Below are 57,671 nucleotides of genomic sequence, written 5' to 3'. Positions count from 1 at the left end.
CGACAAAATCCAATCCGATTGCTTCAAAAGGTAATGAAACTAATTCTTTATAAAGATCTCGCACATCTCCAAAATACGTTTGAAGTAAAACCTTTAGAGAACTTTTTTGTGCTAACAATCGTTGATATATTTTTTGAAATTGTTGAATTTCTTCAACCGTTGTATCTAAAACTAATGCAGGTTCATCGATTTGTATCCATTGACAGCCTAGTTTATTCAATTTCGTAAAAATTTCTTGATAAGCTTGAATAATTGCTTCTAAAAAATCACCGGCTTTCTTTTCACTCGTATACGTCGCAAGCTTTAATAATGTAAATGGCCCAACTATAGTAGGTCTCGTTTCAATTCCATATTCCTTTGCTTCGATGTATTCATTAAATAGCTTCTCTCCAACGAGTTTGATTTCAGTATCTGCATCAATTTCAGGAACCATATAATGATAATTTGTATTAAACCATTTTTTCATTGCTAAAGCTCGAACGTCTCCAGCTTCCCCTTGATAACCACGTGCTAATGCAAAATATTTTTCTAGTGAGGATAATGGTAACTCCTGATACCTTTTAGGAATAATATTCAATAACACCGCTGTATCTAAAGTAGTATCAAAAAAGGAAAAATCCCCACTAGGAATAAAATCAATTTCCTGCTCTACCAATAATTGCCAATGTTTTTTCCTTAAATCTTTCGCTATTTGATTCAATGTTTCTTCATTGATTTCATTTTTAAAAAATTTTTCTGTTGCAAATTTCAATTCTCTAAGTTCGCCTACTCTTGGAAATCCGATAATCGATGTTTTCATATTACTCCTCCTTGATTAAGTGTTTTAATTACTTTACCATGAGAATCAATTATAGAATAACTCTTATTTTCTATACTAATATATAGTTTAAAACTATATATAGTACAAATCTATATCTAAAAAAAATAACGAAATTTCGATTCTACGCTCTTGTGTTTATGTCATTTTTAGGAAAGCTTCGTTTCTTTTTTAACTTTTTACTCGAATTATATGTATTTATCTCTTACAGTATATAAAAATTTTTAGTGCATCTCTACTTCGTTCACGATACAATAGAGAAAACTATTTTTCGAAAGGAGTTTATATATGAAAAAAATTATACTGATTTGTTTGTTGTTGGTAAGTGTCACAGCTTGTAAAAAACAAAAAAATGAAGAGGCAACACCTACTGAACAGAATAAAACGAGTCATTCAACTAATGATTCAACTTCAACTAAATTAACCACTTCAACGGCAACAACCGTGAACTCAACCACGGAACAATCGACGAAAGAAGTAATGAGCGATCCCAAAGAAATTTATTCATCCTTAAAAGGTGAATGGCTCTCCAAAGAAATAGATGGAAATAATGTGCAATGGCAAGCGATTTTTACCGCCGATTCCGCTACAATTGGCCCTCTTTCTGGCGTAGAAAATACGTTAAGTTTTCAAATTACTTCTCTAGATTGGGATTCAGAGAACCAACGATTAACAATCGCTGTAGCAGCTTATGATCCTAATGGTACTCGATCACCAGAAAATGACTATGTTTTAGCTGTTCATGATATTGATTTCACTAATTTTTCACAGATGACCGTCTTTGGTACAAATTTCGCTACTACAGATATGACTTATTACCGGAAGTAACTAAAAACAGTGAGTGTTGGCACAAATCAATTTTTGATTGCTATCAACACTCACTGTTTTTACTATTGTATTTAGTTTATGAGGTTGGGACAAAAGTGGTTAGCTCTGAGAACCGAGTAGGTACGATGCATCATCGAATCACTACGTTCTTCGTGATTTATCGTAATAAGAAGGAATTTCCGAAAATGACAAGAAACACGAAAGGTTTCCTTTCGATGTCGAATGATTCTTACTTGGTGCTCTTCAAATTTTTGGTAACCGAGTAGGTATTGTGCAACATCAGCTCATTTCATTCGTTGTGTTTTACAACAATTTCGGCTTATTTCCGAAACCTTCAATTCTTAGAGCTTTAGCTCTTAGAAATTGTTGTGATCGAAGCGCAGCGTAGTAGCTACTTTTGCACCACCGTTTGTTCGATTTTAAAAGATAAAACAAAAGTGGTTTTTACTTTTGTCTCCCTCACTATTTAATCATTTTTTGTTACTTTAAAATAATTGATATGAGCATGTTCATAATCCATCACTTCAAACGTAAACGGACCTATAACCACTTGATCTCCTACTTTAATTTGATCGACTTTATGCTCTACAATGAATCCTGCCAAAGTTGACATTTCAGAATCCTCAAATTCAGGAACTTTTAAATCAAAATAACGTTCTAAATCATCTAGAGTAATTTTACCAGAAATAACATAGTTATTAGGTGATTCTTTCGCAATCAAAGCATTTTCCAAATCTGTTTCATCCCGAATATCCCCCACCAATTCCTCCAGAATATCTTCAATAGTGACCATACCACTTGTTCCACCATATTCATCTTTTAAAATTGCAATATGTTTCCCTTCTTTTCTCATCATCGTCAATAATTTTTTAATTGGTATAGATGAAAAAGTAACAATCGGTTCTTCTACTAATTCACAAACTTTTCGCTCTTTATTTTCAAAAGACTCTTTGATTAAATGTGGTAACGTTACATAGCCAATCACCTGATCTTTTGAATCTTCAATAACAGGATAACGTGTATGTCCGCGTTGTAGAGAATGTTGAATCGCTTGTTCAACTGTTTCATCTGCTTCAAATACTTCCATCGAAGTGCGGTCAACTTGAATTTCTTTGGCAACCGTATCATCAAATTCAAACACATTTTCCATATATTGGAACTCTTCTTTGGTTAATTCACCTTTTTTATAAGAATCAACAGCGACGAGTAATAATTCCTCTTGTGTTAATGTCTCTTCCCCTTCACTCACTAATTTTATTCCTAATAAACTGCCCAATTTTGCGGCGGAATGATTCAATAACCAAATAAAGGGAAACATTACTTTATAAAAATAATGGAGTGGTTTGACCACTGCTAAGACCGTTTTTTCAGTTTGAGCAATACTATAGCTTTTAGGCAGCAATTCTCCAACTACAACATCTATATAGGTTACAATCACAAAACCTAATACAATCGAAATAGTACGGCTCAATGCCCCACTAATCGGTAAATCGCCAATCAATGGATGCAACAAAGCAGCGACAGATCCTTCACCAACCCAACCAATAATCAGACCTGTCAACGTAATTCCTAGTTGACTAGCCGATAAATAAGCATCCAAATGATGGGTGACATGTATCGCTAACTCCGCATTTTTCCTTCCATCTTTTTTCAATTGCTCTAATCGAGACATTCGAATTTTTACTAAAGCAAACTCGCTTGCCACAAAAAAAGCAGTAATTCCTATCATTAAAACTAACACTAGTAGATTTATTGCAACCATCGTGCACTCCCCTTATTTACTTTCTACTCCTATTATACTTCTCATTTGAAAAACGTTCGAGCTAAAATACTATAAAACAAAAAATAATTTAGATTTTTAAGCAAAAATAGAACCCAAGCTAAAACGACAGTCGTTTTAGCTCAGGCTCTCAATTTCTCAATTGTCATTTTATTTGTATCGTAATTTAATCAAATCGTTCTTTTAATTTTGTTTTTCTTGGTTTCCCGATAATCAGTGGAACAGACTCATATTTAACCTCACTATATTCTAAGCCAAACCAGTTTTCTGGTGTAGTCGTCCATTTTTTAATCGCTAATTTCATTTGCATGATTACACGATCCCAACGTTTCAGTTCAGTTACTTTGGATAATTCTTCTCGGATAATTACAAACTGAAAATCGCCTACTTCACGGCCTTTTGTTAATGAATATTTTTGTGGTTGTTTAGGCAATCGACCATCTTTCATTAAGTCATGGACAATTTGTCTTAGATAAACATTCACATCTTGTGCCACATGAAACCCTAAATATAATTGTACTTGAACAATAAAATCAGTTCCTAGCATATCGACAGAATACTCTTGTGTAAAAGGCTCATCTGTTACTTCTACGTTAACAAACCAATAAACTTTAGAACGTTTTGGCTGTTTATCTAAAATCGAATAAATTACTTGACGCCCAATTTCTTCGCTAATCATGTCCGGTGTCATAAAGACAACATTCGTTTGATACATCGGTACACTTGAATCTTCTTTTAACTCTTTAAGTTGAGGGACATATTCACGTAAGGGAACAGTATCGGTAATTTTTTCTTTAATGATATTGCCCCATTCCCAAATCGTCATCACAGTCAAGATTAATAAAGCAATTCCGACAGCAACATAACCACCATGGAAGAACTTTACAATACTTGAAATAAAGAAAACTGCTTCAATACTGGCAAAAAACAAGGTAATCGAATACGCCGCCCAACGAGGGGCTCCTTTTTGTAACAAGTAAAAAAGTAATAATACCGTTGTCATCAACATCGTCACTGTGATAGACAAGCCATAAGCTGCTTCCATGTGTGTCGAAGTTCTAAAAGTCACTACAATCAATGAACAAATGATCCATAATAGCATATTAACGGCTGGAATATACATTTGACCAATATTTGCTCCAGGATAGATAATTTTCAGTCTTGGAAGCAATTTTAATTTAATGGCTTCTGAGACCAACGTAAATGAACCTGAAATTAAAGCTTGAGAAGCAATCACTGCAGCAATCGTTGCAAATACAACCCCAAATAACATCATATCGTTAGGCATCATTTGGAAAAATGGATTCAAATTTTCAATACTCAAAATACTTGGATCATTTTTCACTCGTAAAATCCAAGCAGCTTGACCTAAGTAGTTGATAATCAAACAAATTTTGATATAGGGCCAACTCACACGAATATTAGTTTTACCAACATGACCTAAATCTGAATACAAAGCTTCTGCACCAGTTGTCGCTAAAAAAACATTTCCCAAAATAAAGATTCCTAATTTATTTTCAGGACTAAACAATAAATGAATCGCATAATAAGGGTTTAATGCTCGGATAACACTTAAATCTTGACCAAAATTGATAATTCCCATGACACCTAAAAAAGTAAACCATAAGAACATGATGGGTCCAAACGCTTTTCCTACCGCTTCTGTTCCAAATCGCTGCACTGAAAAAAGAACTAAAATAATAAATAGAGTAATATACACAATTATGTTTTGATCATTTCCAAAACGATCAAAAAAGATAGGGATTCCGCGTAATCCTTCAATAGCGGTTGTAACAGTTACTGCGGGCGTTAATACCCCATCTGCTAATAAAGCTGCCCCACCGATCATTGCTGGGATAATCAAATATTTCCCGCTTTTTCGAACTAAAGTATAAAGAGAAAATATTCCACCCTCACCATGATTGTCTGCATTTAATGCAATCATCACATACTTTATCGTGGTCAAAATAGTTAATGTCCAAAAAATCAACGATACCGAACCAATCACAAAATCTTCTGATACATTTCCTATTCCACCATTTTCACCCACTATGGCCTTCATTACATATAGTGGACTTGTTCCAATGTCACCATAAACCACTCCCATAGCCACTAATAATCCAGCAGCTGTTAATTTATGATGTCCTTGAACCTTTTTCTCTCCCAAAACCTTCTCCTCCTACGGTCGCTCTGACAATTTTCAACCAAATTCCTTGCTATGACCACATATTAAAAGACCTAAGTGAAACGACACTTGGCCCTTACACTTAGGTCTCGCAATTTCATCTTAGACCAGTTGATAGATATTCGTCAGAGTGACTACCTAAACAACTTGCTGTTGATCTAAAGACATAGATGATCTATGCTGCTACTCCCCTAAGATCTCTGCTATTCGTTCGAATAACAAAAATAGTGGTATATTTTAACATTTATTTTATAATTGTTCTAAAGAAAGAACTGAATTTGATATCAACTATAATACGCTTTGAATAATTTAGCAAGCCTTTTAACTAATTATTTTAAATAAAAATAATTGCTTTTCTTTAAATGAATCGATTATTTCAAATAAATATCTTTTTTTCTATATATATCAACGCTAAAATGACTATCTAAATTTATTTTAATAAAAAACCTTGAGTAAGCAGATTAGACTAAAAGCAATTCCAATCAAAAAAACGACAACTCAGAAAAAATGGAAAACATCGAATAGGAGTCATTCAACATTGAATGGAAACCGTTCATGTCTCTTGTCATTTTCGTAAGTTGTCGCTTATTTTGGAAGGTAAACACTTTTCCTAGTTTCAGTTAATGAGATTATTCTTCTGTTTCTTCGTCATCCACTGAATAATGGAATTTAATCATTTCATTAACAAAAATCGGTATAACTGATAAGAAAATAGCCAATAACCAATGATTTAAGCCAATTGGTACTAACCCAAATAATTCTTGCGTAAATGGTATTAAAGCAATTGCTGTGGTAATAATAATTGCTAAAATAGCCATTTCAAACAAAGATTTATTAGATGAAAGTTTCACTCTAAAGATAGATTGTGTACTTCTAACATTAAAGACATGTAAAATCGAAGAATAAGCTAAAATCAAGAATGCAACAGTTTGTCCTACCTGTTGATTTGCTTCAACAAAATAAGAAACACTACTTACGTTCGCTCCAATATAATAACCAAACAAAGTAATTACAGTAAAGACTGCAGCATTAATCCCGATTTTTTGCCATAAACCTCGAGCGAAGATTCCTTCATTGCTCGGAATCGGTGGCTCATTCATGATCCCTTTTTCAGCTGGTTCACGTCCCAAGGCAAACCCTGGGAGTCCATCAGCTACCACATTTACAAAAAGTAATTGAACAGCGGTAAAAGGGGCGCCCCATCCTAATAACATAGCAATTACAACGATAAAAATTTCTGATATATTACAACTTAACAAGAAGTTTACTGCTTTACGAATATTTCGATACACTGCTCTTCCTTGAGCAACAGCATCGACAATTGTCGCAAAATTATCGTCCGTTAAAATCATATCAGACGCACCTTGAGCAACATCGGTCCCCGTAATTCCCATCGCACAACCAACATCACTAGCCTTTAATGCTGGCGCATCGTTTACGCCATCACCTGTCATTGCAACAACGGCACCTGTCCGTTGCCAAGATTGAACAATTCGAATCTTATCTTCTGGTGTTACTCGAGCATAAACAGATAAACCTTTGACACGTGCATCTAATTCTGCATCTGACATATTTCTTAATTCGCTTCCAGTAAGTGCCTCATTTTTATCTTTCAAAATGCCTAACTCTTTGGCTATTGCTCCCGCTGTTACCACATGGTCGCCAGTAATCATAACTGTCTTGATTCCAGCTTTTTTAGCTCTGGCGATAGCACCTTTACTTTCTGGACGAGGCGGATCAATCATACCAATCAATCCAAGCAAACGTAAGTTTTTTTCTAATGTTGCAGAAGTAATTTCCTTCGGTTCTTCGTCATAAACTGCATATCCAACGGCAATAACCCGTAGTGCTCGTTTTCCAAAACGATCATTTACAACCGTTGCTTGATCTAAATCTCCAAAACGGAAACGAGTAAGTAAAACGTCATAAGCCCCTTTAGTAATTGATATATATTTTTTCCCCATTTTATGAACGGTTGTCATCATTTTACGTTCAGAATCAAATGGAATTTCAGCAATTCGAGGATATTTTTCTTCTAATTCGGCTTTAGTATGATAATTTTCTTGTACAGCTCGCACGATTGCAGCTTCTGTAGGATTCCCACTAATAACTAGCTCGTCTCCCTCATGCTCAACAATGACATCGGTACAAAGAGAAGCCATTTTTAAAACTTCCATCGCTTCATCAGTCATGCCATCTTCTGTATCCGTGACAACATCTCCACGAGACCACACACGACGCACACGCATTTTATTTTGTGTTAACGTTCCAGTTTTATCAGAACAAATAACATTCGCGGTTCCTAGTGTTTCTACGGCTGGCAATCTTCGAATGATTGCATGTTTTTTTGCCATATTTTGCACGCCATAAGCTAAAGTGAGTGTCACAATAACCATCAATGTCTCAGGTACGGCTGCTACGGCTAAAGAAACAGCTGTCATAAACATTTCTAAGAACGGTTCACCTTGAATTTCACCAATCGCAAATACAAAAGCTGCCGCTGCTAATGCAATCAAGCTAATTCTTTTTCCAAGTTGGTTCAAGCGTTTTTGCAACGGCGTTTGTTGGGTATTGCCATCACTTAATAGTTCAGCAATTTTCCCCATTTCAGTTTTCATTCCAGTTGCAGTAACAATAGCTCTACCACGTCCGTTAGATACTGTACAACCTTTAAACACCATGTTCACCTGATCGCCTAATGATTCATCTGCTTTCGCTATGTACTCAGGATTTTTTTCTACAGGCTCACTTTCTCCTGTTAAAGCAGATTCTTCAACTCTTAATTGAGAAGCTTGTATCACTCGAGCATCTGCTGTGATCAGAGCTCCTGATTCTAAAACAAGTACATCTCCAACAACAAGTTCTTCTGCATCAATTGTTACTACTTTACCCTCTCGTAAAACAGAGCTACTCTGTTTATTCATATTTTGCAAGGCTGATAGTGATTTTTCCGCATTTCCTTCTTGAATAATGGCTAATGCTGCATTAATGATGACAATAGCAATAATCAGAATTCCTTCAAAATAATCGCCATGGTTCGTTGCAATCGCAGTGTAAAATGAAATTGCTGCAGCCACTAATAAAATGATTGTAGTAAAATCTGACAAACTATGAACAAACTTTTTTAAAACTGAATCCTTTTTCGCTTCGTTAAATTTATTATAGCCATTTTCAGTTAATCTTTTTTTCACTTCTTGACTAGTTAAACCTTTTTCTAGGTTAGTTTTCACCTCTTTAGTTACTGTTTCGATAGACTCTTTATATGCTTCCATCCTATTCCTCCCATTTTTTTTCTTCCTATTAATATAGTGTCTATATTCACTATGCCATTTTTTTCCCGAAACTTCAATCTCTTTGCTCTTTTTTAAGAAAACTTTCATTAAATTTTATATAATCTCAAAAAAAAAACATCTAATTATTTGTCAATTAATACATTTATTTTTTTATAAAAAAATAAAAATAGGCTAACGGACAAATTCTGACAAGAAAAAAGACCATATGTCTAAAAAATAAATTAAATTTATTAATTTTTATGAGATAAAGAAGAGGAGTTTTCTAGTAAGATATTTGTAAGTCTATCTAAGATATGGTATATTGACTATGCGCTTTTATTTTACATTTTCAGAATTAATTGGAGGGATTTGCATTGCCAAAAAAGAAGAACTCATCCTTTGAGAGTTCCATTCATGTTTATAGAGCTATGAAACGTATGACACAACAAGAACTTGCAGACAAAGTAGGAGTATCTAGACAAACAATTATCCAACTTGAAAGAAATAGATACAATCCTTCTTTACTTCTAGCACATGATATTGCTGAAGTATTTGAAGTTCCAATCGAAAAAATCTTTACTTTCAAAAAAATTACTGAGCAAACTGAAGAGTCTGAATAAGTAAATTAACTTTATTAATTTGTAACAAACTCTTAAAAATATGTTTTGACCATTTACTGGCAAATTTAGTAGTTTAGTTTAATGGTTACTAGACTACATGACCACGTCGTTTAACTAGCTTAGGAAAATAAGATATCTTATTTTTAACAAGAAGTTGGGACAAAAGCTATACTATTTGACAAAAACAAGAAGGAATTCAGTTAGTTGTTTTACAACGTGAGCTGAATTCCTTCTTGTTTTTCTAATCAACTTTTTAACTGTCTATTATACTATTTTATAATAGATAAATGCTTCTTTAGTCTATTCATTTTCAATTAACTTCAAAGTCATTGATTGAATCATGGAGAAGCTTTGTGTTTCTTTTAGCTCTCTTGGTTGTCCTATAACATTCAAATACAACCATGTCGCCTTGATTCCTCCTAGTATATTACAATAATCATTGTAGCTTTATTTCATAGTTCGAGTTTTTCATCTTGATTTTATATTTAGTCTTTCTCTCTTACATTCCCCTTCTCATAATGAACTAATCTCACAGTTGATTCATCCCAATCGATTTGCTATATTCATGCTCCTCAAAGCATGGTATACTTTATAAAAAGGAGGTGTTTGTATGGTTATTCTTACTCCAATATCATTAATAGCTGCTGTAATTTATTTGGTGCTTTACTTAAGAAAAAAAGAAGATCATTATAAAAATTTAACTATCGCTTTTTTCGCTTTGTCAATAGCTTCGCTTATTCTCAATAACTTAATATTTCGTTGGATGCTAAGGTAATTTATTTAAAAGGAGTGATTTATTTGAAATTAAGAATTAAAGATATGCTTTCTAAAAGAGTTTTTTCAAAAACAATTATTACTTTAATGTTCTTTTACATAATTTTCTCTACTTCCAATATCCCGTTCTTGTTTAAGCTTTCTTTTTTCTTACTTTTCTTTTTTTATTCACTAGAAACAGATGAAGTTACTGGTCAATCTGAAAAAAACACATGGAAATTTACTAAAGAAACTATTGATTGGAAATGGTTTTTTACTATTATCGGTATTTTTATTGGTTTGATTCTACTGACGTTTTTCATTCTTTGGAGAATGTAAAAACAGCTATCGTGTATATTGATTTTTGTTGTTTTATCGCTCAGTCAACTTCTTCCATTTTTTTGTTATGAAGATTAACACCCAAACTTGATTGATTCGACTATTTATTACAGGGTGTTTTCCAGTATTTCTCGTACTTGCTTCGTATTTTTCAACATCTATCTGTTTGAATTTTCTTAAGGTTATATATCCATATTTTTCCGCAATCAGTCAAATTGGTTTGTGTATTTTTGATTTAGCATATTCTTTCTAACTTACCCCCAGAATCATCTATGTACCAATACTGCATTGATACATCATTTCCCTTTAAATATATACAATGAATTTACTCCCATCAGGAAACTCCACTTGAATAGGTCTTCCCGAATAATCTGTTAGCATACTCAATTTGATTCTTTAATACCCTTTCTCTTCACTTGCTAAAATTATAAATAGCTTATTTGACATTGTCTAAGCTAACAGATACACCACACACAAAAACGTACTTGATATCTTTGCTAATAGGTAATCGCTATAGAATAAGGTGAGCATTCTTTTTAAATGGTCAGAAGAAAGAAATTTGATGAATCTGGCTTCAAAACATTGAAACAAGCAAAATCTCGTCTTGCTGAAATCGAAATAAATATTGATAAAGAGGAATTTGGGTATTTTACTAAGAAAAATTTAGTTTGTGATGAGTATTACGAAGAATATTCCTTAAGAACGGTAAAACTAATGTATAGTCTACGGATGCTAAAAGAAATAATGATATGAGGTGAAATTAAAATGACTTTGGTCAAATCTCACACAAAAATGATTAGTCGTATATTAATTCCAAAACAGGAAAACCTCATGATATAAGTCAATTAAATAGAAATTTCAATCAATTAAATGATATTTAAGATCTTAATGTTTCCCCTCATTTATTAAGACATTATTTTACCTCTCAAGCTGCCATTGTTGGTGTGCCAAAAAGATATATGAATCTTGAACATAGTAGACGGAAAAGTATCCCCACATCGAAAACGAAGTTTCCGACAATGTAACTAATTTTGTGGAAAAAAACTAGCTTCCAACTAGCTTAAACCGTTGAATTAACAGTATTCCAAACTCTAAACCTGAGCGTATGTTGCGGTCGGGATATTTTTGAAAAATCCCGACTTTATCCCGACTAAACATTTTTTTCATCGATTCATTCTCATAAAAAAACTTAAACCTAAAAGAATGTTAAAATTCTCAAGTATTGTTTATTTGACGAACATTGCATCTCCAAAACTAAAAAAGCGATACTTTTCTTCAATTGCATGATGATACGCAGCTAAAGTTAATTCTCTACCTGCAAAAGCACTAACTAACATCACCAAGGTAGATTTGGGTAAATGGAAATTCGTACTGAACGCTTGAACAATTTTAAATTCATAGCCTGGTGTGATAAAAATATCTGTCCATCCGCTATCGGCATGAATTTCTCCATTAAACTTCGTTCCAATCGTTTCCAGAGTTCTAATCGAAGTTGTTCCTACTGCAACGATTTTACCTCCTGCATCCCGCACTTTATTTAATTCTTGTGCTGCTTTTTCTGATAAAGAATAGAATTCGCTATGCATTTCATGCTCAGCAATATTTTCAACACTCACTGGTCGAAATGTACCCAATCCTACATGCAAGGTCAAATAAACTAATTTAACTCCTTTATTTTGAATCTTTTCGAGTAACGGTTGGGTAAAATGTAATCCTGCTGTCGGTGCGGCTGCAGAGCCATTTTCTTTAGCATAAACCGTTTGATAACGTTCAGGATCTGCTAAGCGCTCCTTAATATAAGGAGGCAAGGGCATTTCACCTAATGATTCTAAAATTTCTAGAAAAATTCCTTCATAATCAAACGTCACAATTCGTCCACCATGCTCTAATTCTTCTATGACTGTTGCTTTCAATCGACCATCACCAAATTGAATCTGCGTTCCAACCTTGGCTCTTTTGGCTGGTTTAATCAGGGTTTCCCATGTATCCCCTGTCGTATTGGTTAAAAGTAAAACTTCCAAGTGTCCACCTGTTTCAGGTTTTTCTCCATATAATCGTGCCGGTAATACACGAGTATTATTCATTACTAGCGCATCGCCAGCTTGTAATTCGTCAATAATATCATGGAAATGTTTGTCTTCTATCTCCTCAGTCTCACGATTCAATACTAACAACCGAGAACTTGTTCGATCTTTTAAAGGTGTTTGAGCAATTAGTGTCTCTGGTAGCTCAAAATCAAAATCTTCTGTACTAAACATAATCTTCACTCTCTCTACTTGATTTGTCTTGGCTATTCTACCATTTTTTATTTCGTCTGGCTACGATGAAAAGTTTTTCATTTTTTAGACTAATAAAAAAGATAATTTTCAGTTCATTAATTTATTTGTTATTTCAAAATAACTATTTAGCTAGTCATAATTTCATAAGATTAAAGCAAGAAAAATCAAATCAGACTTGCGGCGAAAATATTTTTTAGTTAGTAGTTAAGCATTTATTACTAAAATAACAGATTTTTTTATTTATTCATCAATAAATACTTCTTAAATAATAAAAACGCTTCATGTAAACAAAAAAACACTCATTTAGTGTTTTTTTATTTTTGAAAATAATAGTTTTTTTTATCATTTTTCTATTAAATAGGGGGTCAAAATGGCAAAAAACGGGCATCCTGTTTGAACAAACACACTTTTTATAGCATACTAGTATAGAGTACTAAATAAAAATGAACACTATGAGGTGAAAAAATTGATTGAATTTCAACATGTTTCAAAAATTTACAAAGGAAACAAAGTCGCAGTCGATGATGTTAATTTGTCATTTGAGAAAGGTGAATTTATTTGTTTCATCGGCACAAGTGGTAGTGGAAAAACAACTTGTATGCGTATGATTAACCGAATGACTGATCCTTCAAAAGGAAAAATTCTAATAAACGATGAAGATATTCTTTCAATCAATCCTGTAGAATTAAGACGAAAAATTGGTTATGTTATTCAAAATATTGGTCTTATGCCACATATGACGATTAGAGAAAATATTGTCTTAGTTCCTAAATTATTAAAAGTCGATCAAGATGAACGCAATAAAATTGCTGAAAAAATGATTGATTTAGTTGAATTACCTAGAGAAATGCTTGATCGTTACCCAAATGAACTTTCTGGTGGACAACAACAGCGAATCGGTGTTGTGAGAGCTTTAGCAGCCAATCAAGACATTATTTTAATGGATGAACCTTTTGGCGCACTAGATCCAATCACTCGTGACTCTTTACAAGATTTGGTGAAAGATTTACAAGAACGTTTGGGTAAAACAATTATCTTTGTTACTCACGATATGGACGAGGCGTTAAAATTAGCAAATCGAATCGCTATTATGAGTGAAGGAAAGGTCATTCAATTTGATACACCTGATAATATTCTAAGAAATCCTGTCAATGAATTTGTAGAAGACTTGATTGGAGAAGATCGTTTAATTCAAGCTAAGCCTGATATTACAACAGTTGGTGAAGTTATGTTAAACAATGCGATTACAATTACACCCGAAAAATCATTATCACAAGCGATTCGCTTGATGAGAGAAAAACGGGTAGATACTTTATTAGTAGTCGATGGCGCAGGTATTTTAAAAGGCTTTATTGATGTTGAAACGATTGATCGTCGTCGAAATATTGCAACTAGCGTAAGTGATATCATGAATCCAAAAGTCTTCTTTGTTAAAAAATCTTCTTTATTGAGAGATACATTACAGCGTATTTTAAAAAGAGGTCTTAAATATGTTCCAGTTGTCGATGATCAACAAAAAGTTGTCGGAATTTTGACCCGTGCTTCACTCGTTGACATTGTTTACGATGTTATTTGGGGAGAAGAAGAAGATTTAGCTGCTGCCTCAGAACAGCTAGAATATTTAACTAATGGCTCTGAACCTCAAACGGAGGTGTAAAGAATGCAAACTTTTTTCGCTGAACGAGGAAGTGAACTGATTACCAAAATCGGTGAGCATATTTTTATTTCTGGTGTTGCTTTAGCCCTAGGGATTCTATTTGCTGTTCCTATCGGTATTCTATTAACACGGACAAAGAAAACCGCTGCGGTCATCATCGGATTTACCAGTGCTTTACAAACCGTTCCTTCTCTGGCTTTACTAGCATTGATGATTCCAATTTTTGGTGTTGGTAAATTACCAGCAATTATCGCATTGTTTATTTATTCCTTACTACCGATTTTAAGAAATACTTATATAGGAATTAAGGAAGTTGGAGTCGATTATAAGGATGCGGCAAAAGGAATGGGCATGACCAACTTCCAATCTATTTTTCTAGTTGAACTACCTATTGCGATGCCGACCATTATGGCAGGAATTCGCTTAGCCGCTGTTTATGTTATTGCTTGGGCGACCTTAGCTTCTTATATTGGTGCTGGTGGTCTCGGTGACTTTATCTTTAGTGGGTTAAATAATTATCAACCAGACTTGATTTTTGCAGGAACGATTCCTGTGACTTTGTTAGCCTTAACCGCAGATTTGCTATTAGGTATGTTAGAAAAGAGATTGACCCCTAAAGCGTTAAGGGAGGCAGAATAATGAAACGAAAACTAAATTTCTGGCTAATTATGTTCGGTAGCATTTTACTATTGTCAGGTTGTTCTTTACCTGGTTTAGCTTCTAATTCAGATGACTCTACCATTGCAATCACAGGAGGAATCACTTCAGAAGCCCAAATATTAGCCAGTCTGACCGCTGGAATGATTGAACATTATACCGATCAAAAAACAACAATTATTAATAATTTAGCGACTACAACGATTAATCATCAAGCAATGTTGAATGGAGATGCTCAAATTTCAGCAGCTCGTTATACAGGAACTGATTTGACTACAACTTTAGGGATGGAACCGTTAAAAGATCCAGAAGAAGCATTTCATGCGGTAAAAACCACTTTCGATTCCAAATATCATCAAAAATGGTTCCCTTCTTACGGTTTTGCTAATACGTATGCCTTCATGGTAACTAAAGAAACAGCCGAAAAATATAACTTGAAAAAGGTTAGTGATTTAAAAAATGTTGCCGGTGAATTGACTGCTGGAGTAGATACGTCTTGGATTGATCGTAAAGGAGACGGTTATAAAGGATTTACGGACACTTATGGATTTGATTTTGGTCGTGTTTTCCCCATGCAAATCGGGTTAGTTTACGATGCTGTTGCTGCCAATAAAATGGATGTTGTCTTGGGTTACTCAACAGATGGTCGAATCGGCAGCTACGACTTAGTTATTCTAGAAGATGATCTGAAATTCTTTCCACCTTATGATGCATGTATCGTAGCCACAGACGCAATTTTAGATGAATATCCTGAATTGAATGAAGCACTTGAAAAGTTATCAGGAACTATTTCCACAGAAACAATGCAAAAACTAAATTATCAAGCTGATAATGATTTAATGGAGCCTAAAACAGTGGCAGATAACTTTCTGAGGGAACATAAGTATTTTGAATCAGAAGGAGGTAATAGATAATGCAAAATTTACATGAAATGAATTTAATCCAGCAATTCCTCTATTACTTTGATCAAAATGGCAATTACGTATTAAGCCAATTCCTACGCCATTTTCTGATTTCGATTTACGGTGTTCTATTCGCTGCGATTGTTGGTATTCCAATCGGTATTTTGATTAGTCGTAGAAAAAAAATGGCTGGTTGGATTATTAGTCTCGCTAATTTGATTCAAACAGTTCCTTCGCTTGCTATGTTATCTATTTTGATGCTAGGTTTAGGTTTAGGAGTAAATACAGTTATTGTAACAGTCTTTCTTTATTCCTTACTACCTATCGTAAAAAACACATATACTGGAATGATTCAAGTCGATCGAAATATTCTAGATGTTGGTAAAGGAATGGGAATGACCCCATTGCAACGTCTATATATGATTGAATTACCACTCTCTGTTGCAGTAATTATGGCTGGGATTCGAAATGCGCTAGTTGTAGCGATAGGAATCACAGCAATCGGGGCTTTTGTTGGCGCAGGTGGTCTAGGGGATATTATTATTCGCGGAACAAATGCCACTGATGGAACAGCCATTATTCTTGTCGGAGCGCTTCCGACCGCTTTAATGGCAATCATTACTGACTTTGTTTTGGGTATGATTGAGCGTAGACTAGATCCAGCTAGTAAACACTCCTAAAAAAACTCACGAAATTTGTCGTTCAAATTTCGTGAGTTTTTTATCGTTTATTTTTTCAAGTGGTAACTATAAGTAGACACCACGATATTTTCTCTCATTGCTAATTTCAATCGTAATCTTAAACTTGTTTGATTGTGTAAAATATTTTGCCAACGACGATTCGGAATAAACTGAGTAATCATGACTGTCGTTGTATAATTTCGCTTGGTCGCATTTTTACTCATTAAATCAACATAACGAATAATTGGATTGGTTAATGAACGATAAGACGAATGTACCACAGAAAAACGTATATCGGGAAAATGATGCTTGAAATCCGCTTCGATTTCCTTTTCTTTTTCAACATTTTCATCCATTGAAACATGCATTGCAATAACATAATCACCAATCGAACGAGCATAATTAAGCGCCTCAATATTCACTCTAGTTACATTTCCTACCAAGACAATTACTGTATTTCCTTCGTATTCATGTTTTTCAACATCTTCTTCTAAACGCAATTGTTCTGCTACATTTTTATAATGAGAATGAATACTATAAAAAAGAAAAATCAATGCAGGCATAATAATAAAGAATGGCCAAATATCCCCTAAGCGATATCTAAATAAAATAATAATGATCGTATAAGAAATAGCGGCTCCGATAATGTTAGCTAATGATTTAGACAGCCATCTTTCGGTATCCTTTTTCCATTTTAAAACCATTCCTGTTTGCGATAAAGCAAATGGGATAAACACCCCAATTGAATAGAGTGGGATTAAGCGTTCTGTTGAACCTTGAAAAATCAGTAATAATACAATCGAACCTGCAGCTAAAGTAAGAATTCCGTTTGAATAACCCAAACGATCCCCACGGTCCATGTACATATGAGGCATAAATTTATCTTTAGCTAAATTGTATGCTAAAACAGGAAATGCAGAAAAACCAGTATTCGCTGCAACGGCTAAAATCAATGCTGTTGTAAATTGTAACAGATAATAAAGAAAATTATGGCCAAAAACAGCCTCACCAATTTGAGATAATACCGTCACTTCCTTTTCTGGTATAATTCCATACCAATAATTGATAAATGTGATGCCAACAAAGAAAAAGCCTAAAATCAATGCCATCAACGTTAATGTTCCCGCCGCATTTTTAGCTCTAGGTTTCTTAAAAAATGGTACCGCATTACTAATTGCTTCAACACCGGTTAATGAAGAAGATCCTGAAGAGAAAGCTCTTAAAATAATTGCAATCGAAATCCCAGGTACCACAGTTCCTGGGATAGCTGTTGCATTTAGTGGAACAACCCCTGTAATGATTTTAAACAAGCCTGTCACGATTAACAATGTGATGACTGCTATAAAACTATACACTGGAAACATCAAAAAACCAGCTGATTCTCGCAATCCTCTAAGGTTCATCATCATAATAAGTAACACAATAATAACTGAAATAAGGACTTGATGTTTATACAGTGAAGGAACTGCAGAAATAATTGCTTCTGATCCGGCTGAAACTGAAACAGCTACTGTCAACATGTAATCAATAAGTAACGAAGCTCCCGCAACTAATCCAGCTTTCTCTCCTAGATTTTCACTGCTTACTACATAAGCTCCACCACCATGAGGATACGCATGAATAATTTGTCGATACGATAATGTTAATGAAATAAGTAAAATAATCACAAATAAGGCAATCGGTAATGAATACCAAATGGCTGCAGCAGATAAAGCTACCAATACCACTACAATCTGCTCTGTTCCATAAGCAATAGAAGATAACGCATCTGAAGACAGCAAGGCTAACGCCGCAAAACGGCTCAATTTATGTTCATCATTTTCAGCAGATTTTAATGGTTTCCCTATAAATAATCGCTTTAAGTAATCCACTTTTCTCTCTCCTTCTAAGAAATTTCTCTCTACTAAATATCAAATACTCACATATGCTACGCTTCTAAAGAGAAGTTGTCAATTATTTATACGCGCAATTACTAAAATTTGATAGTACTCTAAAAAATAAATGCTTAAAGAGACAAAACTATGTCGCTCTAATACATAAATCTTGGATAAAATCAGCTACTTAAATACATCAAAAAAGAGGTTGGGACAAAAGCGGTTAGCTCGGAGAACCAAGTAGGTACGATGCATCATCGAATCACTACGTTCTACGTGATTTATCGCAATAAGAAGGAATTTCCGAAAATGACAAGAAACACGAAAGATTCTCTTTCAATGTTGAATGATTCCTACTTGATACTCTTCAAATTTTTGGTAACCGAGTAGGTATTGTGCAACATCAGCTTATTTCATTCGCTGTGTTTTACAACAATTTCGGCTTATTTCTGAAGGAGCTGCTTTTGCACCAATGTTTATCAGGTCATAAAACAATCGCTTAGAATTGAGCAATTGGACGAATCAGCGTTATTGCGCTTTTTGCAATGAATGCTGATTAGGAAATTGCCTAGATTCTGATTGTTTTATGCCGTTTGTTTGGTTTTAAAAGATAAAGCAAAAGTGTTTTTTTACTTTTGTCTCACCCACCTATTTTCGGTTGTTTTACCAAAAATTATTTTTTCAAAACATTCCACGTTCGATATTCATCAAAAGAGGCAGCCTCTTTTTTAGCTAACGTAACGATTTCTTTCGGATAATTCAATACTTGCAGTAATTGTAACGCATTTCGTGTTTTAGAAGGCCCTTGTCGCAATAAATAATCAAAAGTCACTCCTTTTTCTTCAGTTACTTGTTCTTCAAAATGCACATTATCACAGCACTCTTTTAAAATTTCAGTCAATTCGATATCATGCGTTGCCACAAAAGCAAGGCTATCCGTTTGATCCAACCAATGAACAATACTAGCTGAAGCCGAAATTCGTTCAATTGTGTTGGTCCCTTTTAGAATTTCATCAATAAAACATAAGCAAGTAGCGTTCTTTTTTGCCAAATTTAAAATCCGTTTAACTGATTTTATTTCAGCTACAAAATAACTATCCCCTTCAAAAATATCATCTTCAACTGCCATCGAAGTTAATACATGTCCATAAGGTAGTTGAAATCGTTTAGCAAGTGCGGTGTGAATTGTCGCAGAAAGCATACAACTAATGGCTATACTTCTAACATAAGTTGACTTACCTGAAGCATTAGAACCTGTTACAAGCGTGTTTTTGGTCCATAAAACCTCGTTAGGAACGGGGCGTTTCAATAATGGATGATAAACCTCTTCCCCTCTGACCACTAATTCTTCTGAAAAAATAGGCTGACTAGTATCTGGCATCAACGTACGATAATTCAATACAGCTGCGGCAACTTCTAATTCCCCTAACAAACGCCAAACTTCTTTCGCTTTTTGCTCATGACTATTTAATTTCGCCAAAACAAAATTATAAGAGATAAAAGGCAACATAAACATCATAGAAATATAATCGAAAAACAATTCTGCTTCGCTGTTTGATTTTAGTCGAAAAGAAATTCCAAACTTAGTGATGGACTCAATCGGTTTTAAATTTTCTTTTAATTCTGCTTGAAAAGGGGTCGCAATTTTAACACTTTTTTTTGCCGTAGCAACCATTTGAACCAAATAACCCATGCAGGCTAGCTCTCGATTCAACGTCTCTTTTTTGGCTTGATAATAAATCACATTGAACAATATAGAAGCCAGTAATAACACAACCGTTAACGTTGTCGGAAATAAAAGCAACAAGCCAGTCAAAATGAGCGGTAGTATTCCGCAAGTTACATAAAATAAAACATGAGGTAATTTTTGATTTTTGGCTTCAGTTAAATATTCTTCTACCAAATTATTATCTTTCTTACCTAAACAAGCAAAATGAAATTGGATTTTTTCCCGCGCAGCAGGATTCGCCTCATAATAGGCAATCAATTGTTCTAAACGCTGATGATGTTTTTCTGAAAAGTTATAATTGCGTAAACGTTGATATAATGCTTCTGATCCAGCACTAGAATAAGTAGCATTAATACTTTCAAATAATGTGAAACCATCTAAATCATACCAAGTAATATCATCGATTTCACTATCATATTGACGATATTGTTTCGCTATTTGCCAAGCTGCTTTTAAACTTTTTTCCTTATCAAATCGGCGAGAACTAGGAAATTTACCCCATTTTGTTCTGACCATTTCTTTTAATTTTATCCGGTTATGAATTTCAATTCCAATAATCACTAAAATAATCAAACCAATAAACCCTATCACAACTAATTGCGTCTCCATATCTGCTCATCCCCTTTTTTATTAGTATATGCTTCCCAAAACAAATCTACAAGTTTCAATAATATAACAGTGATATCAAAAAAAGAACTCCTTTAAAATCTAGTTAGATTTTAAAGGAGTTTCACGTAATTTTTATTATTTATAGCAACAAATCGCTCTGGTGCTTTCACTATTTACAATAAATACGTATGATCAAAAATGATTCTAATTTTATACTGTCCGATATGCTGACAAATATGTTCCTGAACAATCACGAAAATTTCTTGATCCGTCAAATCAAAATTAGCAGGAACAGCCAAATCAAAATGAATCTCTTCTGATTCGCCAATATCCACTACACGAATATCATGAGGTCGTAATTCTTGTGACATCGATTTGACCACTTTTTTTACTTCTTGATACACTTCTTGCTGAAATTGATCATATAAATTCACAGGATCGATATGACAAACTAAATCAACACCTAGTTCTTCTTGGAATCGTTTTTCAATAGCATCAATCGTTTTATGGGCTTGATTTAAATTCCAGCGGTCATCAATTTCAATATGAACAGAAGCAAATGTTTTATTGGGACCATATTGATGAATCAATAAGTCATGGAAGCCGACGATATCTGGTACCTCTGTAAGATGTTTTCTCATCTTATCAATGGCTGCTTGATTTGGTCGCAGTCCCATTAGTTCATTAATAAATTCACGAATCAATTGAATCCCTACATAAATAATATAACAAGCAATCACAAAACCAACGTAGCCATCAATTTTCCAGCCAGTCAATCCTTCTATCCCGGCAGAAAAAAGAACGGCAATCGTTGTATACACATCATTCATACTATCTTTCGCGGTTGCAACTAATGTACTCGAATCAATTTTATCGGCTACTTTTTTATAAAAAACACCTTGCCAAATTTTGATAAAAATAGAAAGTAATAACACTAACAAGATAATCGGCGTAACTTTAATACTTTGCGGATCCTTAATACGCTCAAATGATGTACGTAAAAATTGGAAGCCAACAAAAGTAACCATCAATGATACTAACATACCACTAATATATTCAAAACGTTCATGACCATAAGGATGCTCTTTATCTGCCGGTTTGCCAGAAATATAAAAACCAACTAGGGTTAAAATAGAGGAAATCGTGTCAGATAGATTATTCATTGCATCTGCCATGATTGATACACTTCCAGAAATAAGACCAATAATCAACTTACTTATAAAAAGAATTATATTAGGAAGTAGCCCCACTCGACCTGCAAAAGCACCAAATGCCGCTCTTAAATCTGGCTTATTTTTATTTTTAGCTTCAAATCGATTAATTAAAAAATTGATCATCCCAACCCTACTCCTTTTTAAGAATATCTTGCAACTATAAAACGAATCGAGAAGTTTGTATAGTAATTTGCTCATTTTTTTAGTAAGTTCTTATTGTTTAGAGCTTCCCAATTATGAAAAAAGAAGATTCTGCCTTTTTAATTAGGGTTACCTGAAAAAGCGTTATCATTTACTAATAAAAAAGAGCAAAAACCACGCTCTAGTCGGAAGTTTTTGCTCTTAAAAATGTTAATTAAATTTATCTAGTTACTAAATTAATGGAAAATTTTACTTTCATGCGAAATACTCTCTAATTTTTTGGTCTTCTCTTCTATATATGGATAGAAGAATGTTCCAAGAATACAAAAGGCAATAAAAATACAAACTAGAATAATAATCTGTACACGTGCATTTGGCCAATAGATTCCCCCCGCCGATTCTCTCAGTAAATCAACTGCGTGGGTAAATGGTAACAATGGATTGATAAATTGGAAGAATTTTCCTGAAACTTGAATTGGATAGTTTCCTCCTCCTCCCGATATAGAGAGGACTAAAATGATAATCGCAATCCCCTTTCCGACATTTCCAAATAAGGCGACTAAAACATAGACCATCATCATAAAGGTCAAAGCAACAAGTAAGGCAAATAGCACGCTGTAAACTGGGTTTTTAACATCAACACCTAACAAGAAATAATTTCCTAAGGTAACTATCAAAGCTTGAGCTAAGCCCATCACTAAGAAAGTCAACATACGTGCACCGAATTGCTCACGTTTGGAATATTTCCCTTTATCTTCTGGATCTAAAGAATAACTAGTCGTGGCAATACTAGAAAATAGAACGGCTCCCACCCACAAACAAAGGGCGGTATAAAATGGCGTACTTGCTGAACCATTATTAGCAATCGGGTATAACGCTTTTTCAGAAATTTCAACTGGTTGAGTAAAGAAGTCACTTTCGGCTGTCGCATCTAATTTCAACAATTTAATTACTTCACCTAAATCAACATCTTGCTCTCCCTTACGAATTGCAGCCGCTGCTTTTTTAATACCATTTTTAATTCCTGGCCAATCATTAGCAATCAAACTATTCGCTTTATCAAGTGCAGCTTCTAATTGCGGCATTTTTTGATTTACCATAGTTAAAGTACCCGTCACATCTTCTTTAATTCCAGGATAATCGTTTTTCATAAAGTTAGCCGCTAAAGCTAATTTTTCGGACACCACTGGCAAATCATTCGTATATAACTCTGCACCTTTATTAATCCCTGAAACAATCATATCCATATGACCATTTAAAAGTACATTCGCATCGTGAACCTCTTGTTTGATGGCTGGTAGTTCTGCCTGATATTTTTCTAAAATAGTGATGGCATTCGCAACTGTTCCTTCTGTTGCTTTTAATAAACCTGCAAAATCGATTTGTTGCGCTTTTTGCAATAATCCTTGTGCTGTATCTAATGTACTAATCAATTGGGCTAAAAGGCTATTGATAGTTGTTTCTAACGCATCCACATCAATGCTATTAGCTATCCCAGCGATTCTGGCTGCTTCTGCTTGAATTGCATCTAATTCATCATCCGTAACTAAATCGACATTGATTGCATCTACTCTTATTTTCAACGCACCAATTAAAGCTGCTGTATTGTTTAACTGATCAATTGTTCCTTGTAGTGCTTGATTTCCAGCTGCTTCTTGAATTTGAGTTAAGGTTTGAGCTAATTGCGCTACAACCTGTTGTTGCTGCCCTAAACTAGCAGATAATTGCTGTTTTAATTGTTCTCGTTCTGCAAGCGGCAAGCGATGATCTTTTATTTGTTCAACCACAGAAGCAACACTCGTACCAATGGTAGAAATTGCTTGAACAGTCACCTTAACACTACTAGTAATACTTGGTAATGCTTCTTGCAATTTGGCTGCACCTTCTGAAGTCACTTGAGACAATTCGCCTGCTTGATTTCCTAATTTTTCAATATCTGGTAAAGCGCTTTGCACATTTTTGATAATTTCTAATCCTTGCTTGGCTTCATTAATTCCATCTGTCATCGTTTGAGCGACAGAATCAAAATCTTCATCAATCATCGCTAATTGTTTTCCAGCATTTTGGATTTCAGGAATCTTTTCTTGTAACGTTAAAATAATCTTCGCTTGCTCTGTGATTTCAGGCATCTTATCATTAAGATCAATGATTTTTTGCCCTAACGCATCGACTTGTGGTAAATAATCGACAAACTCATTGGCTTTTGCTAGTTTATCTTTTAATTCAGGCATTTGACCATGTAATTTGGTCACTTCTTGAATATACTTATCTATATCACCTAAACTATCATCCGTAGATAAAACTAAATTTTTAACTTTATTGATACTAACTAAATTAGAATCTATATTATATCCAACTTCATTAAATACACTCATCAATGTACTGCTAGCTGTTTTGATAAATTCATCAGAAATTTGTGCTTGTAACGAAGTCGCTCCTTTATCTGCAATTTTAGGAGCAATCGCATTGATTTTCTCATTAATTGTGTATTCTATTTTAGGCTTAACAATATCGCCAGTCGTAAAGCTTAATAAATCCTTTGAAAAATCTTTTGGCAAATAAATCCCCGCATAATACTTTCCAGACTTGACTCCTTGATCTAATTCTTTCTTCGAATCAACGAAACGCCAGCCTAATTGTTTATTTTCATGCAGATTTTCTAAAACATCCTCACCAATATTGATTTTCTTTCCTTGAAAAGAGGCCGTTTGATCATCACTATATACAGCGATTGGTAATTCTCCCGTATTTGAATAGGGATCCCATAAAGCTTTAATATTGAACCATGCATATAATGAAGGAATCACCATTAATGCTATGATCAAAAAAGTTGCAATCGGATTCTTAAAAATTCGTTGCCAATCTAATTTAAATAATTTCAACGTTTTTTTTATTTTATTCATTTTGACCACCTACTTATTTTAATGACTGATATACTTTAGCATACTCTTTTCCTCATTAAAAGATAAATAAAGACAGTTCAGTCTATTCTACGACAAGTGTATTATTTTGTCGTAGAGCTTTCAAGAACTATGCTTCATTTTGGCATTGATTATGCTAGTTTTTCAAATAAATTCTATACATCTTTTCTACCTTATCATTATTTTTCAATTCATACTAATAAAAACAATTTAAACCTTACTACTTATCGATATTTTCATAAAAAAGTACTAGCACTACCTGAAAACCAACCAGTTTTCAGGCAGTGCTAGTACTTTTCATCTAAATTGAAATAAATTTTTTCATTATGATAGATGGAATTATTTAGAAACAAATGATTTGATTAATGAATACTTAGCCTATTCCTTTATTTAGTCCAGTAGCTTTTGGAAAATCCCAACCTTTTCCAAAAGTTTGCTTAAGTAACTCTACATACACTATTCATTTATTCAAAAAAGTAAAAACAACATCCTTTACTTCATTTACATGCTCAGGTTTTATATAAGACATCGCTCGCGTTCCAATACTCATTAAATATAGCTTATTTAAATGACCTGAATCATTTCTTTTCTTTAAATCATCTAATAATTGTTTCATTTCATCTTGGCATTCAGGTTTTGTATAATTCAAAATAAATGAATAAACGTCTTCTTCTTTCATTGTGATATTCCTCCTAGATTTTATTTTATTATAACTAAATTTAGTAAAGAATACCATTTCAATCTATTTTAGTAAATCATTAACAAGAAACTTTTTTGACAATTTATTTTTCAAGAAAAGTTAACTATATGTTAAACTCAAAAAAAAAATCAATTACTTTCCATTCCTTAGCCCCTATTTTTTATTAAAAATATTAATCTTTATATTTTTCAATTAGAAACTCATAGGCCGCTCGACTGATTAGTCCCATTGGTTGGTTAATCATTGGATTAAAATAAAAATCCATCGTCACAAGCTCATCTAACGTTGTTTCTTTTTCGATTGCTAATGAAAGGGTGTTTACTGATTGCGTAATATCTTTTTCAGACATCAGCTGGCCTCCGATGATTTTGTGGGTCCCTTTCGCAAATACAAGTTTAATATGTACTTCATCTTGTTTTTTCAAATAGGGAAACTGATAGGGTAATGTCAAAAAGATACTTTCTGTATCAATCCCTTCAAATTTCGCTTCAACTTCTGTTAATCCCGTACTCGCTATATATGAACCAAAAATGTAAGTAGCCGTTGTTTTTTGAGTCGTTCCATACGCCAAATAATGATGTCCAAGGACATTCATAGCTGCAACAGTAGCGCTCCTTGTCACATTATTAACCAAAGGAATAAACGAATGTTGGTAACTGGTTTGTCTTGGGTAAGAAACAACGTCTCCTAATGCATAAATATCGGGATCGCTCGTTTGCATGTAGTCATTCACACGAATTGTTCCATTTGAATTGACTTCTAAAAAATCCTTGACTAGTTTAGACTCTGGACGTGCATTTACTGCCACAATTGCAAAATCATTTTCAATTTCTTGCTTCGTCGTCTTCGTTATGAACATATCTTCATTGGTGTCTTCAAAACTAATCACATTTTCATTCAAATGAAGAATAACACCTGATTTTTTGATTTTTTGCTCAATCAACCCTGCTATTTCCTTATCTAAATAACGAAACAATACTGAATCAGCGCTTTCAATTAAATGAATTTCTTTACCGATATCATTTAGCGCATCACACAATTCCACTCCGATGTAACCGCCACCTATAATTGAAATTACAGAAGAATTTGAAATTTTTTCTAGAACCTTAATTGAACTAGGATAATCCTTAAAAACCATCACTCGATCGTTATCAGGGAACGTGATATTCGTATGAAACTGATTTGAACCCGTCGCTACAATCAATTTATCATAATCTAATTTGAATTTATTTCCCACATTATCTTGGTAGATAATTTTTTTTTCTTCGTTACAAATCTCTAGTACTTCAGACTCTGAATAAACATGAATACCGTTTTCTTTTAAATCTTCTATCGTAGTATATCTAGCTTGATCTAATTCATCGATTTGCTGTGTCATCAGCAAAACAATTCCATTAGATATAAAACTTACTTCAGATTTTTTTTCTATCAAATAAACTTCGGTTTTAGGAGATAATTTTTTTAATGTTAAAGCTGCGTGAATGCCACCATGTGAAGCTCCAATGATTGCTACTTGCATAAATTCTCCTCTCCTTTCATATTGTTACTTCTTTTAATCAATAGTTTATCAGTATTTAATTAAATTTATTTATTTTTTAAATTGATAACTCAATAAATCAATGGTTTCTTTTAACTTGCGTATTGCCATTTTGTCACGAATAAAGTATCCTTAAGATGAGGTGTCTAATATGCTAAAACGGGATTTTTTAGAAAAACCATTTGATTATATGAATGATATATTACTTTTTTTGTATAATAATAATGGAAAAGCTACAAAAAATGAGTTGGTAAATGAATTTCGAATTAGTTCTCCAACATTAAATGAATACCTTTCATTCCTACAAAGTTTTTTAGAAGAAAATGGTATTGATGATCAAGTAAAAGTGGATACTGAGAACGAAAACATCACTCTAGTTAAAGAACCTGACTTTCAACTAAAAAAAGTAGTTGTACTTTTTTTAGATAAATCTATAAAATTTCAAATGGTTAATCAATTATTTTTAAAAGGTGAATTAAGTTGCGATTATTTTCAATTAACTTATGCAATCAGTTCAGCTACCTATTACCGGAAGATAATTGAACTTAATGACCTACTGAAAGAATTTCGTTTACAAGTCAAGAGAGGTAAACTAGTAGGTGAAGAAAAGCAAATCAGATTTTTCTTCTTCAATTTTTTCTGGTTTTTATTTGAAGATAAAGCTGAATTAGAAAAAGAAACAGCCAATCAGTATCTTGGCTTTATTGAAATCTTAAAAGAAAGTCTAAGTATTTCATTTGATCCAACTGAAATTTTACAAATCAAACTGTGGATGAAGATTTCTTTTAGAAGAATGACCACAGAGTATAATCCAATCATTAGTCCAAACTATGACTACCCTGATCGACCGTTGTTTGAAGAAATCAACATGGCTTTATATACATATATGAAAAAAATTGATCGTCCATACACTATTTACGAAGCCTATATGTTTTATGATTTCTTTTGCTCTATGCATAATTTTTCTGCCAATTCTTCATTTTCATTTAAATTAGCAGAACGTCAGCGTAAAGAAAGTTCGTATTTAAACTATATGAATAAGATTATTTTAAAATACTTAAAGCAACAGGGCTATTTATCTGCCTATGCTTCTTCTTCTCGCTTAGCTTATATTGAAAATTTACTTTTCCAATTTCACTCTCAGCTTTATTATTTTGACGGCTTTATTTTGCCTTTTGATAATTGGACAATCAAGTCAATTGTCAATGCCTATCGTCATCCTTTTTCTGGTAATGAAGTAACAGAGCTGATGGAGATTGCCACTAAAAAATTCGATCAAGGAAAAGACAAAGAAAATTATGCAAATAAATTTACCGAGATTAACTATACAATCATTTTAAATCATATAGCTGAATTAAATGAAGAAAAAATCACTATTGGTGTGAATCATTCACTAAATCCGTTTATTGGTGAGCTCGTAATCCAACACTTGCTGAATGTTTTAGGGCATAAATACCCGATTCGAGCAGAACTTATCCAAGAAGATCACCATTATGACATTTTACTTTCAAATATTTACAACGAACAACTAGCTGAAAAACAAGAACTCATGTATGTTTTTTCAGATATAGGCAATAACTATGACATGCAGGAAATTGAAAAGTTCATTGTTCAGTTGATTGATAATCGTTAGTTCTTTAGCCTAATAAAAATTATACCATCGTTTAAATAGAGATTCCTCTCTTTTTTCTCTTATTTTCTTAAATTTGATGAGAAAAATACATTTTTTTAATATTTTTTTCGATTGTTCTTTTTGATGGTTTAAGGACAAAACTATTTTAATTTTTATAAAACATATGCTATTGATGCCTAAAACAGGTTAGCTTTCTTTTTCATAAACAATTGTAACTCCTTTTATCAAATGAAACAAATTTTTGATACTTACTAAAAAAAGCACTACAAATAGTAGATCAATATAAAATATTAGCCGAAATTTCAAGAAATTTATTTACTTCTTAAGCAAATTCCGGCTTTTTTTGTAAAAAAAAAGAGTTTTTTTCTCTATCAAAATTGTATGCAAATGAAAATATTATTATATAAAATCGAAATACCATTGTTTTTTCATTCATATAGAATGAATAAAAATAACAAAAAATAAACTTGAAATGACAATAGATTTAACTTAAAAATCTCACACCCATATAAAAGCAGATAGAACAAACGGCATAAAACAATCAGAATCTCAGAAATTCTCTAAATCTCCCTGATAGTTCGTTCAATTTTAGAATTATTATCTTCTTAATTTGTCATCAGAAACAAAAGGTATCTCCATAAAAATAGCGATAAATCACAAAAATTCATACAATAATTTTTGTGATTTATCGCTTATCTATTAAAAATGAATGATTCAAATCTTTCCTTACCTTATTCTACCAATATCTTTAAAAGGAGAAAAACGATAAGAAACAACCCCTTCTATCGAATTTCCATCAACGAGACCAAATTCTCTACTGTCGCTAGAATTGTTTCGATTATCTCCTAAAACGAAATAATGATTATCAGGAATTTTTTTCAACGGTGATAACTGTTCAAATACTTTATCAGAAATATCTACTTTTATCGTTCCATCTGGTAATTCGCTCGCGGAAGAGTAATCAAGTTCTTCAGGCATGCTTTCAGCTTGATGATTGATAAATAAGAAATGCCCATCTGTAGAAATCAAATCACCAGGCATCCCAATAATTCTTTTCACGTATTGATAATCACTTTTAACGGGTGGTTTAAATGTAATTACTTCATACCTTTTAGGATCTTTTGTTCTGGTTACGATTACCCGATCTTTGTCATGGAGCGTTGGATTCATTGAATTCCCGTCAACCATATGAGAAGACGTTTTTAAAATAAAGAAAAAGACTATTGTTGCCACAATCAATATCGGGATTATAAACTTTACAACCTCGATGATAATCTCTTTTCTTCTTTTTTTTCTTAACACTTCAATTTGTTCAGGCGTTAGTTTTCGTCTTTTCTTCTTTTTTTGACCTACAGCTTTTCTAGCAGGACCAGCTTGATTAATTACGGTCTTTTTAGAAGTTGGCTTGTTTACTTCCTCATTTAAAATTCTTTTTTTCCTATTTGGTTGAGGTTTCTTTCTTATAGTTCTTTCTTTAGCAGAAGTCTCCTCATTGAGATTATTTTTTGTTCTATGTATTTTTTTATTCTGTCTATTTGAATTTTTTTTGAAGGAATCTGCTTCTTTATTCATTTTTCACCTCAAATACCTACCTTATCTATCACTATAGGATTAATGATAGCAGAGTACTGTCCATTTTTCCATATAAAAATTATCTCTTATTTCTGATTTCTAATTCTAAAACATTTTCCAATCCAAATGTTTTCGGTATTTTTTAAAATCTAGCTTTTTTAACACCTGGAAAAAAACAGTAAATCACAAAATTGATTTTCCAAACTTTTGTGATTTACTGCTTTAGTAGAGTTAGCTTTTGCCAGACATTTATATTCAATTAGTAAAAAATTAGCGATATTTTTTTTACAGAGTAATCATTTTTCTATAATTAGCTCTTGCCCTTCAACAATCACGGTACTAGTCAATTGATTTCGATTCATTAACTCTTGAAGAGTCAAACCATTATTGTGGGCAATTTCCCACAATGTCTGATCAGATTCTACATTATTCGTTTTTTTAGGTGCTTCTTTCGTTTGAGAGACTTGATTGTCATTCTCTTTACTAGTTGAAACAGTTGTAGCTTGTTCTTTCTTTTTCTCTGATTCTGGACCTGTAGCTGGTGCTACGGTCGTACCTGGATTACTTGGTGCAGATGCTTCGATCAATGAAGAAGCAGAATGAACAAAGCCAGCTATTGCTCCTAGTGCAATCGAAAAAGAAAAGAACAAAACCATTTTTACTTTCATTCTTTTCATCTTGTTTCTCCTTTATCCTTACTTAATTTTTGTCTAAACGAGAAAGTTTACCTAATCGTTCTTCCAATTCTCGGTAAATAGTCATCACTTCATTTTTAGATTCTTCAACTTCATTAGAAATATTTTTCGCACGGTTTCCGATATTCAACATTTCTAATTCAGCAGAATTAATCATATGTTTCGCTTCAACTTGTGCTTCACTAATAATTCTGTTTGCTTCTTTCTTAGCAGAAACCATTACTTCCCCGATTTCTTGTTGTGATTTCAGTGCTTCTTCTTGCAATGATTGATTTTTCAGTAATAAATCATTGATTTGTTGTTTCGCTTGCAATAACTCAGCTAATTGATCTCCTTTCACTCCACCTTCATTCGAAAGTGTTTGCATTGAGGCAATTTCTGCTTTCGCTTTTTCAAGTTCTGTCTCTTTATCATTATAGTTTGCTTTTAAAACAGCTATTTCAGATTCGAAGACATTCTTTTGAATTGAATACTTATCGTTAATGCCTTGAATACGACCTAAGTTCATTTCAAGTTCACTTTTTTCTCTCAAAGTTTGTTCTAATTCTTTTTTCAATTCATCTAAACGGTTTTGGTCAATTGATGTTTCTTGCTCAGAAATAATTTCTGTTTCTTTTTCTTTAAGTCTTTGGTTTTCAAGTTCCAATTGCTGCATTTTGCTTTGGAGAACAGAAATTTCACTTGCTAATTCTTGTTTTTCTTTCGTTGTCATAGAAAGTTGTTGATTTAATGATTCTAGTTCCATTTTAACCGTCTCCAATGCTTCTTGTTTTTCTCCGATTGTTTCTCGGGTAGTTAATTCTTCTTGTAATGCACCAATTTCCTTTTCTTTTGCTTGAATCGCTACTTCTAGAGCTTCGTCTTTCTTAACTAACTCTAATTCTAAAAACTCAATTCTTTCTTGATTTTCTTCATTACTATTTTTTAATTCATTGATTTGTGCATGTAATAAATTGATTTCAGATAAAGAATCTGAAGATAATTGTTTTACTTCTTGTAAATCAAAAATCGCTGCTTCTTTTTCAGAAAGTTGAATTTCTAACCCACTATTTTTTTCTCTAAGTAATTCAATTTCATCTTGATTATTTTCGATTTTATAAGCTAACTGCTTATTTTGTTGAGATAGTCTGAAATTTTCTTCTCTATTTTGCTCAAAATCTCTGTCTTGCAAGCGATATTCTTCAATAAGTTCCCTCAAACGTTTAATCTCTTGCTCTTGTTCTTTAATTAATTGATTATTTGTATTTGTTGCGATCGGCTCAGTTTCAGGTTCAGATGTAAATGAAACATCTTGTGTCAACTCTTCATCAGAAACTTCGTTGATTTTTTTTATTAATCGTCTTTTCGCCATTTTTGCTCCACCCCATTTTTAGTTATTACAGTTTATTTATCTAATTCTACTTTTTCTAAGTTATCTTCTTTTTCATTTCTTGAATAAACAAACGCTGCTTTTGATAAGGTATTACTCTCATCTCGATAAGTGATATTAAAATCAATTGTGGTTATTGCAGCTACTTTATTCAATTCGTCAACAATCATTGTAACATTTTTCTCTACAGTTTTATATTCATTAAAATTTAAAGTAGCTGTAAAGACCGAAATTGTCAATGATTCTGTCGATTTACCATTTGCAATAATTACACTAGGTTCTCCAAAAAATGGCTGTAAATCTCTAGAAAGTTGAATTTCATAACTTCTTTTCGTCGTACTATCTTGGCTTTCTACAACTTTGTCCCAAGGAAACTTCGCTAATTTCAAAGATCCCTCTTTGTAACTTTCAATTTTTGCACTGGCTGTTCCACCAATTTCTCTTAAATCTTCTAATCGTTGTTCTAAATCTTTGTTGTCTTTTCTTAATGTATTTTGGTTGTATAAAATTCCAATAAATAATAAACAAAAAACAATAGCTGTAATCATCAACAAAACTAGTGAACGATTATTTTCTTGATACTTGTAAAAATTAATTTTTCGCTTCATTTTCAGACTATCAGAATCCAAAGTCTCTAACTGCAGTCGAATATATAGTAGATAACTTAATAACACAAGCGTAATGACTGCTAAGGCACACATGAAGATTATCATTAAATCTAAACCCCTTTATCCCATAATAAAAAAACATTACATAACTCCATATTTTGGAAATTATCCAATTTTCACCTGATTATACATATTTTATTGTAACATTACGCTTTAAACTTGCCAACTTTTTTTTATAAAAGTCGCAAATAATATCAGATTTCAGTGCTTTTCTATTATTATTTTTGAATTTAGTTAAATTAAAGGCTCGATTTGTTCATTTTTCTAAAAAAATAATTTCTATTTTCTCAACGATTTTGCTGAATTTGAAAGACAATAGATTAAGTATTTCGACATTTTGACAATCATTTTATTAGTAAATTTGATATTTTTTTCTGTTTTATCAAAAATGAATTAAAATGTTATTTGACCATTTAACCCAGCGTTCTTCATTTTTTACCCAACATATATTTTTTTTACTGACTGGTTTCTTTATAGTTGAGTAACTATGTAAATCTTAAAAGAATAAACCGCTCATTTTATTCTATGTATCTAATTTTTCTTCAACACCCACTTCTATTTCCACAATTCCTAAGCTAATATTCAATGCTTGATCGACCGCATTCATGATTGTTAAATTTAAGTGACAAACTTTTTCTTTTAGTCTCGATTTATCAATGGTTCTTATTTGCTCAAGTAAAATGACTGAGTCTCTTTCAATTCCAGTTTCATTTGCTCTGATTCCAATATGAGTGGGTAATTTTGGCTTTGCTATTTTGGCTGTGATTGCTGCAACAATAATCGTCGGACTAAAATGGTTGCCAAGATTGTTTTGGACAACCAATACAGGACGTACACCGCCTTGTTCCGAACCTGTTACAGGGGATAAGTCTGCAAAATATATGTCACCCCTTCTAACCATTCCGATCCTCCTATTCTATTTTATAAACTCTAGGTACACGCTCAGAAAACATACAAACAACTTCATACTGAATAGTGGCTAATTTTTCTGCGACCATTTGTGCTGTGATTATTTCTTGACCATTTTTTCCAATTAATGTGACAGTCGTACCAATTTCAACGGGACCCTTTAGACGAATCATACACTGATCCATACAAATTCGACCAATAATCTCACATTTTTCGCCATTAACCAAGACAGAAAAACCTTGTAAGTGACGTAACCAGCCATCTGCATAACCAATTGGAATCGTTCCAATCCACTCTTCTTTCTCTGTTACATACGTTTTTCCATAGCCGATTCCTTTTCCAGCCGGAACTGATTTTACTTGAATCAACTCTGATACCAAACTTAGTGCAGGTTTTAATTCATAAACATCTGGCAATAATGTTCCCGAAGGATTTAGCCCATACATAGCGATCCCGTAACGAATCATATTCCCAAGACACTCAGCATGCCAAAGTGCAGTTGCACTATTCCCAACATGGATATACTTGGGCAGTTCTTTTAGAGAAGCCAGAACAGCTTTAAAACGTGCAGCTTGCGTTTCATAATAAGTGTTATCTTTTTCATCTGCAGTCGAAAAATGAGTAAATATACCTTCCCATTTCATTTTATCATTTTCTTGAATAAACGAAACTGCATTTTGTACGCTTATTAAATCCGTAAAACCAATGCGCCCCATTCCTGTATCTACCTTTAAATGGACGTTTAAGGCGTTTGAATTCGCATCCTTCATAAGATGCTCACTTGCTTCTTCCAACCATTCTAAGGTCGCTACAGTGATTGACAAATCATACTTAAGAACTAGTTCCAAATAAGCTGGATTCACAACACTTAAAATAAGGATTGGATCAGTGATTCCTGCTTCTCGCAATTCAATCGCCTCATCTAAAATAGCTACACAAAAACCAGTTGCGCCACCTGCTTTTGCCGCTTTTGCCGATTCAACAGCGCCATGTCCATAACCGTCTGCCTTAACTACTGCAAATAGCTCTACATCCTCAGGTAAGCGGTTAACTTCATTGAGTACGTTTTCCTTGATTGCCGTAGTATCAATTATCAGTTTCGTTGGTCGGTGCCATCCTATAGCCATAGTCCGCCTTCTTTCTACTAAAAATCTATTTAAATATGGAAAAATAGACATTCATTTAGTCTTGTTCCTCCAAAATAATTTGTGCGATTGCCATATTCTCTGTATGCGAAATAGATACAAAAATCGCTCCTTCATAAGGAGCTTTGGTCACTTTGGGAGCACCAGTCGTTTCTTTTAAAACTTCTATATCTTGTAATCCCACTTTTCCAATGCCCGTTCCAAGCGCTTTGGAAAACGCTTCTTTACAAGCGAAACGTCCTGCTAAAAATTCAACTTGGCGTTTGTGAGGTAGCGTTTCGAAAAGTTGATATTCATTGATTGTTAGAACACGTTTGACAAAAGAAGACTTAGTATTGATAATTTTTTCAATCCTTGAAAGTTCAACAATGTCGATACCAATTCCCTTAATCATTTTCTAACTTCCTTTTATTCTTTTTTATAAATCATTTTTATTCTAACAAATTTCTTTACTTTTTTCACATAATTAGAAAAAAATAGAGCTTGGGACAAACTAAAAACTAGTTTTATCTCAAACTCTAAATTCTGATAGACGGTGATCGAAAGCAAGCTTTTCAAAAATAAGCTAAAGAAGTTGGTGAGGCTGTAACAAAAGTCTTCATTACTGATAATCACTTAAGATTCAATAACTCATCAAGCGGGGACAAAAGCAGCTCCTTCGGAAATAAACGCTTTTATCCCAACTTCTTTTAGGTAACGTTGAACGTACTTGAATCAAACGACTTTGTTTCAACCCTTCTTTTAACTTCTCAAGGCTAAACACTTTGTCTCAACCTGTTAAAACTGAATAAAGAGTCACCAAAAGGGATATTTTCTAAAAAGATTGCTCTTTTTTATTTAAATCGGTATTAATTTGATTTGTCTCTAATGACAAAGCTACGTTTTTTATCATTATGACGTTTCGCTGAACGATTATCTTTATTTTTGTTGTAGCCACCATTAAAGCCGCCACCTTTATTATTCTTATTGCCACGGTAACCACCGCCACCATTGTTACGGTTACGGCTATTTCCGCCACCACGGCCATTTTTATTGAAACCTTTTTTAGTTGAAGGTAATGGGCGTTCTGGTGTAATTTTTACTGGAACGGCGTCTGCAGGATCTTTTGAAATAGTTTTAAGCAATAAGGCAGTCAAATCTTCAGCAGAGTATTTTTCTAATAACGCTTCAGCAGATGGTAAATATTTTTCCAAGCCATTTTCTGCTAATTTTTCTTCTGTTGTTTCGATTGCTGCTCCTAATTGTCCTTTAAATGCTTCTTTTTCACTTGGTGGACGTAATGGGGTCATACGTTTTTTCGTTAATTCTTCAATAACGTGTAAATAACCCATTTCATTTGGTGTTACAAAAGTAACTGACATTCCGCCTTTACCGGCACGTCCAGTTCTACCGATACGGTGAACATAGCTTTCTGGGTCTTGTGGAATATCATAGTTGTATACATGCGTTACACCTGAAATATCTAAGCCACGTGCAGCAACATCTGTCGCAACTAAAATGTCTAAATTACCATTTTTAAATGAACGTAAAACGCTCATCCGTTTTTGTTGAGACAAATCACCATGAATACCTTCGGCTTTATAGCCACGAGCTTCTAAGCCACGAGCTAATTCGTCTACACGACGTTTAGTACGTCCAAAAACAATTGTTAAATCTGGTGTTTGAACATCTAATAGACGAGTCATAATATCAAATTTTTCAAAATCTTTTGAACGAACATAGTATTGATCAATCAAATCAGCAGTCATTTCTTTTGCTTTGATTTTAACATGTTCAGGTTGTTTCATGAATTTAACACCAATCGATTTAATCGCAGGCGGCATTGTTGCAGAAAATAGTAATGTTTGACGTTCTTCAGGTACTTTAGAGATAATTTTTTCAATATCTTCTAAAAAGCCCATATTCAACATCTCATCAGCTTCATCTAAAACAAGTGTTTCAACTGTTTCAAGTTTCAAGGTACGACGATTGATATGATCTAATAAACGTCCTGGTGTTCCGACAACAATATGTGGACGATCTTTTAAGCCGCGGATTTGACGACCAATATCAGCACCACCATATACTGCTTGCACACGAATTTTTTTATCGCGACCTAAGCGATACAATTCTTCTTGTGTTTGAATCGCTAATTCACGAGTCGGAGCGATTACTAAGCCTTGTAGAGCATGGTTTTTAGTATCGATTTTTTGTAACATAGGTAAGCCAAATGCAGCTGTTTTCCCTGTTCCTGTTTGCGCTTGACCAATTACATCTTTCCCTTCGATTGCTAACGGGATTGTTTCCTCTTGTATCGGTGTTGCTTCCTCAAATCCTGAACGTTCAATTGATTTGAGTAATTCTGTTTCTAATCCAAGTTCTTTAAATTTCAAATGATATCCTCCTAAAATAATTGTTTCTTTTCTTTTTAAAACTGATCGTATGTTGTGTAAAAAGATTGCATTTTTCCAACCTGCTTTACAACAACTTCTTTAGGTGATTTTACTTTCGCCAATCTAGAAAATGTTCCGCTTTCCCATCAGTCACACCACTTTTGGTTGTTATTTTCTAATTGGTTTTACCGAAAAATCCACCTCATGAAGCCTCTAGGCACTAGAAAAGCCAAACGAGGTCGTTCAGCTTTTTTATTCTTTATTTATGATAGAAAATCTTCTATTTAAAATACGCTCTCCATCTTGCTACTTCAATCTTTCGGCAATAGGTAATTCTAGCACACTTTTGCATTTTCAGCAAGTTTTATGAAATTTTACTTTTCATCTATCAAGTGAGTTACAATCTCGCTTAATCCCATACCATTACTGGCTTTTAAAACAATCATATCATTTGTTTCCAGATGTTTTTCTAGCGCTTCTATTAAACTACTTTTGCTATTTTCAGAAAAATAATGTACTTGGTTCTCAGGATACTTTTCTTTTAGTTTTATAAATAAATGATTCATCTCCGTACCATATAAAAATACTTCTGCTATTTCACTTGGTTCTAAATGATTGCCTATTTCTTCATGCATTTTTTTAGAGTCAGGACCCAATTCAAGCATATCGCCCAAAACAGCCATTTTTTTACCAGTTGTTTTCATTTTGCTAAAACTATCCAAAACAAGTTTCATTGCCGTTGGATTAGCATTGTACACATCGCTTAGAATATCAATATTATTTGCAATGCTTATCCATTCTGTACGATTTTTAGTTAGTTTGAAATTCGCTAAACCTTTTTGGATTTCTTCGATAGGTACTGCTAATTTTTGACCTATAGCAATCGCAATCAATGCATTCCCAACATTGTATTTACCTAAAACTGGGATAGAAAAAATTTCTGGTAAATTGTTGATTTTAAATTCAGTTCGTTCTTTTTCTTCTAAAATAATTTCAGCTTGATAGTCTGCATCTGATAACCAACCAACTGTTTTCACCTCTTGCGATAAATTGGAGCGATAAGACTTAAGTAACGGTTCTTCATTTGGTAAAACTAAAAGGCCGTTTGGTGCTAACCCTTCCGCTATTTCCATTTTGGCAGCAGCAATCCCTTTTCTTGACCCTAAGTTTTCTATATGTGCTTCTCCTATCATTGTAATAGCAGCAATTTGTGGTTTTGCTAATTTAGATAGAAAAGCAATCTCGTCTGCATGATCCATTCCCATTTCAAGGATTAATTTTTCTGTCGTATCCGGCATATGTAAAATCGTATAAGGCAAGCCAATATTGTTGTTGTAGTTGCCTTGTGTCTTGTAAGTATGATATTTTTGCGCTAACACAGCTTCGGTCATATCTTTAGTCGTTGTTTTTCCATTACTGCCAGTAATTCCAATCACTGTTGGCTGGATTTTGTTTAAAAAGTAGACAGCCAAGTCTTGCATTGCTTTTAACGTATCCAAAACCTTAATTACAGGAAAATCGGCAGGTGCTTCCTTATCTGCTTGCCAAAAAGCAGCTATCGCTCCTTTTTTTATTGCTCCATCAATAAATGAGTGCCCATCATTTGTTCCACTCAAAGGAACAAATAGATTTCCCTCCTTAATTAAGCGACTATCAAATTCTATCCCAGTGATTTCCAAATCTGCCCATTGACGCTCTTTATTTACAGCATTAACTGCTTGAGCTACTTCAGTCATTGTAAGTTTCATTTCTTTTTCTCCTTAAATAAAAAATGGAGCGAACCCTTCTGCAACAAACAAAAACAGGAGATGAATGATTCGCTCAATTAAAATAATGTTTAATTGTGTGTTCTATCAGAAAAATACAGTGAACAATCAACAAATTCTACCAGCTTAAATTAATAAATTGAATAGCACCCCTGAAATTAATTATTACTATTGTTAGGTACCAAGCAAGCGCGTCAAGCTTAACGTTACTTTTTTCTTCTTGGTTCCACTAAAGATTTTGAAATTCTCAAGTTTCTCAATCATTTTCTATAGTGAGCTAGTTATTTTCAAAGAATTTTTGTCTTTGTTTATGTTTATTTAACCCTAATTGAATCAACTCTTCAATCAAGTCACTGTATTTTAAGCCCATATTTTCCCAAAGAAGAGGATACATACTAAATTGAGTAAATCCTGGCATCGTATTCAACTCATTCAAAAACAATTCATTTTTGCTCGTTAAGAAAAAGTCGCACCGACTTAAACCACTACCATCCAAAATAGTGTAGGCTTTTTTAGCAAACTCTTGTGCCTTTTTAGCTACTTCGATGGGTACTTCTGCAGGGATTTGCATCGTGATTTTGTTATCAATATATTTGGAATTATAATCATAGAAATCAACATCTTTAACTATTTCACCTGGTAATGTAGTACGCACATCTTCATTTCCCAAAATAGCTACTTCGATTTCACGCGCTTCAATTCCTTGTTCAACAATTGCCCGAGAATCAAAGCGATACGCTTCTTCTAAGGCGTATTGCAATTCTTCACGATTTTCAGCTTTACTGATTCCGACACTTGAACCCATATTCGCTGGTTTGACAAAAACAGGGTACAATAATGAACCTTCACATTGTTCAAATACTTTTTGCGGGTTTTCTTTCCAATTACTTTTTAAAACTGGAACAAACGGCACTTGAGGAATTCCAGCTGTTTGTAATAAATATTTGGTCATAATCTTATCCATTGCATTCGCACTGGCTAAAACACCAGCACCTATGTATGGTAATCCTATTGTCTCTAAAAATCCTTGAATAGTTCCATCTTCACCGTTAGGACCGTGTAATACAGGGAATACAATCGCATTGTCTTCTTGGATTTCACATGGCATGATGATTTCACCAGTAAATTCTCCCCAACTGCTTTTTTTCCCTTCTTTAGACCAATTAAGTCGCAAAACAGACTCATTTTCTGGTTTTTCAGTCAATAAAGGTCCTTTAATCCACTGACCTTCTTTACTAATAAAAACAAGTTGAACTTGATAATAATCAAAATAAATTGCATTTAAAACTGAAAAAGCGGATAGAATCGAAACATCATGCTCTTCACTTCTACCACCATATAATAAAATGACTTTCAAATGCTCTTCCTCCTAGATTCCTTTATACATTAAGTTTCTTAAATTCGAATATATCTGAAAAATTGTTCCTCCATATTTTAGCATAAAAGCATGAATTCGAGTAGAAACAATTAAATTAAATAAAAATAAGTTCAAATTAGTAGCAGCTACAAGATAAATTAATCCGTCTCAATCATTTGTAGCAACTGCTTCTTGAAGTTTTGCTCATCATCTTTAGAGAAAGCTTTCGGGCCTTTCGTCCGACCACCACTCTTTCTGACTTTTGCACTAAAATAGCGTTGTTCCAAAAGTTGATCCATATTATCAGCTGTATATTCATAACCTAGCTGATGCAACACTCGAACCCCCTTTGGCAAAACTAAGGAGGCTAAGCCATAATCTTGCGTGATTAGTAAATCTCCTTTATGAATCAATTGGACAATTTTATAATCAGCTGCATCTGCCCCTTTGTCCACATAAACAAATGAAACATTTTTAGGATATTCCTTGCTTGTATAATGATCCAAGCTTGTCACGATAATTACTTCTAGTTGCTGTGTTTGAGCTACTTCAATAGTAATGTCTTTTACAGGAGAACCATCCCCATCAATAAAAATTTGCATACCTCAATCTCGCCCCTTTTAACTTAAATACCACGCAGGGTGTCTTTTCAGGAAAATAGTTACTTCTTCAAAAACTGCTTCACGAACTATTTTATATAACTCTGGATTTCTAATTTTTTTCTTAATTGCGCCTGTATATCTCGGACGCTTGACTTGAATAGATAACACAAAATCAAAACGTTCGGAAAAATTGCTCGTCGTCAAATACTGCAAACGATTGGTTTCTTTTAAAAATTGATTAATAGCATCGACTGTCCCTTGAACAAAACCATCTAAATGAGTTCCCCCATCTGCTGGTAAATGTCCATTAACAAAACTATCTGCAATACTTGTTGAACTATTTTTAGAAATAACTGCTTGAATTGTGACTCCTTCACTTTCAATACTAAAAGATAAAGGTTCGCTCCCTCGCGTAATACGATCATCTTTTTGAAAAATGTAGTCAATCAATCCTTTTTTATAGTGAAATACATTTTTCTGATCTTGGTTATTAGTCAATGAAATACTCAAGCCACTATTTAACATCGTCAATTGTTGACACCGGTTTAATAAGACAAAATAAGGCATTTTTTTTGTTCCCAAAACCGTTTCATCTGGCGTAAAAGCAAGCTCTAAACGATGAAATGTTTCTTCAGAAGGAATCAATGCTTTCTTCTTCAATTGACCAGCTTGATAAATTTTAATCGTTCTGCGGCCATTTGTTTCAATACTAAACCCCATCTGTTCTGAAAATGCATTGACAATAGTCAAAAATAAGTATGGTGTAGAGAATCCTTCCTTATTTTTATTTAATAACAACTCTTTTTCTGATTCAAGAGTGAAAATGAGCTGATTTTCTGAAAGTTCAATTGCTAGTTTAGTTCTTTTTAAATCAGAAGCTAAAGACAATAAATCATCCAAACTCTGTATCACCATGCTTTGCAGACCTGCTTCGCCAACAGCTCCAATAAACATACTAGGACGTTTACGAATATTCTCTTTTAGCATATCATCGTCTAATGCTTGCCAAATTTTTTCATTGGTCATACTGCTTCCTCCCACATTCGCTCACTCATTAAATCTAAAAAAGAAGACCTTTTGCAAGTCTTAAATTTACTGATTCATTTTTAAGTGAAATCCTTCTCTTTATTATAATGAAAATAACCAGAAAAAAAAAGGAGAAGAATCATCAAAAATCGATTAACTAGAAATAAAACTAAAAATAATTGGTTTCACTGTTCCTAAAACCTGAAATAAGCCGCATAAAAAATATGATTATCAAGTATTTACAAAGACGACTCATTAGATAAAAAAATCATAAAAAAAAAGAAGATCGAAATCTTCTTTTTTCCGCAGTATTTATATAAAATATAAATAGATAAACCTTCTCCACAAAAGTTTTTATCCGACAACTACAATCCGGTAGTGATGATTTTCTCATCTTTGCCTCTGCTGTCTAGTCAATCACTTGCCGTAAAAACGGAATAGCTGAAGCTATCTGATTGCGTCAACTCGTCGCATGAAAGATACTTTATCATAGAAGACTGATAAAAGCAATCCCTCTAATGTATTTAACGGTCGATTCCCCTTTTCGAACGTCAACGCTTGGCTCTGCTATTTTTCATATTCCTTTATAAACCTTTAGTACTCCTTAAATTCGCTTGTCCTTTCACAATTACCAACAAACATATGTATTTTACTATAGAGTTTTGATGTTGTTTAATCAAACTCCTATGCTTATTTTTAGTGCTTGATTCACCTTCAACATATCTTTTTCTTCGAGTTTTCCGATTTTGTGAAGAATTCTTTCTTTGTCAAGTGTCCTAATTTGTTCCAATAAAATTAAAGAAGGTGTCAGCTTGTTATCATGAAGGATTTCTACCTTTACTTGTGTTGGCTGCATTTTCTTTTTAATATTTCGAGTTATTGGTGCAACGATTAGCGTTGGACTAAACAAATTCCCCTTATTATTTTGAATGATTAGTACTGGTCTAATCCCTCCTTGCTCAGATCCAACAACTGGTGACAAGTTCGCATAAAAAATATCGCCCCTTTTTATCATCTATTCTACCACCCCCTAAAAAATCATCCTTTTAAAAAATTATATCATGTCTATATGTATTTATCTTTCAACATTTTATATGAACTAGTAAAAACTTTGATAAATTGACTTAATAATCGATTTTTATCGCATTAAAAAGCAAAGTTTCCGCTATTTTTTTTATTAACATAGTCCGGAAATATATTTTTGGATATTTTTTATATTTTCAATTTATTTCTTTTTTTATAATTCAGCATCAATCAAGTAGAAATAAGTGGGTGAATCAAAAGTAAAAACCACTTTGGTTTTATGATCTAAAAAACGAATAAGCGACAACTCACAAAAATTTGAAAAACATTTTTCGTGAGTTGTCGCTTATTTCTTAGAGATAAACACTTCAGTCCTAATCTCTTATTTTATATAAAAATGTATGCTTCTATTTCTATTAGAATAAGCCGGAGGTTCATACTGAGTTAGCTACTTTTCTCAGCCTCATTCAATTTGTTGACTGCCGCTATCTGAATTTGATGCATTTTTCGCTGAAAAATCATTTGCATTTCCTAAATTTCCTAAACTGATATCAATCGTTGCCGTATATTCTAATGGAATATATTGACTAAAGGTACTCATACCAACAACTGTTCCTTTTGGTTGATCAGAATCAACGTATCTAATCGTATAATCGATAGATGCGCCTTTCGACTGAAACTCTTCAAAGAAATACTTTTGTAAATCTCCCTCTACAGTATTCCCTCTTAAATCTTTTAGGAAGGGACGTCCTGCAGAATAATAAACAACGACCTTCAACTCGTCTTTACTTGTTAACTCAGTTCCAGCTTCAATACTTTGAGAGATGATTTGTCCATATGGTACCGTTTCACTAAAAACACTTTTTGCTTGGACTGAAACTCCTTCCACTGCATTCACTGCCGTTTCAAATGTATAGTCAGCAAAATTGGGAATCACAAAACCTTTTCCTAATGAAACTTTTACACTCATACTCTCTTTTTTTGCAATTTTTTGATCTTTGGGAATACTTTGACTAATAATCCCATCCAAAGAAATATCTGCTGAGCTATCTTCTTCATATGTCATTTCAATTTCATTGTTTTTTGCCCAACTCTCTACATCAGCTCTTGTCTTTTTAGAAAAATCTGGGACGGAGATATTTTTCTCAAAGGTTTCCTTGCCTTTTGAGTAATACACATTTGCTTTGTCTTTACGCTTATAATTTTCTTTGCTAACATCTTTATTTACGATTTCAAAGCGTAACGCTTTACCTTTTTCTTCTGTTTCACTATATTGATCGACCAAAGAAAGATTCGTCGCTTGATTCTCTTTGAGCCATTTTTCGGCCTCTTTTTTACTCATCGTCATAAAATCTGGTAAAGTTAGTTTTTCCTCTGGATCTGGACCTAAACTAGCATTTACCGTAAATTTAGACCCTTTTTTAATTTTTTTACCTGGAGCGATTTTTTGCGAAATAATACGATTAGCCTCATTTTTCAAATCATATTCTTGATCAATTTTTAACGTTACTTTATTTTCGGTAGCCCAAGTACGAACTTCAGCCAATTCTTTTCCCTTAAAATCTGGTAATTTTATATGGGTGCTTTGGTAATAAAAAATGAAAAGCAAGCCCACTCCAAGTAATGCTCCTAAACCAATCAGCATTCTTTTTCTTTTTTTTCTTTTAGAATACGTAGGATCTGTTTCAGTATGCTCTTCAGAATGTTGTCGCCGACTTGGTCTTTGCATACTCTCTTCGAATTCGGGTTTCGGTTCTTCTGTCTTTTCTATTTCAACAGTTTCTGGCACTACATTTTTAGGACCAAATTCCGATTGCGAAGCTGTTGTTTGACCTTCGACTTTTTCTACTAGACGATCATAAGATGTCTGCTGATCTGATTCTTGTTTTTCAGATAATTCTTCCCTCTTATCTTGTCCTGCTTGTTTTTTCTCTTTAGTATCTTTATAGTTATTTTTATTAAAACTGGAAAGGAAATCACTCATTCAGCATCAACTCACCTTGCTTTAGATAATACGTTTTATCTGACTGTTTAGCAATCTCATTTGAATGCGTGACAACGATGACGCATTTATTATGCGTAATTGCTAAATCATGAAAAATATCAACAATTTCTTGTTCCATCCCTTCATCTAAATTTCCAGTTGGTTCATCTGCTAAAATAACATCTACATTTGTAGATAAAGCTCTAGCAATCGCAATCCGTTGTTGTTCTCCACCAGATAATTGAGTTACAAGACGATCTGCTTTCGTTTTATTGATCCCAATATAATCTAATAAATTATAAGCAATTGCTCGATTGTCATCTGATAACTTATTGTCGGTAATTGACATGGCTACTAATACATTCTCAAGAGCTGTTAAATAAGGAACCAGATTATAGCTTTGAAAAATAATACTTATATCATCTCTACGATACTTTTCATAACCTATTTCTTTAATATTTCGACCATTGAAAAGAACTTCACCACTTTTAGGTTGATCTAACGCACTGATTAATGAAAGAAATGTTGTTTTACCTGAGCCCGATTGTCCTAAAATTGTGTAAAATTGTCCTTTTTCAAAAGAAATTGACGTATCTTGTAAGATTACTCTACGTTTCTCACCATCTTGGTAAAAGTAATTAACTTTGTTTGTTTGTAAAATTGACATTCTTTTTCCCTCCTACATCATTATTTTCTTTGGATTTAATCGTATAATATAAGTTAGAGGTAAAATTGCCGATAAGAAAATGGTACCAATACCAGCAATCAAGAAAGTCAAAATGTAATTCATTGAGAATTTAACTTCATAAGCCTCAGTCACAGCTTCAGTTGATAAAGAACTACTTGATAAGGAGCTACCACCACCCATTATCATCATACCTCCCATCTCTTGTTCTCCACCGCTTTGTACTTGTGATAGTGCATCACTAGCAATCATTGACTCTGAAACTGTTTTGCCTAAAAGATTCCCTGTGACTAAAGATAGACACATTGCTACTAAACTAACTAAGACTAATTCGAGCAAGATTTGTGAAACGACATATTTTCTTTGTTCACCTAGCGATAGATAGATGCCCAGTTCATGTTTACGATCACGTAAAAATAGAACAACCACTAATGAAATAATCAACAAGCTCGCGCCAATTGCTAAAAGAACAACATATCCTGAAATTTCTGACATTTTTTTAACTGTTCCACCCACTTGATCATATTGATCTGTGGAAACACTAAGTTTATAGAAATCAGGAATCAGTGTTTTATTTTCCGCTTTAAATGCATCTACATCCTCTGGTGATTTTAAAATATAGGTTGGTGTAATTTGCGATTCATATTCGGTAATATCTGTGCCATCAGCATTTTTAAATTTTTCCGGCATTGTTTCAAGACCTTTATCAAACTCCAGTTGATTAATTGCCGTCACCGTTTTATTAGGAAGATATAGAACATTAAACTTGTCGGTTTCCATTAATTGTTGTTGAAAGTTTTGCTTTTCATCCTCACCTTTTTTCTGCTCTACACTGACTGGTTCATACAACCCAATAATTTCAACCGGATGATCTTGTGTATATGCTTCCTCTGAAGTTCCATCTTGTTTGTAGTTAAGCCCTACACTATCAAGAACAACCTGATCGCCAACATTCACACCATTAGCATCTGCTACTTTTTTTGAAATCAGTGCAACTGCTTTGCCATTATCGATTTCTTCTTTAGTAAAATTTCGTCCCTCAAGTAATTTTAATTTTTTCTCCTTAAACTCAAGTGACTCCTCTAGGTTCGTTCCTTTAAGTGAAAAAATACTATTTCCACCAGCATTCGTCATGATTGTTGCATTTCCAGTACTTTCAGGTTCATAACTTTTAAATTTTTTCGTAAATAATTGTCCGGTTATACTGTAATCATACTCTTTGACATAGGGTGAAGAGCCAATTTGTTCAACATCTTTGACTGATAAACCTTTAGGCATTTCCATTCCGCCATCTGAACTTTCATTCATTAATTTGTTAATATCAAGATCAACAGTCGCTATCGCTCCTAATTGATTTTTGATTTTTTTCTCTACATTAGTTGTAGATTGTTGAATTGCGATTGCTCCTGCGATTACATTTCCTAAAACAAAGATAACTGCAAATAAAATCAATGATTTCCCTTTTCTTCTTGTTACACTACATAATGCTCGATTCCAATAGTTCATCTTACATTCCTTTCTAATTTCAAAGTAAAAAAGGATACTCTAAATCATCACGTTATGACTTTAAAACCAGCTCCCCATTTGCTAAGTTTTTTGATAAAGTAATATCCGCTTCTTTTTCTTTGATAAATGATAGTTTCCCACCATTCAAACCCCATAATTCGTCCACATAACGAGCAATCTCGTTCGACTGCGAACTAATAATCAAACATTTATTTTCATTTTTTACATATGCGCTTAATTTTTGCATGACAGAATCTAAAGATAAGGTACTTAAGGTTTGTTTAGGTTCCTCAATCAATAAAATCGCTGGCTCATTAATGAGGGCTTTTACCAAATACACTTTCTGCAACTCATTCAAAGATAGTTTACGCACTTTCTGATGAGCTGTTTTTTTATCAATCCCCATTGTTTTCAATTGAGCATAAATAAATTCTTGAGATTTTTTTTGTTTCGCAGCATTTAGACAAAACGACAAATTTTCTACAGCTGATAAATCTTCTAACAACTGATTTTTTTGGCAAATCGAACCTATTTTTTGTGCTCGATAATCGTTTTTATCTATTGTTTTTAAATCATAACCATCGAAACAAATGATTCCTTCTCTCACATCGTCTAACCCTTTTATTAGCGAAAACAGCGTTGTTTTCCCTGCGGCTTTTTTTCCTAAGATTCCATATACTTTCCCAGGGTAAAAATCAGCAGATACCTCATTTAATACTTTATTCTGTGTTTTTTCATAGCGATATGTACTATTTTTTAAAGAGAGAATCGACATTTTTTTCATGTCCTTTCTAACAAAAGTTTCATTGCTTTCGCCTTGAGAATGCAGTATCCTTCAACAAGAACCATGACTACCCAAAGTAACAAACTGATTCCAAACAAAATCGCTAAAAAATGAATTCTATCGCTGGATCTGATTGAAACAATTTGTTCCATCACTGGATTTTGAGACTTGGTAAAAGATACACCGACTACTTCAAAGCTTGATGCTGATGCGATAGATTGGTAGCTACTCAGCCAATGCAATACGGTTGGCGAAAGAACTATGACAATCACACAAGAAAAAATGAAACTACCCATGGTTGTACTTAGTATAGAAGTTGCTCGATACAAGAAAATTTTCCCTTTACTCATTCCTAACTCTTGCAAAACAAAAAACTCTTCTTCTTTTTTTCCAAACAACTGCACAACCAATGCACTCATCAGAAGTGTACTAAAGCTAAGTAAAATAACTAAAATAATAGAAATTCCACGCTTTACTTCCTCCAATTGGCTAATGTAACCTTGAATCGTTTCCTCACTCATTGTTACTTCATAAGACTTTGATAATCCTTTTTGATAAAGATCTTTTTTAAAATCTGAGAGTAATTTAGCTTCTTTTAGCTCGAACACCCCTAAATAATCAGAATTTTCAGTTAATTCTTTTTTTGAAGCAATGGTCTCCATACTTGTATAAATAAAGAATTTCTGGAAATAGTCGACTTCTTCCGTTTGTTTTTTTTGATTTTCTATCGGTTTGTAAATACCGGCAATGACCAAATCAATTTCTTGCGATAAATTTCCTTGTTTATTAATCGTTTGAAAAGAAAAAGTATCTCCTACTGCTAATTTATGCAGGTTCGAAAATTCTTCGCTGATGAAACATTCATTTTCAGCTAAGTTATCCTTCCCTTGCACAATTTCATTGCTCTGTGTAATCAAATCAAAGTCTTTGGCTTCAACGCCACTCAGAATCGTCGTTGCCATGATTCTAATATCCTGATTCTCCTGAAGTTCTGCCGAATTTTGTTGATTCAAAATTACCATCAAGTTACTAAAAAGCTTCATTTCTTTTAAATAATCGGATTGTCCAAATTTTTGATACTGCTCTTTTGTTAGTTTTTGCGCATGTTGTTGTTCAGTTTCTTTAGATGAAATCATCACTTGCTGCCCATACTTCTTTTGATAGCTTAAAATTGAAGAGTCAGCGGTTAAATAAATGACAATCAATAAAGCAATACTAGGTAATAAAATACAAAGAGTACTAACCAGTAAGCTATTTTTCCGCCATGACTTCCAATTCCCAACAACAGCATGCTTTAAAATAAACATGATTTTCTCTTTCTCCTTTCATGTTTTGACTATAACAAATCAAATGTTAATTTAATGTTAACTTAACGAAATACTTGGAAAAGACAAATAAAATGCAGCGCCTGCTTCTTCATTATTTTCTACATAAACAAATCCCTGACACAAATCGCAAACATGAGAAACGACCGATAGACCAATGCCATAACCATCTTGTTTCAAGCCATTGACGCGATATTTATGTTGAAAAATAGCTTCGTGGACACTAGGATCGATTCCTTTACCTAAATCTTTAATTTTGACAACAATGCTTCCTTTCTTTTTTTTAACTGAAACATGAACAGGTTGTTGATTGCCATATTTAATTGCATTATCAACTAAATTTGAAATCGCTCGATAAATCCAACGTTGTTTCGCTAAAATGATAGTTGATGACGTTTCATCGAAAGAGAACGTCAATGCAGGGTAGCTCTTTCGGTACATATCACAAACTTCAGCACAAACCATTGAAACATCGACAGTTTCATTCATTCGTTCATCTGTATTATTTGAGAGTGTTAATATGTCATCGACACTATCTGTTAAACGATCTAATACTTGAAGATTTTCTGATTCACTTTGTTCCAACTCCAAATTTGCACGCAAAATCGCAATCGCATTTTTTTGTTCATGAGTCAAGTAACTACCTAAACGTTTATAATCTTCTAAATTACCATCAAAACGCTCTTTTAAATCAGAAAAAATTTGTGAAACAGCTTTATTATCCGCAGTTTCAGCTGATAACTCTTCTAATCGATTTAAATCTTGAATAATTGCCAGCATTTGTTTAGAGTAAATCCGCTTTAAAACAACCCATAAAAGAAGCGTTAAACTTAAAATCGTGACACAAATCCCCAAAATAATCATAGGTAAAAATTGCAAGAAACTATCTAAATAAATAGTATCTAAAAAAGTTGTACTAACTACGTTATCGGTATTAAATTCAATCGTATCAAGGCGACTAATCGTATCATTCGTATTTGCCTCTACAATAAAAACATTATCTCCCATCGACTCGCCAATATTTAAATTCCGCCAATTACTCTGTAAAAGAAAAAAGCCTCCTATAATCGCTGCTGTAATCAATAATGAAAAAGCTAAAATCGCTGCTGTAATTTTAACGTTTAATCGCATAGTTGATACCCCTTTGCTCGAATCGTTTTTAATATTTCTTTGTCAGAAACTTCAGCAAGTTTCTTTTTTAGTCGTGCTAAATGAACGCGTAAAACAGATGAAAAAGGATCGAAACTTTCATCATAAACATGTTCAGCTATTTTTTCAGTCGAAACAACAGCTGGATGTTCTTGAGCGATACATAATAAAATATCAAATTCTTTTGGTTTCAATTCTACTTCATGATTCGCGTAATTCGCAGATCGACGAACAGGATCAATCACTAAAGAACCGACGGTAATCACTGGAGAAGTCCGTCCATGAAACCTTCGAACAACTGCCCGAATACGAGCGGATAACTCTAATAACTCAAAAGGTTTAATCAGATAATCGTCAGCGCCAAAGTCCAATCCTTTAGCTCGTTCTTCAATTTCATCTCTTGCAGTAATTATAATAATCGGAATCTCTACTTGACTTTCTCGCAAAAATTGTAAAATAGCTAAACCATCTTTATCGGGTAAATTAAGATCTAATAAAATAGCATCATAGTTATTTACATAAGCCTTCTCTTCACCTTCTGAACCAGTGAAAGCTAAATCAACCGAACAATTCTCTCTTTCTAAGCCTTTTTTTACAGAACAAGCTAATTGTTGATTATCTTCTATAATTAAAATACGCATAATTTTCTCCTTTTTTTGGTTCTATATAAAAAGTTTATGATGAATAGTTCCACAACTTTTATAAAACTACTCTTTTCTATTTATGTATACGATACTATACAATTAATAATATTGTCTATGTCATTTTAATTATTCTTTATTCATTTTTTCATAAAAAACAAAAAAACCACCTCCAAAGAGGTGGAAAAAAAGGGTAGAAAAAAATGAAATAGAAAAGTAGTACTATAGAGTAACATCTTTGGGGAAGATATTGTAATATTACTCTATGGATTAATAATAATACGATTTGGTTAATAAAGCTATTCCAGTATTTTCTTATCTTTCAAACTTTTTTGAATCACAATTTGGGAAAATCCATCCCTGTTCATACCTATGCAATTGCCCATTTAATGGCAATTATCAAAAGAGGTAAATACAAAAAAAATAAATTGGCTCTTTGCCAAAAGCCGCGATAATGAATATCGATTCTACGAACTAGCGGAATTCTAGGGGAAGCAAAAAAAATCATACAAATACTAGATAAAGCAAAAATCACACTAACAATTTTTACCATCAAAAACTGTTGCTGTCTCGCATACAACATAACCAAAAGAAAAGTATTGATTAAAAGAGCTACAAACCCTACGCCAGATCCATAGTCATGTAAAGCACCTTGAATACTAAAGTTAGATGTTTCTACTCGGTCAAAAATAGCGGTGAAAATACAATCACCGATACCAAAAAGAACAATGGTAATTCCTATCCATAAAGCTATTGTGGGAGAAGTCGAATAAAAATGAGCATAGAAACTAGGCGCTGCTAAAATAAATAGCCCTCCATCGATTAATTGCCATATTTTAAAATACTTCTGAACAGGACTGCCAACTTCACCAAAATCACTAATCAACATCGTTCCTTGATTATAATTTGGATAAAGATGTGCAAAAATAACTGGAACCACAAGTTCACTAAAAATAGCTATAATCATAAAAAAGTAACCATAATTTTTCAAAAAGAACATTGTTACACCCTCCTTATTTTTCTACAAACAGATAGTTGAACTATCTTTTACTAGATCAACCTAACGTATCTATTTCATAGCATAATCGTATTTACACTATATTTTAGCTATCATTCACCCAAACCTGAAAAAAATAAGAAGAACCACAAAACTCAACAAAGAATTCTTATGGTTCTTCTTTCATTATTTATCAATTAAGCTTTATCAAGGACGTCTTTAATTTTAGTTGTAATCAAATCAATCGCAACATGATTTTCTCCACCTTCAGGTACAATGACATCCGCATACCTTTTAGTTGGTTCAATAAATTGATGGTACATCGGCTTAACAACCGACAAGTATTGACCAATCACAGAATCCAATGTCCGTCCTCGTTCATCCATATCTCGTTTAATTCGACGAATGATTCGAATATCATCATCGGTGTCTACATACAATTTAATATCCATCAAATCTCTTAATCGTTGATCTTCAAGAATCAAAATCCCTTCTAAAATGATTACTTCTTTTGGCTCTTGAATTACTGTTGCTGTACTTCTAGTGTGCTCAACATAATCATAAACTGGTTTTTCAATTGATTCATATTGGATCAACTTCTGTAAGTGTTCAATCAATAAATCAGTATCAAAGGCAAAAGGATGATCATAATTTGTCGATAATCGTTCCTCAAATTTTAAAGAACTTTGATCTTTATAATAAGAGTCTTGCTCCAACATCATGATTGAATGCTCCGGAAAATGATTAAAAATCGCTCGGCTAACACTTGTTTTTCCACTTCCAGACCCACCAGTAACACCTATCACGATTGGACGCTTGTTTTTCATTTAATTAAACCTCTTTCTTCCTGTCATAGTCAATCTAACCTTTTTCTATTATAATGGAAAGTGACAAGAAAGCTACTAATTTATAAGGATTTATAAATTTTTTTATTAAGAACTAGCTGAAAACTACGGAGGACTAAAAATTTTTCAATAATTGTCGTTGGAAATTTACTCATACCCTTGTTTCATTTGTACAAAAAAAGCAGTCATCTAAATAAATTCTGGAGGAAACAATGAACATAAAACCAATAACTACTATCACAGAAGACCACTTTTCTTTGCTTTTATCTGCCGATCCATCAAGAAAAATAGTTACTGACTACCTTCAAAGAGGCTTTTGTTTTGAAAAAAGAACAGCTACAAATAAATTAATCGGCGTTCTCGTTCTTTTGCCTACTCGACCAGAAACGATTGAAATCGTTAATATTGCTATTGATGAACAGTATCAAGCACAAGGTTTCGGCAAAGAGCTACTTGAATTTGCACTCCGTTTTTCTAAAGAAGAAAACTATAAATCAGTAGAAATTGGTACCGGTTCTACTAGTTTTGGTCAATTGTATCTTTATCAAAAATGTGGCTTTCGAATGGTCAGTATTGATACTGATTTTTTTACTCGTCATTATGAAACAGATATTATTGAAAATCGTTTGATTTTAAAAGATATGGTACGCTTACGACTAGATTTTTAAACAGCGTACCACTTAGTCATTTCAGCTTTGATTTAACCATGATTTAAGACTTGAAAAAGCTCGTCTAATTGTTGAATTTCAAAGTCTGGAAGGACCTCTTCAGTTGCTTTATTTTTATTAGGATTTAGCCACACGGTAGTAATCCCCGCTTGATTACCTCCTAGAATATCTGAGTTTAACGAATCACCAATAATCATCGTTTTTTCTTTTTCTAAATTAGGAATGCGATCAAAAACATAGTCAAAATATTCAATCATTGGTTTTTGAAAACCTGTTTCTTCAGATACAAAAATATCTTTGAAGAACGGTTCTAGCTTTGATTCTTTCAAACGCTTATATTGTGTTTTTGCTACACCATTTGTAACAATATATAAATCATATTCTGGCTGCAACTTTTCTAAAATTTCAAAGCTGTTTCCTAATAAATCATGACCTTCACTTAAATAATAACTATATTTTTCACCCATCTCTTTTCCATTCACTTGTTTTCCAAAACGATCAAACAAAAGGGCAAAGCGACCATCAACCACCTGAGATTTATCTACCTTACCTAATTCAAAATCACGCCATAATTGTTGATTTATTTTTTTATATGTCGCTTCAATTTCAGAAGTCAATGCTATTTTTTCATCTATAAATAATGAATTTAAAGCCTTCTTTTCTGCTAATTGGAAATCTAATAACGTGTCATCTACATCAAATAATAAAGTTTTCATGCCGTCACCCTTCGCTAATTTTTCTTTTTATGTGCAACAAAATAAGGGCGTAAAGCTTCCAATTCAACTTCGTTCAATGAACGATACGCGCCTCTTGCTAAATGAGGATCCAAAACTAAGGGTCCCATAGAAATGCGTTTTAAATAAACGACTTTTTTCCCCACCGATAAAAACATCTTTTTCACTTGATGGAATTTTCCTTCTTCAATGGCGAGAATTGCTCTGCTCTTTTCTTCAGCAGTAGATAAGATTGTTAATTTAGCTGGCTGGCAACGAACCCCACCATGAAAAACAATCCCTTCATTGAAACGTTCGCAATCAATTTCGGTCAAGCGTTCATTCACAATTACTTCATATTGCTTGATTACTTTTTTGCGTGGCTGTAATAACTGATAACCTAACTGACCATTATCTGTAAGCAATAATAGTCCTTCCGTATCTCTATCCAATCTACCAACTGGAAAAAGCTTTTGTTTCTGATCTTTTTTATCAATTAAATCAATTACAGTTTGATGTGCCTGATCTTTAACAGCAGTTACAACACCTACAGGCTTATTCAGCATATAATAAACATGATTTACTTGGCAAATTTTTTGTTTATTGACAAGGATAGTATGCAATTCTGGATCAACATTTTGACTTCCATCAATTGCTATAACGCCATCTACTGAAACTTGCTTCATTTGAAACAATCGTTTTACGATTTTCCGAGAACCCAAACCTTCTTGTTCTAACACTTTATCCAGTCTCATATCCGTACATTCCTCTTTTCAATAACTTTTTATTATACACGATTTATTGCTCAATTTAAATAGTTTTTATCGAATTCCTTGACTTAAAAAATAATAAGGAGTATGGTTAATATATAAAGTGAATAAGGTTTCTCAAAAACAGCGTAATGACCTGGGAGAGAACAAGCTACCATATGAAATTCCCCCTGGATAATTGTACGCAATTATTCAGGTTTTTTTTTAAGATTGTGATTAATTTTAAAATTTTATCACAACTTCTGTACTTTTCATCATGTTGCTTTTTTGTAGATAACCAAAATTGAATTCACTCAATTTAAGGAGGAATTTAGGTTATGTCAGTATCATTGGAAGTTAAAGAAAGAGCAGTACGTCCCCGTTCACTAAGAAATGAATTGCGTCATGCAGGTCAAATTCCAGCAGTCGTTTATGGTTATGAAATTGAAAGTACACCAATTTCAGTTAACGAAAAAGAATTGACAAAAATTTTACGCGATAATGGTGCAAATACAGTTATTACAATGACTGTTGGCGGTAAAAAAATCAATACTTTGATGTACAAAGCGCAATTGGATACATTTACTACACAAATGAAACATGTAGAATTCTTAGCAGTAAATATGAAGGAAGAAACTGAAGTTGAAGCAGAAATCGTGCTTGTTGGTGAATCTGTTGGTGTTAAAGCTGGTGGTGTGTTAGCTCAAAACTTATACAATGTTTTAGTTTCAGCAACACCAGATAAATTGCCTGAAAAAGTTGAAATCGACGTAACAGCTTTAGAAATTGGTGATTCAATTACAATTGCTGATTTACCTAAAAATGCAGATTACTCAATTATTACTGATGGTGAAGAACAAATCGTTGCCGTTACTGAACCTCAGGCAGCAGTTGAAGAATCTTCTGACGCTACAGTTGCTGAGCCAGAAGTAATTGGCGAAAAGGAAGCTGAATAATTAATCGTCTCTAAAAATAAGGTTGAGGCTGAAGTGATTTTCACTTCAATCTCAACCATTTTTTATACTTCTAAAAAAACAATCCTTCTATAACAACTTCAGTTGCCATAAAAAGATTGCTTATTCTTCGTTCTATTAAGAAAATCGTTTGGCAATAAATGAAAATATTGCAATACATAGAATTGCCCCAATTAAAGCTGAAACAATCGGAAAACCACCGATTACAGGACCAAAGTCCCCTAAAAGCCATGAACCAAGCCAACTTCCAATAAAACCAACGATAATATTTCCAATTACGCCTCCTGGAACATCTTTACCTAAAATCGCACCTGCAACTGCTCCTAAAACACCACCAACAATTAAAGACCAAATAAAACTAAACATATACATCCACTCCTTCACTCAATATCTTCAAAACAAATTTATTGTAGTTCTCTTGAATTACTGTCTTCTTTACTATCGTCTTCTTTTTTCTTATTTTGGAATTTTTCTTGATACTGTTCTTTAGACATAACATCATCAACATTCATATTGAATTCCACTACATCTAATCCTGTCATATTTTTCACTTCATCAGCGACTTTTTTTGTTGCAGTTTCAAAAACTTGAGAAATATTTTTACCATATTCACCAATTACGTCTAAATCAATAGCTACTTGTTTGGTTCCAACTTCAGCACTGATTCCTTTAGTGGGATTGTTTCCACTTGTAAATCGGTCAGTCAAGTTTGTAATGGCGTTGCCACTTAGTCCCAAAATACCCGGAATTTCAGATACAGCAATCCCTGCAATTTTTTTCACCACTTGATCATCAAATGTTAGTTTTGTCTTGATTCCATTTGTAGTTGTGTCTGTTTCATTGTTTTTTTGACTCATATTTCTCAACCTTTCTGTTTATTAATATATTTTTATCTTTCAAAAAAAGCTTGTATAGAAGCTATAATTGAAGAGATTGAACGTTGTTTATCTTTCAGCACTCCAAGAGCAAATCCTGTCCCGCCAAAGAGTATTAAAATAACTGTTTTCCAAAAACCAATCC

General features: G+C 33.3%; 49 protein-coding genes (2 of these 49 cut by a window edge). 11 read left to right on the top strand and 38 right to left on the bottom strand.

Going from position 1 to position 57,671, the window contains the following annotated elements:
- Positions 1-799: the 5' end (the start) of a 5-methyltetrahydropteroyltriglutamate--homocysteine S-methyltransferase gene (gene metE, locus ACYSNW_RS14955; protein WP_461745805.1), read on the bottom strand. It extends 1,469 nt beyond the left edge of the window; 799 of the gene's 2,268 nt are visible here — the first part of the coding sequence; the start codon lies at positions 797-799; its stop codon lies beyond the left edge, outside the window.
- A gap of 306 nt (positions 800-1,105) precedes the next feature.
- Here metE and ACYSNW_RS14950 point away from each other — a divergent pair, with 306 nt between their 5' ends.
- Positions 1,106-1,645 (top strand): hypothetical protein, encoded by a 540-nt coding sequence (locus tag ACYSNW_RS14950; protein WP_461745803.1) that lies wholly within the window; start codon positions 1,106-1,108, stop codon positions 1,643-1,645.
- Between the two features lie 466 nt (positions 1,646-2,111).
- On the opposite strand, the gene ACYSNW_RS14945 is transcribed toward ACYSNW_RS14950, so the two are convergent.
- From ACYSNW_RS14945 to ACYSNW_RS14935, 3 genes are all read right to left on the bottom strand, one after another.
- Positions 2,112-3,407, bottom strand: a complete 1,296-nt coding sequence (locus ACYSNW_RS14945) for a hemolysin family protein (RefSeq protein WP_461745801.1) — start codon at positions 3,405-3,407, stop codon at positions 2,112-2,114.
- Positions 3,408-3,591: 184 nt separating this feature from the next.
- Positions 3,592-5,532 carry a KUP/HAK/KT family potassium transporter gene (locus ACYSNW_RS14940; RefSeq protein WP_461745831.1) on the bottom strand — a complete coding sequence of 647 codons (1,941 nt, stop codon included), beginning with the start codon at positions 5,530-5,532 and terminating at the stop codon, positions 3,592-3,594.
- Between the two features lie 707 nt (positions 5,533-6,239).
- Entirely contained in the window at positions 6,240-8,882 is a 2,643-nt protein-coding gene (locus ACYSNW_RS14935) for a calcium-translocating P-type ATPase, PMCA-type (protein WP_461745799.1), read from the bottom strand.
- Between the two features lie 374 nt (positions 8,883-9,256).
- Between ACYSNW_RS14935 and ACYSNW_RS14930 the strand changes: the two genes are divergently transcribed.
- The 3 genes from ACYSNW_RS14930 (at position 9,257) to ACYSNW_RS14920 (ending at position 11,347) form a co-directional block, all read left to right on the top strand.
- A complete protein-coding gene (locus ACYSNW_RS14930) occupies positions 9,257-9,502 on the top strand; it encodes a helix-turn-helix transcriptional regulator (protein WP_461745797.1) in 246 nt (81 codons plus the stop codon).
- A 798-nt stretch (positions 9,503-10,300) separates the two neighbouring features.
- Positions 10,301-10,594 carry a hypothetical protein gene (locus tag ACYSNW_RS14925; protein ID WP_461745795.1) on the top strand — a complete coding sequence of 98 codons (294 nt, stop codon included), beginning with the start codon at positions 10,301-10,303 and terminating at the stop codon, positions 10,592-10,594.
- Between the two features lie 540 nt (positions 10,595-11,134).
- The gene (locus ACYSNW_RS14920; protein ID WP_461745793.1) at positions 11,135-11,347 is read left to right on the top strand and encodes a hypothetical protein; all 213 of its coding nucleotides are present in this window, start codon (positions 11,135-11,137) and stop codon (positions 11,345-11,347) included.
- Positions 11,348-11,820: 473 nt separating this feature from the next.
- Here ACYSNW_RS14920 and queA read toward each other — a convergent pair whose 3' ends face one another.
- Entirely contained in the window at positions 11,821-12,852 is a 1,032-nt protein-coding gene (gene queA / locus ACYSNW_RS14915) for a tRNA preQ1(34) S-adenosylmethionine ribosyltransferase-isomerase QueA (protein ID WP_461745791.1), read from the bottom strand.
- A gap of 478 nt (positions 12,853-13,330) precedes the next feature.
- On the opposite strand from queA, the gene ACYSNW_RS14910 reads away from it, so the two are divergent.
- Genes ACYSNW_RS14910 through ACYSNW_RS14895 form a run of 4 tightly spaced genes read left to right on the top strand, consistent with a single transcriptional unit; the run spans position 13,331 to position 16,769 of the window.
- On the top strand, positions 13,331-14,530 hold the full coding sequence (locus ACYSNW_RS14910) for a betaine/proline/choline family ABC transporter ATP-binding protein (protein ID WP_461745790.1): 1,200 nt from the start codon (positions 13,331-13,333) through the stop codon (positions 14,528-14,530).
- Between the two features lie 3 nt (positions 14,531-14,533).
- Positions 14,534-15,169: an ABC transporter permease gene (locus ACYSNW_RS14905; protein ID WP_461745788.1), complete on the top strand. Its 636-nt coding sequence runs from the start codon at positions 14,534-14,536 to the stop codon at positions 15,167-15,169.
- Positions 15,169-16,101, top strand: a complete 933-nt coding sequence (locus tag ACYSNW_RS14900) for an osmoprotectant ABC transporter substrate-binding protein (protein ID WP_461745786.1) — start codon at positions 15,169-15,171, stop codon at positions 16,099-16,101. Before ACYSNW_RS14905 ends, ACYSNW_RS14900 begins: the two co-directional genes overlap by 1 nt.
- Positions 16,101-16,769: an ABC transporter permease gene (locus tag ACYSNW_RS14895; protein ID WP_461745785.1), complete on the top strand. Its 669-nt coding sequence runs from the start codon at positions 16,101-16,103 to the stop codon at positions 16,767-16,769. The genes ACYSNW_RS14900 and ACYSNW_RS14895 overlap by 1 nt, the downstream gene beginning before the upstream one ends.
- Positions 16,770-16,816: 47 nt before the next feature.
- Here the strand turns inward: ACYSNW_RS14895 and ACYSNW_RS14890 are convergent, their stop codons facing one another.
- The 6 genes from ACYSNW_RS14890 to ACYSNW_RS14865 form a co-directional block, all read right to left on the bottom strand.
- Positions 16,817-18,640, bottom strand: a complete 1,824-nt coding sequence (locus ACYSNW_RS14890; protein ID WP_461745783.1) for an APC family permease — start codon at positions 18,638-18,640, stop codon at positions 16,817-16,819.
- A 676-nt stretch (positions 18,641-19,316) separates the two neighbouring features.
- Positions 19,317-20,981, bottom strand: a complete 1,665-nt coding sequence (locus ACYSNW_RS14885) for a MutS-related protein (protein WP_461745781.1) — start codon at positions 20,979-20,981, stop codon at positions 19,317-19,319.
- Between the two features lie 173 nt (positions 20,982-21,154).
- Positions 21,155-22,318, bottom strand: a complete 1,164-nt coding sequence (locus ACYSNW_RS14880) for a cation diffusion facilitator family transporter (RefSeq protein ID WP_461745779.1) — start codon at positions 22,316-22,318, stop codon at positions 21,155-21,157.
- Between the two features lie 254 nt (positions 22,319-22,572).
- The gene (locus tag ACYSNW_RS14875; RefSeq protein WP_461745777.1) at positions 22,573-25,239 is read right to left on the bottom strand and encodes a YhgE/Pip domain-containing protein; all 2,667 of its coding nucleotides are present in this window, start codon (positions 25,237-25,239) and stop codon (positions 22,573-22,575) included.
- Positions 25,240-25,717: 478 nt separating this feature from the next.
- Complete coding sequence (locus ACYSNW_RS14870; protein WP_461745775.1) at positions 25,718-25,936, bottom strand: hypothetical protein; 219 nt, start codon at positions 25,934-25,936, stop codon at positions 25,718-25,720.
- 193 nt (positions 25,937-26,129) lie between these two features.
- The gene (locus tag ACYSNW_RS14865; protein ID WP_461745773.1) at positions 26,130-27,476 is read right to left on the bottom strand and encodes an FAD-dependent oxidoreductase; all 1,347 of its coding nucleotides are present in this window, start codon (positions 27,474-27,476) and stop codon (positions 26,130-26,132) included.
- Between the two features lie 169 nt (positions 27,477-27,645).
- Between ACYSNW_RS14865 and ACYSNW_RS14860 the strand changes: the two genes are divergently transcribed.
- Entirely contained in the window at positions 27,646-29,127 is a 1,482-nt protein-coding gene (locus ACYSNW_RS14860; RefSeq protein WP_461745771.1) for a helix-turn-helix domain-containing protein, read from the top strand.
- 726 nt (positions 29,128-29,853) lie between these two features.
- On the opposite strand, the gene lepB is transcribed toward ACYSNW_RS14860, so the two are convergent.
- The 22 genes from lepB to udk all read right to left on the bottom strand — a co-directional run bounded on the left by lepB (position 29,854) and on the right by udk (position 53,529).
- A complete protein-coding gene (gene lepB, locus ACYSNW_RS14855; protein WP_461745769.1) occupies positions 29,854-30,699 on the bottom strand; it encodes a signal peptidase I in 846 nt (281 codons plus the stop codon).
- Between the two features lie 296 nt (positions 30,700-30,995).
- Entirely contained in the window at positions 30,996-31,376 is a 381-nt protein-coding gene (locus tag ACYSNW_RS14850) for a LysM peptidoglycan-binding domain-containing protein (RefSeq protein ID WP_461745767.1), read from the bottom strand.
- Positions 31,377-31,398: 22 nt separating this feature from the next.
- On the bottom strand, positions 31,399-32,745 hold the full coding sequence (locus ACYSNW_RS14845) for a hypothetical protein (protein WP_461745765.1): 1,347 nt from the start codon (positions 32,743-32,745) through the stop codon (positions 31,399-31,401).
- A gap of 32 nt (positions 32,746-32,777) precedes the next feature.
- Positions 32,778-33,476, bottom strand: coding sequence for a hypothetical protein (locus tag ACYSNW_RS14840; protein WP_461745763.1), 699 nt, complete (start codon positions 33,474-33,476; stop codon positions 32,778-32,780).
- Positions 33,477-33,954: 478 nt separating this feature from the next.
- Positions 33,955-34,332 carry a type II toxin-antitoxin system PemK/MazF family toxin gene (locus tag ACYSNW_RS14835; RefSeq protein WP_461745761.1) on the bottom strand — a complete coding sequence of 126 codons (378 nt, stop codon included), beginning with the start codon at positions 34,330-34,332 and terminating at the stop codon, positions 33,955-33,957.
- Between the two features lie 10 nt (positions 34,333-34,342).
- The gene (alr, locus tag ACYSNW_RS14830; protein WP_461745759.1) at positions 34,343-35,467 is read right to left on the bottom strand and encodes an alanine racemase; all 1,125 of its coding nucleotides are present in this window, start codon (positions 35,465-35,467) and stop codon (positions 34,343-34,345) included.
- 55 nt (positions 35,468-35,522) lie between these two features.
- Positions 35,523-35,879 (bottom strand): holo-ACP synthase, encoded by a 357-nt coding sequence (gene acpS, locus ACYSNW_RS14825; protein ID WP_461745757.1) that lies wholly within the window; start codon positions 35,877-35,879, stop codon positions 35,523-35,525.
- 454 nt (positions 35,880-36,333) lie between these two features.
- Positions 36,334-37,857, bottom strand: coding sequence for a degradosome RNA helicase CshA (gene cshA, locus ACYSNW_RS14820; RefSeq protein ID WP_461745755.1), 1,524 nt, complete (start codon positions 37,855-37,857; stop codon positions 36,334-36,336).
- A gap of 374 nt (positions 37,858-38,231) precedes the next feature.
- Complete coding sequence (locus tag ACYSNW_RS14815; protein WP_461745751.1) at positions 38,232-39,605, bottom strand: UDP-N-acetylmuramoyl-tripeptide--D-alanyl-D-alanine ligase; 1,374 nt, start codon at positions 39,603-39,605, stop codon at positions 38,232-38,234.
- 295 nt (positions 39,606-39,900) lie between these two features.
- The gene (locus ACYSNW_RS14810) at positions 39,901-40,980 is read right to left on the bottom strand and encodes a D-alanine--D-alanine ligase (protein WP_461745749.1); all 1,080 of its coding nucleotides are present in this window, start codon (positions 40,978-40,980) and stop codon (positions 39,901-39,903) included.
- Positions 40,981-41,138: 158 nt separating this feature from the next.
- Positions 41,139-41,582, bottom strand: a complete 444-nt coding sequence (locus tag ACYSNW_RS14805) for a YaiI/YqxD family protein (protein WP_461745747.1) — start codon at positions 41,580-41,582, stop codon at positions 41,139-41,141.
- A gap of 18 nt (positions 41,583-41,600) precedes the next feature.
- Positions 41,601-42,608 carry a hypothetical protein gene (locus ACYSNW_RS14800; RefSeq protein ID WP_461745745.1) on the bottom strand — a complete coding sequence of 336 codons (1,008 nt, stop codon included), beginning with the start codon at positions 42,606-42,608 and terminating at the stop codon, positions 41,601-41,603.
- Positions 42,609-43,284: 676 nt separating this feature from the next.
- Positions 43,285-43,623 carry a type II toxin-antitoxin system PemK/MazF family toxin gene (locus ACYSNW_RS14795; protein WP_461745743.1) on the bottom strand — a complete coding sequence of 113 codons (339 nt, stop codon included), beginning with the start codon at positions 43,621-43,623 and terminating at the stop codon, positions 43,285-43,287.
- Positions 43,624-44,094: 471 nt separating this feature from the next.
- The gene (locus ACYSNW_RS14790; RefSeq protein ID WP_461745741.1) at positions 44,095-45,615 is read right to left on the bottom strand and encodes a PASTA domain-containing protein; all 1,521 of its coding nucleotides are present in this window, start codon (positions 45,613-45,615) and stop codon (positions 44,095-44,097) included.
- Positions 45,608-46,282 (bottom strand): ABC transporter ATP-binding protein, encoded by a 675-nt coding sequence (locus tag ACYSNW_RS14785; protein ID WP_461745739.1) that lies wholly within the window; start codon positions 46,280-46,282, stop codon positions 45,608-45,610. Before ACYSNW_RS14785 ends, ACYSNW_RS14790 begins: the two co-directional genes overlap by 8 nt.
- Positions 46,283-46,294: 12 nt before the next feature.
- Positions 46,295-47,806, bottom strand: coding sequence for an ABC transporter permease (locus ACYSNW_RS14780; RefSeq protein ID WP_461745737.1), 1,512 nt, complete (start codon positions 47,804-47,806; stop codon positions 46,295-46,297).
- Between the two features lie 52 nt (positions 47,807-47,858).
- On the bottom strand, positions 47,859-48,581 hold the full coding sequence (locus ACYSNW_RS14775; protein WP_461745735.1) for an ATP-binding cassette domain-containing protein: 723 nt from the start codon (positions 48,579-48,581) through the stop codon (positions 47,859-47,861).
- 5 nt (positions 48,582-48,586) lie between these two features.
- A complete protein-coding gene (locus ACYSNW_RS14770; protein WP_461745733.1) occupies positions 48,587-49,897 on the bottom strand; it encodes an ABC transporter permease family protein in 1,311 nt (436 codons plus the stop codon).
- 57 nt (positions 49,898-49,954) lie between these two features.
- Entirely contained in the window at positions 49,955-51,046 is a 1,092-nt protein-coding gene (locus ACYSNW_RS14765) for a sensor histidine kinase (protein ID WP_461745731.1), read from the bottom strand.
- A complete protein-coding gene (locus tag ACYSNW_RS14760) occupies positions 51,037-51,705 on the bottom strand; it encodes a response regulator transcription factor (RefSeq protein ID WP_461745729.1) in 669 nt (222 codons plus the stop codon). The genes ACYSNW_RS14765 and ACYSNW_RS14760 overlap by 10 nt, the downstream gene beginning before the upstream one ends.
- Positions 51,706-52,075: 370 nt before the next feature.
- Positions 52,076-52,705 carry a DUF998 domain-containing protein gene (locus ACYSNW_RS14755; protein ID WP_461745727.1) on the bottom strand — a complete coding sequence of 210 codons (630 nt, stop codon included), beginning with the start codon at positions 52,703-52,705 and terminating at the stop codon, positions 52,076-52,078.
- Positions 52,706-52,899: 194 nt separating this feature from the next.
- Positions 52,900-53,529 (bottom strand): uridine kinase, encoded by a 630-nt coding sequence (gene udk, locus ACYSNW_RS14750; RefSeq protein WP_461745725.1) that lies wholly within the window; start codon positions 53,527-53,529, stop codon positions 52,900-52,902.
- Positions 53,530-53,759: 230 nt separating this feature from the next.
- Between udk and ACYSNW_RS14745 the strand changes: the two genes are divergently transcribed.
- Positions 53,760-54,215, top strand: a complete 456-nt coding sequence (locus ACYSNW_RS14745) for a GNAT family N-acetyltransferase (RefSeq protein ID WP_461745723.1) — start codon at positions 53,760-53,762, stop codon at positions 54,213-54,215.
- Positions 54,216-54,247: 32 nt separating this feature from the next.
- Here ACYSNW_RS14745 and ACYSNW_RS14740 read toward each other — a convergent pair whose 3' ends face one another.
- Together ACYSNW_RS14740 and ACYSNW_RS14735 are read right to left on the bottom strand one after the other, a co-directional pair.
- Positions 54,248-54,931, bottom strand: a complete 684-nt coding sequence (locus ACYSNW_RS14740) for a YjjG family noncanonical pyrimidine nucleotidase (RefSeq protein ID WP_461745722.1) — start codon at positions 54,929-54,931, stop codon at positions 54,248-54,250.
- Between the two features lie 14 nt (positions 54,932-54,945).
- Positions 54,946-55,683: a 16S rRNA pseudouridine(516) synthase gene (locus tag ACYSNW_RS14735; RefSeq protein ID WP_461745720.1), complete on the bottom strand. Its 738-nt coding sequence runs from the start codon at positions 55,681-55,683 to the stop codon at positions 54,946-54,948.
- A 332-nt stretch (positions 55,684-56,015) separates the two neighbouring features.
- Here ACYSNW_RS14735 and ACYSNW_RS14730 point away from each other — a divergent pair, with 332 nt between their 5' ends.
- Positions 56,016-56,633, top strand: coding sequence for a 50S ribosomal protein L25/general stress protein Ctc (locus ACYSNW_RS14730; RefSeq protein WP_461745719.1), 618 nt, complete (start codon positions 56,016-56,018; stop codon positions 56,631-56,633).
- A 135-nt stretch (positions 56,634-56,768) separates the two neighbouring features.
- Here ACYSNW_RS14730 and ACYSNW_RS14725 read toward each other — a convergent pair whose 3' ends face one another.
- The 3 genes in view from ACYSNW_RS14725 to ACYSNW_RS14715 are tightly spaced (at most 38 nt apart) and all read right to left on the bottom strand, a layout consistent with a single transcriptional unit that may run on beyond the window.
- Positions 56,769-57,017, bottom strand: a complete 249-nt coding sequence (locus ACYSNW_RS14725) for a GlsB/YeaQ/YmgE family stress response membrane protein (RefSeq protein WP_461745717.1) — start codon at positions 57,015-57,017, stop codon at positions 56,769-56,771.
- 38 nt (positions 57,018-57,055) lie between these two features.
- A complete protein-coding gene (locus ACYSNW_RS14720) occupies positions 57,056-57,517 on the bottom strand; it encodes an Asp23/Gls24 family envelope stress response protein (RefSeq protein WP_461745715.1) in 462 nt (153 codons plus the stop codon).
- A 23-nt stretch (positions 57,518-57,540) separates the two neighbouring features.
- A protein-coding gene (locus tag ACYSNW_RS14715) for a DUF2273 domain-containing protein (protein ID WP_461745714.1) crosses the window boundary here: on the bottom strand, positions 57,541-57,671 show its 3' portion. The gene runs 85 nt beyond the window's last position; 131 of the gene's 216 nt are visible here — the last part of the coding sequence; its start codon lies off the right edge, out of view — the gene reads right to left on this strand; its stop codon occupies positions 57,541-57,543.

Source organism: Enterococcus sp. LJL99 (assembly GCF_054871725.1).
Note: the sequence above shows the minus strand (reverse complement) of the source record. Positions and strands in the feature narration are given on the sequence as shown.

Coding starts and splice junctions, on each gene's coding strand:
- ACYSNW_RS14875 (WP_461745777.1), bottom strand. CDS start 25,239: ATGAATAAAATAAAAAAAACGTTGAAATTATTTAAATTAGATTGGCAA.
- ACYSNW_RS14845 (WP_461745765.1), bottom strand. CDS start 32,745: ATGGCGAAAAGACGATTAATAAAAAAAATCAACGAAGTTTCTGATGAA.
- ACYSNW_RS14790 (WP_461745741.1), bottom strand. CDS start 45,615: ATGAGTGATTTCCTTTCCAGTTTTAATAAAAATAACTATAAAGATACT.
- ACYSNW_RS14765 (WP_461745731.1), bottom strand. CDS start 51,046: ATGCGATTAAACGTTAAAATTACAGCAGCGATTTTAGCTTTTTCATTA.
- ACYSNW_RS14780 (WP_461745737.1), bottom strand. CDS start 47,806: ATGAACTATTGGAATCGAGCATTATGTAGTGTAACAAGAAGAAAAGGG.
- acpS (WP_461745757.1), bottom strand. CDS start 35,879: ATGATTAAGGGAATTGGTATCGACATTGTTGAACTTTCAAGGATTGAA.
- ACYSNW_RS14945 (WP_461745801.1), bottom strand. CDS start 3,407: ATGGTTGCAATAAATCTACTAGTGTTAGTTTTAATGATAGGAATTACT.
- ACYSNW_RS14735 (WP_461745720.1), bottom strand. CDS start 55,683: ATGAGACTGGATAAAGTGTTAGAACAAGAAGGTTTGGGTTCTCGGAAA.
- ACYSNW_RS14935 (WP_461745799.1), bottom strand. CDS start 8,882: ATGGAAGCATATAAAGAGTCTATCGAAACAGTAACTAAAGAGGTGAAA.
- ACYSNW_RS14805 (WP_461745747.1), bottom strand. CDS start 41,582: ATGCAAATTTTTATTGATGGGGATGGTTCTCCTGTAAAAGACATTACT.
- ACYSNW_RS14850 (WP_461745767.1), bottom strand. CDS start 31,376: ATGAAAAGAATGAAAGTAAAAATGGTTTTGTTCTTTTCTTTTTCGATT.
- udk (WP_461745725.1), bottom strand. CDS start 53,529: ATGAAAAACAAGCGTCCAATCGTGATAGGTGTTACTGGTGGGTCTGGA.
- ACYSNW_RS14800 (WP_461745745.1), bottom strand. CDS start 42,608: ATGACCAATGAAAAAATTTGGCAAGCATTAGACGATGATATGCTAAAA.
- ACYSNW_RS14880 (WP_461745779.1), bottom strand. CDS start 22,318: ATGATCAATTTTTTAATTAATCGATTTGAAGCTAAAAATAAAAATAAG.
- queA (WP_461745791.1), bottom strand. CDS start 12,852: ATGTTTAGTACAGAAGATTTTGATTTTGAGCTACCAGAGACACTAATT.
- ACYSNW_RS14725 (WP_461745717.1), bottom strand. CDS start 57,017: ATGTTTAGTTTTATTTGGTCTTTAATTGTTGGTGGTGTTTTAGGAGCA.
- lepB (WP_461745769.1), bottom strand. CDS start 30,699: ATGAATAAAGAAGCAGATTCCTTCAAAAAAAATTCAAATAGACAGAAT.
- alr (WP_461745759.1), bottom strand. CDS start 35,467: ATGGCTATAGGATGGCACCGACCAACGAAACTGATAATTGATACTACG.
- ACYSNW_RS14760 (WP_461745729.1), bottom strand. CDS start 51,705: ATGCGTATTTTAATTATAGAAGATAATCAACAATTAGCTTGTTCTGTA.
- ACYSNW_RS14870 (WP_461745775.1), bottom strand. CDS start 25,936: ATGAAAGAAGAAGACGTTTATTCATTTATTTTGAATTATACAAAACCT.
- ACYSNW_RS14900 (WP_461745786.1), top strand. CDS start 15,169: ATGAAACGAAAACTAAATTTCTGGCTAATTATGTTCGGTAGCATTTTA.
- ACYSNW_RS14905 (WP_461745788.1), top strand. CDS start 14,534: ATGCAAACTTTTTTCGCTGAACGAGGAAGTGAACTGATTACCAAAATC.
- ACYSNW_RS14920 (WP_461745793.1), top strand. CDS start 11,135: ATGGTCAGAAGAAAGAAATTTGATGAATCTGGCTTCAAAACATTGAAA.
- ACYSNW_RS14950 (WP_461745803.1), top strand. CDS start 1,106: ATGAAAAAAATTATACTGATTTGTTTGTTGTTGGTAAGTGTCACAGCT.
- ACYSNW_RS14895 (WP_461745785.1), top strand. CDS start 16,101: ATGCAAAATTTACATGAAATGAATTTAATCCAGCAATTCCTCTATTAC.
- ACYSNW_RS14730 (WP_461745719.1), top strand. CDS start 56,016: ATGTCAGTATCATTGGAAGTTAAAGAAAGAGCAGTACGTCCCCGTTCA.
- ACYSNW_RS14865 (WP_461745773.1), bottom strand. CDS start 27,476: ATGCAAGTAGCAATCATTGGAGCTTCACATGGTGGCATTCACGCAGCT.
- ACYSNW_RS14770 (WP_461745733.1), bottom strand. CDS start 49,897: ATGTTTATTTTAAAGCATGCTGTTGTTGGGAATTGGAAGTCATGGCGG.
- ACYSNW_RS14885 (WP_461745781.1), bottom strand. CDS start 20,981: ATGGAGACGCAATTAGTTGTGATAGGGTTTATTGGTTTGATTATTTTA.
- ACYSNW_RS14775 (WP_461745735.1), bottom strand. CDS start 48,581: ATGTCGATTCTCTCTTTAAAAAATAGTACATATCGCTATGAAAAAACA.
- ACYSNW_RS14860 (WP_461745771.1), top strand. CDS start 27,646: ATGCTAAAACGGGATTTTTTAGAAAAACCATTTGATTATATGAATGAT.
- ACYSNW_RS14840 (WP_461745763.1), bottom strand. CDS start 33,476: ATGATAATCTTCATGTGTGCCTTAGCAGTCATTACGCTTGTGTTATTA.
- ACYSNW_RS14755 (WP_461745727.1), bottom strand. CDS start 52,705: ATGTTCTTTTTGAAAAATTATGGTTACTTTTTTATGATTATAGCTATT.
- ACYSNW_RS14795 (WP_461745743.1), bottom strand. CDS start 43,623: ATGATAAAAAGGGGCGATATTTTTTATGCGAACTTGTCACCAGTTGTT.
- ACYSNW_RS14785 (WP_461745739.1), bottom strand. CDS start 46,282: ATGTCAATTTTACAAACAAACAAAGTTAATTACTTTTACCAAGATGGT.
- ACYSNW_RS14815 (WP_461745751.1), bottom strand. CDS start 39,605: ATGAAACTTACAATGACTGAAGTAGCTCAAGCAGTTAATGCTGTAAAT.
- ACYSNW_RS14835 (WP_461745761.1), bottom strand. CDS start 34,332: ATGGTTAGAAGGGGTGACATATATTTTGCAGACTTATCCCCTGTAACA.
- ACYSNW_RS14740 (WP_461745722.1), bottom strand. CDS start 54,931: ATGAAAACTTTATTATTTGATGTAGATGACACGTTATTAGATTTCCAA.
- ACYSNW_RS14940 (WP_461745831.1), bottom strand. CDS start 5,532: ATGGGAGTGGTTTATGGTGACATTGGAACAAGTCCACTATATGTAATG.
- ACYSNW_RS14745 (WP_461745723.1), top strand. CDS start 53,760: ATGAACATAAAACCAATAACTACTATCACAGAAGACCACTTTTCTTTG.